The sequence below is a fragment of the Enterobacter sp. RHBSTW-00994 genome (assembly GCF_013782625.1).
Lineage (GTDB): Bacteria > Pseudomonadota > Gammaproteobacteria > Enterobacterales > Enterobacteriaceae > Enterobacter.
On sequence record NZ_CP056199.1, the window covers coordinates 57,033 to 114,465 of the forward strand.

The 57,433-nt window shown below is 53.4% G+C and carries 54 protein-coding genes, 1 tRNA gene and 2 pseudogenes (2 of these 57 only partly in view); 29 read left to right on the top strand and 28 right to left on the bottom strand.

Features of this window, described 5'->3' with window-relative positions; genetic code table 11:
- The 6 genes and pseudogenes from HV346_RS00275 to HV346_RS00295 form a co-directional block, all read left to right on the top strand.
- Positions 1–115, top strand: partial view of an MDR family MFS transporter gene (locus tag HV346_RS00275; protein ID WP_181621663.1) — the 3' end only. The gene continues 1,400 nt to the left of window position 1, outside the view; only the last 115 of its 1,515 coding nucleotides appear in the window; the start codon falls outside the window, past its left edge; its stop codon occupies positions 113–115.
- Between the two features lie 237 nt (positions 116–352).
- Positions 353–478, top strand: a pseudogene (locus HV346_RS00280) (VapC toxin family PIN domain ribonuclease); the annotation flags it as partial.
- 157 nt (positions 479–635) lie between these two features.
- Complete coding sequence (gene nlpA, locus HV346_RS00285; protein ID WP_181621664.1) at positions 636–1,436, top strand: lipoprotein NlpA; 801 nt, start codon at positions 636–638, stop codon at positions 1,434–1,436.
- A 140-nt stretch (positions 1,437–1,576) separates the two neighbouring features.
- A pseudogene (locus HV346_RS23340) lies at positions 1,577–1,762 on the top strand (LysR substrate-binding domain-containing protein); the annotation flags it as partial.
- A 98-nt stretch (positions 1,763–1,860) separates the two neighbouring features.
- Positions 1,861–2,640: an MBL fold metallo-hydrolase gene (locus HV346_RS00290; protein WP_181621665.1), complete on the top strand. Its 780-nt coding sequence runs from the start codon at positions 1,861–1,863 to the stop codon at positions 2,638–2,640.
- Between the two features lie 26 nt (positions 2,641–2,666).
- Positions 2,667–3,620, top strand: coding sequence for a helix-turn-helix domain-containing protein (locus HV346_RS00295; RefSeq protein WP_181621666.1), 954 nt, complete (start codon positions 2,667–2,669; stop codon positions 3,618–3,620).
- Positions 3,621–3,634: 14 nt separating this feature from the next.
- On the opposite strand, the gene HV346_RS00300 is transcribed toward HV346_RS00295, so the two are convergent.
- Both HV346_RS00300 and HV346_RS00305 read right to left on the bottom strand, forming a co-directional pair.
- Entirely contained in the window at positions 3,635–4,723 is a 1,089-nt protein-coding gene (locus tag HV346_RS00300) for an AAA family ATPase (RefSeq protein ID WP_181621667.1), read from the bottom strand.
- Between the two features lie 61 nt (positions 4,724–4,784).
- Positions 4,785–5,741 carry a LysR family transcriptional regulator gene (locus HV346_RS00305; protein ID WP_181621668.1) on the bottom strand — a complete coding sequence of 319 codons (957 nt, stop codon included), beginning with the start codon at positions 5,739–5,741 and terminating at the stop codon, positions 4,785–4,787.
- Between the two features lie 117 nt (positions 5,742–5,858).
- Here HV346_RS00305 and HV346_RS00310 point away from each other — a divergent pair, with 117 nt between their 5' ends.
- On the top strand, positions 5,859–6,173 hold the full coding sequence (locus tag HV346_RS00310) for a DUF1330 domain-containing protein (protein WP_181621669.1): 315 nt from the start codon (positions 5,859–5,861) through the stop codon (positions 6,171–6,173).
- A gap of 15 nt (positions 6,174–6,188) precedes the next feature.
- Complete coding sequence (locus HV346_RS00315; protein WP_181621670.1) at positions 6,189–6,713, top strand: NAD(P)H-dependent oxidoreductase; 525 nt, start codon at positions 6,189–6,191, stop codon at positions 6,711–6,713.
- A gap of 6 nt (positions 6,714–6,719) precedes the next feature.
- On the opposite strand, the gene HV346_RS00320 is transcribed toward HV346_RS00315, so the two are convergent.
- The 5 genes from HV346_RS00320 to HV346_RS00340 are packed head-to-tail and all read right to left on the bottom strand — an operon-like array spanning position 6,720 to position 10,686.
- Positions 6,720–7,682 (bottom strand): LacI family DNA-binding transcriptional regulator, encoded by a 963-nt coding sequence (locus HV346_RS00320; RefSeq protein ID WP_181621671.1) that lies wholly within the window; start codon positions 7,680–7,682, stop codon positions 6,720–6,722.
- Positions 7,683–7,736: 54 nt separating this feature from the next.
- On the bottom strand, positions 7,737–8,651 hold the full coding sequence (locus HV346_RS00325) for an ROK family protein (RefSeq protein ID WP_181621672.1): 915 nt from the start codon (positions 8,649–8,651) through the stop codon (positions 7,737–7,739).
- Positions 8,652–8,705: 54 nt separating this feature from the next.
- Entirely contained in the window at positions 8,706–9,011 is a 306-nt protein-coding gene (locus tag HV346_RS00330; RefSeq protein WP_181621673.1) for a PTS lactose/cellobiose transporter subunit IIA, read from the bottom strand.
- 23 nt (positions 9,012–9,034) lie between these two features.
- A complete protein-coding gene (locus tag HV346_RS00335; RefSeq protein ID WP_181621674.1) occupies positions 9,035–10,360 on the bottom strand; it encodes a PTS sugar transporter subunit IIC in 1,326 nt (441 codons plus the stop codon).
- An 11-nt stretch (positions 10,361–10,371) separates the two neighbouring features.
- Positions 10,372–10,686: a PTS sugar transporter subunit IIB gene (locus HV346_RS00340; protein WP_181621675.1), complete on the bottom strand. Its 315-nt coding sequence runs from the start codon at positions 10,684–10,686 to the stop codon at positions 10,372–10,374.
- A 179-nt stretch (positions 10,687–10,865) separates the two neighbouring features.
- On the opposite strand from HV346_RS00340, the gene HV346_RS00345 reads away from it, so the two are divergent.
- The 9 genes from HV346_RS00345 (at position 10,866) to HV346_RS00385 (ending at position 23,113) form a co-directional block, all read left to right on the top strand.
- Entirely contained in the window at positions 10,866–12,140 is a 1,275-nt protein-coding gene (locus HV346_RS00345; protein ID WP_181621676.1) for a PTS transporter subunit EIIC, read from the top strand.
- Between the two features lie 241 nt (positions 12,141–12,381).
- A complete protein-coding gene (locus HV346_RS00350) occupies positions 12,382–13,716 on the top strand; it encodes a carbohydrate porin (protein ID WP_181621677.1) in 1,335 nt (444 codons plus the stop codon).
- A gap of 15 nt (positions 13,717–13,731) precedes the next feature.
- Positions 13,732–15,924, top strand: coding sequence for a CBM35 domain-containing protein (locus tag HV346_RS00355; protein ID WP_181623655.1), 2,193 nt, complete (start codon positions 13,732–13,734; stop codon positions 15,922–15,924).
- A gap of 51 nt (positions 15,925–15,975) precedes the next feature.
- Complete coding sequence (locus HV346_RS00360) at positions 15,976–17,385, top strand: glycoside hydrolase family 1 protein (RefSeq protein WP_181621678.1); 1,410 nt, start codon at positions 15,976–15,978, stop codon at positions 17,383–17,385.
- On the top strand, positions 17,382–18,563 hold the full coding sequence (manA, locus tag HV346_RS00365; RefSeq protein WP_181621679.1) for a mannose-6-phosphate isomerase, class I: 1,182 nt from the start codon (positions 17,382–17,384) through the stop codon (positions 18,561–18,563). Before HV346_RS00360 ends, manA begins: the two co-directional genes overlap by 4 nt.
- 110 nt (positions 18,564–18,673) lie before the next feature.
- Positions 18,674–19,672 (top strand): class I SAM-dependent methyltransferase, encoded by a 999-nt coding sequence (locus HV346_RS00370; protein WP_181621680.1) that lies wholly within the window; start codon positions 18,674–18,676, stop codon positions 19,670–19,672.
- Between the two features lie 354 nt (positions 19,673–20,026).
- On the top strand, positions 20,027–22,117 hold the full coding sequence (locus HV346_RS00375; RefSeq protein WP_181621681.1) for a TonB-dependent receptor: 2,091 nt from the start codon (positions 20,027–20,029) through the stop codon (positions 22,115–22,117).
- Between the two features lie 111 nt (positions 22,118–22,228).
- Positions 22,229–22,663: a GNAT family N-acetyltransferase gene (locus HV346_RS00380; RefSeq protein ID WP_181621682.1), complete on the top strand. Its 435-nt coding sequence runs from the start codon at positions 22,229–22,231 to the stop codon at positions 22,661–22,663.
- Between the two features lie 150 nt (positions 22,664–22,813).
- Complete coding sequence (locus tag HV346_RS00385; RefSeq protein WP_181621683.1) at positions 22,814–23,113, top strand: hypothetical protein; 300 nt, start codon at positions 22,814–22,816, stop codon at positions 23,111–23,113.
- Between the two features lie 43 nt (positions 23,114–23,156).
- Here HV346_RS00385 and HV346_RS00390 read toward each other — a convergent pair.
- Positions 23,157–23,251 (bottom strand) — tRNA-Sec (locus HV346_RS00390).
- Positions 23,252–23,538: 287 nt separating this feature from the next.
- On the opposite strand from HV346_RS00390, the gene HV346_RS00395 reads away from it, so the two are divergent.
- Both HV346_RS00395 and yicI read left to right on the top strand, forming a co-directional pair.
- A complete protein-coding gene (locus HV346_RS00395; RefSeq protein WP_181621684.1) occupies positions 23,539–24,933 on the top strand; it encodes a glycoside-pentoside-hexuronide family transporter in 1,395 nt (464 codons plus the stop codon).
- A 12-nt stretch (positions 24,934–24,945) separates the two neighbouring features.
- Positions 24,946–27,264 (top strand): alpha-xylosidase, encoded by a 2,319-nt coding sequence (gene yicI, locus HV346_RS00400; RefSeq protein ID WP_181621685.1) that lies wholly within the window; start codon positions 24,946–24,948, stop codon positions 27,262–27,264.
- A 42-nt stretch (positions 27,265–27,306) separates the two neighbouring features.
- Here the strand turns inward: yicI and HV346_RS00405 are convergent, their stop codons facing one another.
- Positions 27,307–29,034 (bottom strand): AsmA family protein, encoded by a 1,728-nt coding sequence (locus HV346_RS00405; protein WP_181621686.1) that lies wholly within the window; start codon positions 29,032–29,034, stop codon positions 27,307–27,309.
- Positions 29,035–29,153: 119 nt separating this feature from the next.
- Positions 29,154–30,545 (bottom strand): uracil-xanthine permease family protein, encoded by a 1,392-nt coding sequence (locus HV346_RS00410; protein WP_181621687.1) that lies wholly within the window; start codon positions 30,543–30,545, stop codon positions 29,154–29,156.
- A gap of 226 nt (positions 30,546–30,771) precedes the next feature.
- Here HV346_RS00410 and gltS point away from each other — a divergent pair, with 226 nt between their 5' ends.
- Positions 30,772–31,974, top strand: a complete 1,203-nt coding sequence (gene gltS, locus HV346_RS00415) for a sodium/glutamate symporter (protein ID WP_181621688.1) — start codon at positions 30,772–30,774, stop codon at positions 31,972–31,974.
- 3 nt (positions 31,975–31,977) lie between these two features.
- Here gltS and recG read toward each other — a convergent pair whose 3' ends face one another.
- From recG to gmk, 5 genes are read right to left on the bottom strand one after another with little or no spacing between them, the layout of a single operon-like run.
- The gene (gene recG, locus HV346_RS00420; RefSeq protein ID WP_181621689.1) at positions 31,978–34,059 is read right to left on the bottom strand and encodes an ATP-dependent DNA helicase RecG; all 2,082 of its coding nucleotides are present in this window, start codon (positions 34,057–34,059) and stop codon (positions 31,978–31,980) included.
- 3 nt (positions 34,060–34,062) lie between these two features.
- Positions 34,063–34,752 (bottom strand): tRNA (guanosine(18)-2'-O)-methyltransferase TrmH, encoded by a 690-nt coding sequence (gene trmH / locus HV346_RS00425; RefSeq protein WP_181621690.1) that lies wholly within the window; start codon positions 34,750–34,752, stop codon positions 34,063–34,065.
- 4 nt (positions 34,753–34,756) lie between these two features.
- On the bottom strand, positions 34,757–36,877 hold the full coding sequence (gene spoT / locus HV346_RS00430) for a bifunctional GTP diphosphokinase/guanosine-3',5'-bis pyrophosphate 3'-pyrophosphohydrolase (RefSeq protein ID WP_181621691.1): 2,121 nt from the start codon (positions 36,875–36,877) through the stop codon (positions 34,757–34,759).
- Positions 36,878–36,896: 19 nt separating this feature from the next.
- Complete coding sequence (rpoZ, locus tag HV346_RS00435) at positions 36,897–37,172, bottom strand: DNA-directed RNA polymerase subunit omega (protein WP_000135058.1); 276 nt, start codon at positions 37,170–37,172, stop codon at positions 36,897–36,899.
- 54 nt (positions 37,173–37,226) lie between these two features.
- A complete protein-coding gene (gmk, locus tag HV346_RS00440) occupies positions 37,227–37,850 on the bottom strand; it encodes a guanylate kinase (RefSeq protein ID WP_181621692.1) in 624 nt (207 codons plus the stop codon).
- A gap of 251 nt (positions 37,851–38,101) precedes the next feature.
- On the opposite strand from gmk, the gene ligB reads away from it, so the two are divergent.
- Positions 38,102–39,772, top strand: a complete 1,671-nt coding sequence (gene ligB / locus HV346_RS00445; protein ID WP_181621693.1) for an NAD-dependent DNA ligase LigB — start codon at positions 38,102–38,104, stop codon at positions 39,770–39,772.
- A 2-nt stretch (positions 39,773–39,774) separates the two neighbouring features.
- On the opposite strand, the gene HV346_RS00450 is transcribed toward ligB, so the two are convergent.
- The 4 genes from HV346_RS00450 to HV346_RS00465 all read right to left on the bottom strand — a co-directional run bounded on the left by HV346_RS00450 (position 39,775) and on the right by HV346_RS00465 (position 43,587).
- The gene (locus HV346_RS00450; RefSeq protein WP_181621694.1) at positions 39,775–40,392 is read right to left on the bottom strand and encodes a trimeric intracellular cation channel family protein; all 618 of its coding nucleotides are present in this window, start codon (positions 40,390–40,392) and stop codon (positions 39,775–39,777) included.
- Between the two features lie 361 nt (positions 40,393–40,753).
- Positions 40,754–41,812, bottom strand: a complete 1,059-nt coding sequence (locus HV346_RS00455; RefSeq protein WP_181621695.1) for a methylated-DNA--[protein]-cysteine S-methyltransferase — start codon at positions 41,810–41,812, stop codon at positions 40,754–40,756.
- Entirely contained in the window at positions 41,796–42,560 is a 765-nt protein-coding gene (locus tag HV346_RS00460; protein ID WP_181621696.1) for an isocitrate lyase/phosphoenolpyruvate mutase family protein, read from the bottom strand. The genes HV346_RS00455 and HV346_RS00460 overlap by 17 nt, the downstream gene beginning before the upstream one ends.
- A gap of 163 nt (positions 42,561–42,723) precedes the next feature.
- Positions 42,724–43,587, bottom strand: a complete 864-nt coding sequence (locus tag HV346_RS00465; protein ID WP_181621697.1) for a YicC/YloC family endoribonuclease — start codon at positions 43,585–43,587, stop codon at positions 42,724–42,726.
- Between the two features lie 125 nt (positions 43,588–43,712).
- Here HV346_RS00465 and rph point away from each other — a divergent pair, with 125 nt between their 5' ends.
- The 3 genes from rph to HV346_RS00480 all read left to right on the top strand — a co-directional run bounded on the left by rph (position 43,713) and on the right by HV346_RS00480 (position 46,404).
- Complete coding sequence (gene rph / locus HV346_RS00470; protein WP_181621698.1) at positions 43,713–44,429, top strand: ribonuclease PH; 717 nt, start codon at positions 43,713–43,715, stop codon at positions 44,427–44,429.
- Positions 44,430–44,500: 71 nt separating this feature from the next.
- Complete coding sequence (pyrE, locus tag HV346_RS00475; RefSeq protein WP_181621699.1) at positions 44,501–45,142, top strand: orotate phosphoribosyltransferase; 642 nt, start codon at positions 44,501–44,503, stop codon at positions 45,140–45,142.
- A 104-nt stretch (positions 45,143–45,246) separates the two neighbouring features.
- Positions 45,247–46,404 (top strand): DDE-type integrase/transposase/recombinase, encoded by a 1,158-nt coding sequence (locus tag HV346_RS00480; RefSeq protein ID WP_181621700.1) that lies wholly within the window; start codon positions 45,247–45,249, stop codon positions 46,402–46,404.
- A 119-nt stretch (positions 46,405–46,523) separates the two neighbouring features.
- Here HV346_RS00480 and slmA read toward each other — a convergent pair whose 3' ends face one another.
- The 3 genes from slmA to coaBC all read right to left on the bottom strand — a co-directional run bounded on the left by slmA (position 46,524) and on the right by coaBC (position 48,889).
- Complete coding sequence (slmA, locus tag HV346_RS00485) at positions 46,524–47,120, bottom strand: nucleoid occlusion factor SlmA (protein ID WP_181621701.1); 597 nt, start codon at positions 47,118–47,120, stop codon at positions 46,524–46,526.
- A 121-nt stretch (positions 47,121–47,241) separates the two neighbouring features.
- Positions 47,242–47,700, bottom strand: a complete 459-nt coding sequence (gene dut, locus HV346_RS00490; RefSeq protein ID WP_181621702.1) for a dUTP diphosphatase — start codon at positions 47,698–47,700, stop codon at positions 47,242–47,244.
- Complete coding sequence (gene coaBC, locus HV346_RS00495; RefSeq protein ID WP_181623656.1) at positions 47,678–48,889, bottom strand: bifunctional phosphopantothenoylcysteine decarboxylase/phosphopantothenate--cysteine ligase CoaBC; 1,212 nt, start codon at positions 48,887–48,889, stop codon at positions 47,678–47,680. Before coaBC ends, dut begins: the two co-directional genes overlap by 23 nt.
- Before the next feature lie 175 nt (positions 48,890–49,064).
- On the opposite strand from coaBC, the gene radC reads away from it, so the two are divergent.
- The 4 genes from radC (at position 49,065) to mutM (ending at position 51,255) form a co-directional block, all read left to right on the top strand.
- The gene (radC, locus tag HV346_RS00500; protein ID WP_181621703.1) at positions 49,065–49,730 is read left to right on the top strand and encodes a DNA repair protein RadC; all 666 of its coding nucleotides are present in this window, start codon (positions 49,065–49,067) and stop codon (positions 49,728–49,730) included.
- 216 nt (positions 49,731–49,946) lie between these two features.
- Entirely contained in the window at positions 49,947–50,183 is a 237-nt protein-coding gene (rpmB, locus tag HV346_RS00505) for a 50S ribosomal protein L28 (protein WP_002436699.1), read from the top strand.
- 22 nt (positions 50,184–50,205) lie between these two features.
- Positions 50,206–50,373, top strand: a complete 168-nt coding sequence (gene rpmG, locus HV346_RS00510) for a 50S ribosomal protein L33 (protein WP_003024094.1) — start codon at positions 50,206–50,208, stop codon at positions 50,371–50,373.
- 72 nt (positions 50,374–50,445) lie between these two features.
- Positions 50,446–51,255, top strand: coding sequence for a bifunctional DNA-formamidopyrimidine glycosylase/DNA-(apurinic or apyrimidinic site) lyase (gene mutM / locus HV346_RS00515; RefSeq protein WP_181621704.1), 810 nt, complete (start codon positions 50,446–50,448; stop codon positions 51,253–51,255).
- 1 nt (position 51,256) lies between these two features.
- Here mutM and coaD read toward each other — a convergent pair whose 3' ends face one another.
- The 4 genes from coaD to HV346_RS00535 all read right to left on the bottom strand — a co-directional run bounded on the left by coaD (position 51,257) and on the right by HV346_RS00535 (position 54,835).
- A complete protein-coding gene (gene coaD, locus HV346_RS00520; RefSeq protein WP_181621705.1) occupies positions 51,257–51,736 on the bottom strand; it encodes a pantetheine-phosphate adenylyltransferase in 480 nt (159 codons plus the stop codon).
- A gap of 3 nt (positions 51,737–51,739) precedes the next feature.
- On the bottom strand, positions 51,740–52,510 hold the full coding sequence (locus HV346_RS00525) for a glycosyltransferase family 2 protein (RefSeq protein ID WP_181621706.1): 771 nt from the start codon (positions 52,508–52,510) through the stop codon (positions 51,740–51,742).
- Complete coding sequence (gene waaA / locus HV346_RS00530) at positions 52,510–53,784, bottom strand: lipid IV(A) 3-deoxy-D-manno-octulosonic acid transferase (protein ID WP_181621707.1); 1,275 nt, start codon at positions 53,782–53,784, stop codon at positions 52,510–52,512. The genes HV346_RS00525 and waaA overlap by 1 nt, the downstream gene beginning before the upstream one ends.
- 67 nt (positions 53,785–53,851) lie before the next feature.
- Positions 53,852–54,835, bottom strand: a complete 984-nt coding sequence (locus tag HV346_RS00535; protein WP_181621708.1) for a glycosyltransferase — start codon at positions 54,833–54,835, stop codon at positions 53,852–53,854.
- A gap of 157 nt (positions 54,836–54,992) precedes the next feature.
- On the opposite strand from HV346_RS00535, the gene HV346_RS00540 reads away from it, so the two are divergent.
- Complete coding sequence (locus HV346_RS00540; protein WP_181621709.1) at positions 54,993–56,096, top strand: glycosyltransferase family 4 protein; 1,104 nt, start codon at positions 54,993–54,995, stop codon at positions 56,094–56,096.
- Here HV346_RS00540 and HV346_RS00545 read toward each other — a convergent pair.
- Positions 56,075–57,184 (bottom strand): glycosyltransferase family 4 protein, encoded by a 1,110-nt coding sequence (locus HV346_RS00545; protein WP_181621710.1) that lies wholly within the window; start codon positions 57,182–57,184, stop codon positions 56,075–56,077. The genes HV346_RS00540 and HV346_RS00545 overlap by 22 nt on opposite strands.
- A protein-coding gene (gene rfaQ, locus HV346_RS00550; protein WP_181621711.1) for a putative lipopolysaccharide heptosyltransferase III crosses the window boundary here: on the bottom strand, positions 57,181–57,433 show its 3' end. 851 nt of this gene lie beyond the right edge of the window; 253 of the gene's 1,104 nt are visible here — the last part of the coding sequence; the start codon falls outside the window, past its right edge; it ends in the stop codon at positions 57,181–57,183. Before rfaQ ends, HV346_RS00545 begins: the two co-directional genes overlap by 4 nt.

Sequence of the window (57,433 nt, forward strand, 5' to 3'; positions counted from 1 at the left end):
CGCATTTGGCTCTGCCATTCATGCGGTATTCCTGATGGCGGCGGGCATTATGGTACTGGCATTTGTACTGTCGTGGCTTTTACGTGAAGCGCCGTTGCGCCGAAGCCAGGTCTGACGTTAGCCGTTCGGCTCATTGTCCTGAATTTGAAGGGTCATGCTTGTCTTCCTCGCAGCCGCTGGCGCATGCTTTGGCCTGGTCAATAAACCTACAGAGGTTGCAATGGAACGCGCAGCAGGGGCGAAACCAGGCCGTCATGCTGCCTGCGGAGTTCGCGTTTGATACGGAGAGCGTCTACATCCGGTGGGATGACGAAGGGAATGTTATTTTGACGGCAAGGTTGGAGAAAGAATGATGGGTGATCTCGATCAGCTTATTGCCGCACACGCCATCAGCCGGGGGACGACGATTGTCACTAACGATCACGCCTTTACAATGGTACAGGAATTGACGGTTGAAGACTGGGCGGCCGCGGCCTGATGCCCCCGCTCCCGCTCTCTCTCACGGGAGAGGGGGTAACTCTGGTCTGTCATACCTGCATATAACGTAACCTTCTTATTGATTCCTTTTCGTTTTTTAGCGTACCGCCTCGTTGTCGATATAGTCATTGAAACGTCTATCAAAAGGAACTGTCCTCGTGAAACTTCGAATCGGTGCATTACTGCTTGCAGGTCTGCTGCTGGCGGGCTGCGACCAAAGCGGCAGCGATGCCAAACACATTAAAGTGGGTGTGATTAACGGCGCGGAGCAGGATGTCGCTGAGGTCGCCAAAAAGGTGGCAAAAGAGAAGTATGGTCTGGATGTTGAGCTGGTCGGCTTTAGCGGCTCACTGCTGCCCAACGATGCGACCAATCATGGTGAACTGGATGCGAACGTCTTCCAGCATCGGCCGTTCCTGGCAGAAGATAACAAAGCGCACGGCTACAAACTGGTTGCGGTAGCCAATACCTTTGTTTTCCCGATGGCGGGGTATTCCCGCAAGATTAAATCGGTCTCTGAACTGAAAGACGGCGCAACTATCGCCATTCCAAACGACCCAACGAACCTCGGTCGTGCGCTGTTGCTGCTGCAAAAAGAGAAGTTGATTACCCTGAAGCCGGATGTCGGCCTGCTGCCAACGGCGCTGGATATCACCGCGAACCCGAAAAAGCTGAATATTATGGAACTGGAAGGAGCGCAGTTGCCGCGTGTGCTCGATGACCCGAAAGTCGATGTGGCGATCATCAGCACAACATACCTCCAGCAAACCGGGCTTTCTCCCGTGCATGACGGGGTGTTTATCGAAGATAAAAACTCGCCATATGTGAACATTGTGGTCACCCGGGAAGATAACAAAGAGGCTGAAAACGTGAAGGAATTTATTCAGTCGTATCAGTCGCCAGAAGTGGCGAAAGCGGCGGAAAAAATCTTCAACGGTGGTGCGGTTCCTGGCTGGTAAATAAGAATGAGGCGTATAACGTCATGCTATACGCCTCAGGCGGGTTATTTCAGGTTGGTTTTGAAGAATGACATCAGTTTGGCAAACGGGATCAGGTCAGTGCGGTCATAGAGATCGACGTGACCGGCATTGGGCGCGATTCGTTAGCCGGCTTTGGCATCGCATTCCTTCCTGAAGACGTGTTTGGCGACCATATCGCCTGTGGGCGGTTAATCCGGGTTCTGGAACCCTGGAGTTAGCCTTTTCCGGGTTATTATCGGTATTACCCAAGCTGCAAGCAGCCCTCTCCGGCCTTTTCACGGGTGGTGGAGGCGTTACGCCTCTGAAAGTGTTGACCCGATTTCATCGATCATCGCCCTGTAGCCCACATCGTATTCTTCTGCTTCTGGCTATTCTCCTTACCACACCCACAGGAGAGTAGACCATGAACATCACCCAGATCCGTAACGCAACTCAACTGATTACCTACGCCGGGAAACGTTTTTTAATCGACCCGATGCTGGCCCCGAAAGATGCCTATCCAGGCTTTGCGGGTACGGCACATGCAGACATTCGCAACCCCATGGTTGAACTGCCTGTGGAGGTGAAAACACTGCTGGATGCTGATGCGGTCATCGTAACGCACACCCATGACGATCACTGGGATCAGGCAGCGAGTGACCTGATCGCTAAAGATAAGCCGATCTACGTGCAAAGCGACAGTGACGCCCGGTTGCTGCGCTCCCAGGGATTCAACAACCTGAGGGTAATGACCGAAGAAACGGCATTTGGCGATATCAGGATCAGCAAAACCCAGGGTGGCCAGCATGGCACTGACCGCGCCTATGCTGTGCCGGAACTGGCGGAACGACTGGGTGAGGCCTGCGGCGTGGTCTTCCGTCACCCTGATGAGAAAACGCTCTTTATTGTGGGCGATACGATCTGGCGTGCGGAAGTGGCCGCGGATCTGCAAAAACATCAGCCCGATGTGGTGGTCATCAACGCCGGTTATGCTCATGTGCTGGGATTTGGGCCAATTATTATGGGCCAGGAGGATGTACTGAACGTGCATTTCCTGCTGCCGCAGGCCAAAATTGTTGCGACTCATATGGAAGCGATCAACCACTGCCTGCTGAGCCGTCGTGCGCTGCGTGACTACGCAGAGGCCAACCAGGTGAGCGATATCCTGAGCATTCCTCAGGACGGTGAAAGCGTTATATTCTGAATATTCGTCGGGGAAAGGAGAGACAAATGCAGCTCACAAACGTGGCGATTGTCGCCGTGGACGGGTTTAGCCCGTTTCACTACTCCGTTCCCTGTATTTTATTTGGGGATACGGTCTCCGGTGAAAAGCGCTTTAATGTCGCGATTTGTGCCGAAAATCCGGGAGTGCTGACCTCTCGAGATGGATTTTCACTGAACGCGACGCAGGATTTTTCCGCGTTGGCACAGGCGGATATTGTCGTTGTGCCTTACTGGCAGCACGTTCTGGAACGCCCGCCGCAATCACTGCTCGACAGTCTGGTTCAGGCAAGGGACAACGGCGCGGAAATTGTTGGGCTTTGCCTGGGCTCCTTTGTGCTGGGATATGCGGGGATCCTCGACGGAAAACGGGCGGCAACACACTGGGAGTTCGAGCGCCAGTTCCAGTCACTGTTCCCGGAGGTACGTCTGGATATCAATGCCCTCTATGTCGATGACGGCAACCTCATCACTTCCGCAGGAACGGCTGCCGCGCTGGATTGCTGTCTGTATATCATTCGCCAGCGTTTTGGCAGCGTGGTGGCAAACCAGATTGCCCGCCGGATGATTGTGCCGCCGCATCGTGAAGGTGGGCAGGCGCAGTTTATTGAACAACCCATTCCGGTAGATACGCGCGATGCACGAATCAACTGTCTGATCGACTATCTTCAGCGGCACATCGCCGACCCCCACAACCTGGATTCGCTGGCGGAGGTGGTGTCGATGAGTCGCCGCACGTTAACCCGCCATTTTATCAAAGCGACAGGGATGAGCGTCGCCGATTGGCTCACCGCTGAGCGCCTGCGACGTAGCCAGATTTTACTGGAAGCGGGTAACCTGCCGATTGAAACCGTGGCCGGGCAGGTGGGTTTTTTGTCTGCGGTAACCTATCGCCAGCAGTTTAAAACGCGCTTTGGGGTCAGCCCCGCGGAATGGCGCAAGACCTTCCGGGCGAACCTGTAGACTGTTTTGACGCGTTATCCCAGCCTTTCCATCCTCGTTTCGCCTTCCACCATCGACAACTGATACAGCGAAAAAGAACGGTGCTTTTCAATCAGGGTCGCCAGTTCAGGTGCATGGCTGGTGAGCCAGATCTGCGAGTATCGGCTGGCTTCAGCGATAAGGCTCGCCAGGGCGGGCAGCATCTGCGGATGCAGGCTGTTTTCCGGTTCGTTGAGGGCGATAAATGCGGGTGGGCGAGGGCTTAACAGCGCGACAGCCAGGCACAAGAAACGCAGCGTACCATCGGAAAACTCTGCCGGTTCCAGCGGACGGCCTAGCCCGTCGCGCTGCATCATCATGCGAAAGCGTCCGCCAGAATTATCGCTGTAGAATACGCATCCGGGAAAGGCCTGGTCGAGAATGCGCATCAGCAGTAATTCGTCGCCAATTTCGACAATCGTCTGAAACGCGGCGGCCAGGTTTGCACCCTCGCTGGCGAGCACCGGGGAGCGGAAACCCACCTGTGGTGCGCGCATTGCTGAACCGGAAGACACCGAAAACTCGTGATAAAAACGCCAGTTTCGCAGGGACTCGCGCATCTGCGACACTTCCGGGTAAAGATGTGGCTCACCCAGTTGCCCGAACACGGATTCGTTTTCATACAACGTACCGCTGTGGGTTACTTTCTCATGATGTACGTTGCTCAGAAATACGGCCTGATTTTTACGCCTCATCAGCTGTGACGAGGGGCGGCGGTGCTGACCACTCAGCCAGATGGACTCCTCTTTGATCACCGGATCAAGATCGAACTGCGACGGATAAGGCAGCTTTTCGACAAACCCCACCTGCAACTCGTACTCGTACGTGTCCGTCTCTACTGCCAGGTTCATGCGACGCAGCCTATCGCTGCGCGTTTTACCCGCCCAGAACACCTTCAAAATTCCGCCTTCGTTCGCCAGAGCCTGGGAAAATTGCCCCTGCGCCGCGCTGTGCATCAGGTGAATTGCCTTATAAATATTGGATTTACCAGTCCCGTTCGGCCCAAAGACGATATTGAGCTGTCCCAGCTCCAGTGAAAGCTGGCGAATTGAGCGGTAGTTTTCAATGTGCAGGGTGTTAATCATCAGTGAATGCCTGGTGTGAATGCATGGTCATAGTCTATTGCCTGCATGCCGGGAACGGCAATTATCCTGCCGCATAATCCGCCAGCCGTTCGACCGGGAAATGCAGGGACGTATCCTGGCGAAACGCGTCCAGTAAATACTCCACCGTCACCTTAACGCGTGGGGCGACCAGCGCCCGATGGGGGTATTGAATCACCATTTCGTAATTTCCGGGATCGTGTTGGTCTACCAACACGGCTTTGAGCGCGCCGGACTGCAAATGGATCAATGCGTGATGAACGCCGACCTGAGCAACGCCCAGCCCCAGCAGCGCCGCCTGCGTTTGTGCTTCCGGCGCGGAGAGGGTGACGGCGGCTGAGTCTGGCTCCAGCGTGGTCAGGCTGCCATCGCTGCCCCTGAATCCCCAGGGCGAGACGCGTCCTCCCAAAAAGCGCCGGGCAATCAGGTGATGCTGCCGCAGGTCGTCAGGGGTGCGCGGTATTCCGAAACGGGCCAGATAATCCGGGGAGGCTACCAGCACAGTTTTCAGCTGGCAGACAGGACGTGAAATTAACGATGAGTCGACAATGCGCCCACCGCGAATGGTCAGGTCATAGCCGTCGGCAATCAAATCCGTCACCCTGTCGTCAAAATCCACTTCCACCGAGATCCCCGGATAACGCGCTCGTAAGCCAGGCAGTACCGGAAGAAGCTGCTCGCGGCCAAAGGCGGCGCTGGTGGAGATGCGAACGTGACCGCTGGTTTCCATTTTCCGGGCCACGACGGCATCCATTGCGGTGTCCAGTGCGCTGATGGCAATGCGTGCCTGGTGTAAAAAGGCGATCCCCTCTTCGGTCAGGCTCAGTGTGCGGGTGGTGCGATTCATCAGCCTGACGCCGAGCGCCTGCTCCAGCCCGGCAATATTTTTACTCACCGCCGCGGGGCTGATCCCCTGGCTGCGTGCGGCGGCGGCAAAACTGCCTGCATCAGCGGCTTCAACAAACGAGACGATAGCCCGCACGCGTTGTGATAATTCCATGTTCCCCTCCCACATTCACAACCTGAGGTTGATTATCTATCAACCATAACCTCAATTCTCGTTACGAGTAAACGGGCACATAATCGCCACATCAACCCCATTCAGTGAGGAATCTGTATGAAACCGTCCGAGCCTGCTTATTTCATTTTTGATGTTGTTATCCACGATCCGGCGGCGATGCAGCCGTATCGGGAAAAAGTGGAGGCCAGCTATCAAGCATTTGGCGGAAAGCGTCTGGTGATGGGGGGGCAGTGCGACACCGTTGAGGGTAGCGGCCCGCAGGGGATGCTGGTGATGCTGCAATTTGACAGTGTTGAGCAGGCCCACGCGTGGCACGACTCTCCGTCGTATCAAGAGATTATTCACTACCGCCACGCTGCCGCCCGCACTAACGCCTGGCTGGTGAAAGGCGTTGCGCCAGAACAACACTAACAACAGGAGAAGATCATGAGAACATTAGCGATTGTTTCCCACCCGTATGCCGCGCAGTCTCGCATTATCAATGCACTGCAGCAGACCGCCGAAAGTACGGATAACGTCATCGTCAGAAATCTGGAGTCGCTGTATGGCAACGCGGTGAGTGCCATTGATGTGGCGGAAGAACAAGCAGCTTATGAAGGGGTAGACCGCGTGGTGTTTATCTATCCTACCCACTGGTTCAACCTGACGCCGATGCTAAAAGGTTATCTCAATGAAGTGTGGCAGTACGGCTGGGCGTTTGGTGCAGGCGGCGATGCGCTGAAGGGGAAGGCGTTAAGGGTGGTGACGTCAGCCGGGGCGAGTGAGCACACCTATTCCCATGCCGGGCTGATCCAAAGCTCTATGGATGAAGTATTAAGCCCAATGAAAGCCAGCGCGCTGTATGTGGGAATGGCCTGGCTGCCACCGCTGGCATTTTATGAAGTGGCGGCGGCGAATCGTGACCATGTACCGCAGTTCCAGCAGGCGCTGGCTGCGGCACTTGCACAGTGACGGAGGTTAGCTGATGTCGGCAACCGATGCGCGGGCAACCAGTCGGCCGGTAAATGTGCGGCCCTCGGGGACAAAAACGGAGTGGCCGTCGATAAGCGCCTTGATCCGTTGAACGCAGTGATCCAGGAGCTGATCCACCGGATAGGCAATGCAGGTTAGCGGCGGATAGAGCAGGGAGGCCATTGGTGAATCTTCCAGGCTCATCAGCGATACTTCCTGCGGGATCGCGACGTTAAACTCACGCAGTAACCGCATGGCTTCGGCGGCATAGCTATCACGTTTGGCGATGATCGCCGTATATTTCGTAAAGCTATTAATCAACGTCAGCAGCGCCTGCTCGATATTGTTGTTTGCCATCACCAGTAACTGGCGGTTGAAGGGCAGAGAGTAGTTCTGTAGCACGCTGCGATACCCTTCCAGCATCTGCTTACTGGCTACGTCATTTTCCGTTTCCATCAGCAGGGCAATGTTGCGATGACCTTTTCCCAGCACGTATCGACAGGCACTTTCGGTGGCAAAAGCGTAGTTATAGCCCTGGTTAGCGCTGCCCGCTGTTGAAAAATCATCAAAGGCGATCACGTTGCTGGCAACGTCGCTGCCGGGTTTGCCCAGCGTGACGACAGCAACACACTGATGCTGAAGGCTTTCGATAGCGGCCTTTTGTTCGGTGGCATCGTTAACGTATTGAATAAGAAGTGATTTATTCAGTGATTTGACCGCGAGGGACAGTTGCGGCAACAGTGCTGCGCTGAAGTCCGCCTCTTGAGCAGGGAGAACCATGCCGACCTGGTTTGACGTATTGCTCGCCAGATTTTGCGCAGCAAAGCTGGGACGGTAGTTTAGCTCTTCTACCGCCCGTAATACGGCCTCACGGCTCTCTTCGCGAACGCCACGCGTCCCGGTCAGTACACGCGAAACGGTGGCCCGGGAAACATTGGCTAACTTTGAAACATCATCAATGGTTGGCATGGTGTCGTCTGTATTACGGTTTTCCCCCTATAGTAACATAAATGCGGGCAGGATTTAGTCACCAGTGACCCGCACGGGCAACCAGGCTGCACCGCGAACGCCACTGGCATCGCCGAATTGCGCTTTTGCAATTTGGGTCCGACAGGTGGGCGAAAAAATGTACTTTTCAACTACTGGCGGGAGATCCCGGTACAGGCTTTCCACGTTCGATAACCCTCCGCCCAGCACGATGACGTGAGGATCGATCGTATTGATAACACCCGCCAGACTGCGGGCAAAAGCGTCGATAAAGTGGTGATAATGCGTCACTGCGCGGGGATCGCCTTCGTTGGCGGCAGCGATTATCATCTCCGGCGTGTATTGCGTGCCATGCCGCGCATTGAAACGACGGCTGAAACCCGTGCCAGAGATGAAGCTTTCAATGCAGTTTTCATGCTGGCAATAACACCTTTCCACGGAACCATCCTGCTCCGTGTGCCAGCCGGGAAGCGGGTTATGTCCCCATTCACCGGCAATGGCATTGGGCCCACTGAGTAACTGCCCCTTTACCACAACGCCGCCGCCACAGCCTGTGCCGACAATGACGCCAAATACCGTTCCGTAACCCTTACCAGCGCCATCAACGGCTTCGGATAAGGTAAAACAGTCAGCATCATTGGCCAGAAATACGGGCTGATTGAGCAATACTGTCAGGTCGCGTTTTAAATTCTCGCCGTTGAGCACCAGGCAATTGCAGTTTTTGATTAGTCCACTTTGTGGATCGATCGCCCCCGGCAGGCCGATACCGACGGTGAAATCATACTGCGTTGCCGTGCGGATGCCGGTGATCATCTCCATCAGGTTATCCAGAAACCCCTGATAGTGAGCTTTACAGGTCGGACGGCGTTCACGCAGTACAACAGTTCCGGCATCGTCCAGCAGGACGGCCTCCATTTTTGTGCCGCCAATGTCCAGGCCAAGATGAAACATAGTGCTTCTCCCGAAAAAGAAGAGAGGCAATGCCTCTCTTAAGTCACACAATACTCAATGACGGGTTCTGTAAATATCGAGAAGCTCAGTCACCAGCTCTTTGGCGAGGATGGAGGTCATCAGGTGATCCTGGGCGTGCACCATCACCAGCGTCATTTTGGTTTTTCCTTCGCCCTCATCGGCCTCAATAAGCTGAGTTTGCACCAGATGCGCTTCCCGCGCGAAGTGCTGCGCCTGCTTCATTTTTTCATCGGCATCGGCAAAATCCCCGGCTTTGGCGCTGTGCAACGCTTCGAAACACAGGCTACGGGACTGCCCGGCATTGATGATGATGCCCATGATTTGCTCTTCTAATTCCATAACATCCTCTGACTCTTAACGATTTATGCGGTTTCAGATTGACCAACGCGCGCGGTTGGCTTTTTCTCGACAGTTTCCTGATCAAGTAGCTGTTTCTCATACGCTTTAAGGAATGGGTAATACATGATAATGGCCGTTACCATGCAGATAAGGCACATAATGACCGGGCTAAAGGCCCAGTTCGCAGCCCACGATGCACCAATAGGAGCTGGGGTAGTCCACGGCGTCATGGAGACCACGCGCGCCACCAGACCAAAATCCAGTGCGAACCAGGCCAGCGCGGCGTTAACCATTGGAACCAATACAAAGGGGAGGAAAAACAGCGGGTTCATAATCACTGGCGCACCGAACAAAATCGGTTCGTTGATGTTAAACAGGCCCGGCACGACCCCCATGCGGCCAATAGTGCGCAGATGAACGGCTTTGCTGCGCATCAGCAACAGGGCTAGCGGTAAGGTCGACCCCACGCCGCCAATCAGCAGGTAGTGATCCCAGAAACCCTGTACATAAATGTGCGGGATTGCGGTTCCTGCCGCCATTGCGGCCTGGTTCACGGACAGGTTTGCCATCCAGAATGGGTTCATGATGCCGGTGACAATCAGCGCCCCGTGGATACCCGCAAACCACAGGATCTGGCAAACCAGCACCGAAAGCAGAACGGCGGGTAAGGTATCGGACGCGGCAACCAGCGGCTTCACCAGCGACATAATGGCTTCCGGGATGATCATCCCAAGCTGTGCTTCAATAAACAGGTTGAGTGGATGGAGGGTCAGAACCACTGCCAGCACCGGAATTAAAATTTCGAATGAGCGGGCTACACCGGTCGGCACTTCAGGCGGCAGGCGGATGGTAATGTTATTGCGCCGCAGGAAGGCATACAGTTCGGTGGTGTAAATCGACACCAGCAGTGCGGTGAAAATCCCTTGTCCTGAGAAATAGGCGGTCGACACCATGCCGTCTTTGAGAGGGGCGGCAACCAGCAAAAAGCCCATCAATGAAAGCATGCCCGACGTCAGCGGATCTAGGCCATGATGACGCGCCAGGCTGGCGGCTACGCCGACGGAGATGAAAAGAGTCATGACTCCCATGCTGAAGTTAAACGGCAGCATCAGGTTTTCACGATGGTCTAACGAAAACTGCAGCCAGGCACGGGCGAAGCCCCACCGGGTATCCGGTGCGAAGGGGGGGAAAATAAACACCAGCATAAACGAGCCGACAATCATAAACGGCAGGGCAAGAATAAAGCCGTCACGGATCGACGTGACATATTTTTGCTGGCCGACAGCGCCAGCCATAGGCGTGATTTTGCTCTCTATCACGCTGATTAATTTAGAGTACAGAGCGCTCATGTTGATGTCCTTTAGTTATTATTTTCAATAAGAGACAGGGCATAATCCAGGACGGCCCCACCCTTTTGCATGCCGTAATCCATCATGTTGATGGGCTCGACCTTGATCCCGTAAGGGGCGGCTTTTTGCTGCAAATCTTTTTGCATGTACTTCACCTGGGGGCCCAGCAGCACCACCTGATAATTCCCTACCTGTTGTTCAAATTCCGCGACGCCAAAGGCTTTGATATCAACGGCCAGACCGCGCTTATCCGCCTCTTCCACCATCTTTTTCACCAGAAGGCTGGTGGACATGCCAGCGGAACAACAAAGCATGATTTTTTTCATGAAAAACTCCCGACTGAGTAACAACGATGAGCGGAATATAGTCTTTACGGATTAATTATGGAAAGCGCTTTCCGTATATGGATACGTTAAATGTGAGCATGATCACCACCTGAAGGCTTTTACTTTATCGGGATGTAGGCGATGATCCCCAAACTTCCCTGTCCTCTATAGGTCCCGCCATGAGCATTCAGTTTATGAATGTTGCTGTGACACTGATTGAGCAGCGTGTTACCCCTTTTGCCAACCTGCTCACCCGCAGCCAGCACATCACGGCGATGCGGGATAGCTTTGCGCTGGCGATGCCGTTCGTTATCGTCGGTAGCCTGATGGTTCCCCTTATTTTTCCGCCGTTTACCGTGGATACCTATGCGTGGTATGGCGCGGCATATCAGGCTATTCGGCCCATGCTTCTGCCGACGTTTGAGCTGACGATTGGGCTGGTGGCACTGATCATCGCGTTTGGTGCGAGCGCCAGTCTGGGTAAGCAGTATCAACTCCCTGAGCGCCTCTCTGGCCTGACGGGATGCCTGTCTTTTCTGGTCTTTATTGGTTTTAAAGAGACGGATACCAGTAATATTTTTCTGGGGGGGATTGGGATATTTAGCGCTTTAATATCAAGCTTCTACAGTATTGAGGTGATGCGGTTCTTTTACCGGCGTGGATGGTGTATTCGCCTGCCGGAAGAGGTTCCGGTGATGACGCGCAACGGTTTTCAGCTTCTGATGCCCCTGCTCGCCATCATGCTCTCCATTACTCTGGTCAACGCGCTGCTGAAGCAGAACACCGGCATGATTTTACCGGACATGATCAGCGAAGCTTTTCGTCCACTGATCATCGCCTCTGATACGCTTACCGCACTGATTATTACCATTGTTATCTGTAACTTACTGTGGTTTGTCGGCATTCATGGCGCATTGATTGTCACCGGCATTATGAACCCGTTCTGGATGACCTATCTGTTTGAAAACCAGCAGGCGCTGGCGAATAACATCACGCCGCTACCACATATCTATCTGCAAGGATTCTGGGATTTTTACCTGCTCATTGGCGGGATTGGTTCAACGCTGCCGCTGATCTTTATGGCCCTGCGCAGCCGTTCCCGGCAACTGAAAAGTGTCAGTAAAATTGGCTTAATACCGTCGCTGTTTAACATTAATGAACCGGTACTTTTTGGTTTTCCGATCATACTTAACCCGCTGTTTTTAATTCCGTTTATCTGTGTTCCGGTGATTAATGCCTGCCTTGCCTGGTACTTGACTCACCTCGGTGTGCTGGACCGCGCAGTGGCGATGTTGCCATGGTCGATGCCCGCGCCGCTGGGGGCCGCCTGGTCCGCAAACGGGAGCTGGAAAAACATGTTTATGTGCCTGTTTGCCTTCTTCAATGCCTGGATGATCTACCGTCCGTTCTTCAGGGTGTATGAACGGCAACTGGTGGAGGCAGAAAGCAAATAATTCTCCGTTTTCCTCATTTATTTTCCCGCCAGCGTGCGTAAGCCGCTGGTTTTTTACTCTCCCGCCAATTTAAGTGTGATTTTCGTCACGTTTTGTTTTTCCTTATTTTTGATTATGTGATTTAAACCGGCAATTATGGAAAGCGCTTTCCGTAAATGGATGTACATTTCCGATTTTGATCCGTAGATTCCCGATTGCGCCATAAGACGCTCTTTCACTCAGAAAAAGAAAAAGGAAATCTATGAACAGGTTGAACCGATTAATACCTCTGGCCCTTCTCATCAATGCGGCTGCTTGCGGGATCGCGCAGGCGGAGCAGTACGACTTCAAACTGCATGGCTACATGCGCTCAGGCATTCTGGCGAACTCTGACGGCAACCGGGCAGATTCGGTCGGGCTGATGCCGGATGGCAAATGGCGTCTTGGCAACGAAGAAGACACCAAAATCGAGCTGATCCCCCAGGTGATGCTGAAATCTGATGCGGGTCCGGTGGCGAAAATTCAGGCCAACATCACCCATCAGAGCAAATGTACCTCCGACTGGAACTGTCAGGACGATGACGGCAAAGAGGTGCAGTTCCGCGAAGGGTATGTAGAGCTGAGCAATCTGGACTTTGCGCCGGATGTCACCTTCTGGGGCGGGAAACGCTATAGCAGCTCGAACACCTCTAGCCACCAGTTCGACTGGGAGTACATCCAGTACAACGGTACGGGCGGTGGTTTTGACAACCTCGACCTCGGCTTCGCCCGCTTTGATGCCGGTGTCTATGCCTTTTCACCTACGGACGAAACCAAAGCGTTCCCGGTGGATAAAGGCGATCAGGGCTACCCGGATGATTACTCTCTCAACCTGTGGCTGAAGAAAATTGGCGGCACGGGGTTCGATCTGGAGCTGATTGGCCACCACATGAACCGCAATGAAAAGCATCCGACGTCCGCCGAGAAAGGCTATGGCGTTACCGGTGTCTACAACTTTGACGGATTCTGGGGACTGACGGGCGGCTATTCCAAACTGGTGATGCAGTATGGCCGTGGCCTGGCGGCGGGTGACTCGCTGGGCAAAAACGGCTGGGGTTGGGCAAACCTGGAAGATACCCAATCCTGGCGTGTGATCCTCGACAGCATGGCGTCACTGGGTAGCGTGGATGTGTCGACATTTGCCTACTACCAGAAAGACAAAAACTACCGTTGGTGGAGCAGCGATGCTGACGGCTGGGGACGCTCAAGCTGGGTGGCGGGGATCCGCCCGTATCACCAGATCACCAAAAACTTCGCGATGCAGTATGAAGTGGGCTACGAATACCTCGACGATGAAAACTACAAAGGGGTCAACGGGAAAGGCAAAGGCGGCCTGACGAAAGTTACCATCGCGCCGACGCTGACCTTTGATTCCGGGTACTGGAATCGTCCACAGTTGCGCTTCTTCGTCACTTACGCGAAGTGGGATAAAGGTGTTTCTGATGCACTGGACGGTAACTATAACTGGGATACCAACACGATTTCCGCCGGTGGTTATAGCCGCAGTGGTGAGACCGACACAGTGAATTTCGGCGTTCAGGCTGAAGTGTGGTTCTAAGGAGAGAGCAAAATGATTCAACCTATCAGAAACGTTCTGCTGGCCTCTCTGCTCTCCGCGCTGGGTTGCGCGGGGGCGATGGCAGCGGAACAGTCGCATTTCGAACACTTTATTACGCGTGACGGCACGCAGTTAATGGATGGCAAAACGGTATTCCGCTTTGCGGGTATCCACGCGCCGGAACTGCATCGTATTGAGGATGATGCGCGGGGTGTCTGCAAAGCCGACCCGCGTGGCTGGGGACAATACTTCAAATGGCCAACGGCGGAAGAGCAGGCGAACTGGATCAACGCCATGGTTGCCACAGGCGCAAAAGCTCAGCGCGTGTATGTGCTTTCCGTTCAGCAGGAGAACGATGCCGCCTGCGAACGTGAAACGCATATCCTTGCCCCGGAAAGCCCGGATGGCATGCCGCGCCTGAATGAAAAAGCGATGAAGGTCTACGACAACATGATCGCCGAAGCGGATAAACAGGGATTGCGCCTGATCCTGCCGTTTATCGATCACTGGTGGTGGTGGGGGGGACGTGAACAGCTCGCGGCTTTCTACCATGAAAAACCGGAAGATTTTTACCGTACGGACAGTAAAACCTATAAGGCCTATCTGGATGTGATTCGCCAGGTGATCACCCGCACCAACTCGGTGACGGGCCGTTCTTACGCCGACGAAAAGGCAATCATGGCCTGGGAGACGGGGAATGAGCTGGAAGATACCAACGCGGCGTTCCTGAAAGAGACCGCGGCCTGGATCCGGAAATGGGCCCCGCATCAGCTGATTGTCGACGGGACGTATAAGAAGATTAATGACTTTGCATTAAACGATCCTAACGTTGATATCGTCAGCAATCACTACTACACCAACGCCGACAACAACCACCCGGACCAGGTGCGTAAAGACCTGGCAGCCATCGGTGGCAAGAAGGCCTATCTGGTGGGGGAATTTGGTCTGCTCGATCACACGCAGCTCAACGACATTATGCAGTCGATTGTTCACAGCGAGGTCAATGGCGCGCAGGCGGTCGGTGGTTTTATCTGGGGTTTCCGCGGGCATCGCCATGACGGCGGGTTCTACTGGCATAAAGAGTATACCGGTCATTACAGCTATCACTTGCCAGGGTTCCCGGTAGAAGGGAAAGCCAACCAGGAGATGGAGGTTGTGGATCTGGTGAGGAAGGCAGCGGCACAAATGGCGGGTCTGAAACAGACGCCACCGCTGCCGGTTCCTGATGCGCCGGTACTGCGTGCGACCGATTCACCGTTCGCCATCAACTGGATGGGCGCTGCCGTCGGGCGTAGCTATGACGTTGAACGAGCCACATCTGAGAAGGGTCCATGGACGCGGGTGGGAGAGAACATCTCCGACGGAGTGAATGAGTGGAACCCGGCCACCATGGATCTGTTCCGCGATGATTACCGCAGCCTGCAACGAGGTGAGACTTACTACTACCGAGTGCTGGCCAAAAACGAAAGCGGCGTGTCTCAACCCTCCAACGTGATCGCCGTGAAACACACGCAACAGAACCAGGCTCCTGCCGTCACTCTGGGGGATGCGATGGTGACTTCTCTGGACAAAGGTGTGTTGTTACAGGCGACCTGGACAGACGATAACCTGCCGGATCGCGAGGTGAACGTGGGCTGGACTCACGGGGATAACCCGAACGTGCATTTCTGTGATGCCACGAAAACCCACACCCGCGCATGGTTCTCCGCACCGGGTCAGTACGCCCTGACCTTTACCGCCGACGATGGTCTGCTGAAAGGCAGCAAAACCGTCAATGTCACGGTTAACAAGGTGCAAGGGAAAGTGCCTGCGGATTACTGCAACTTTGCCGGCGGTGTGCTGGATGTTCACAAAGGTAAGTTGCACGCGGTGAAAAGCGCGGAAAACGTCCTTGCCATTGGTGATGATGGCTTCCTCGGCCCGTTTGCCAGCGAAGGGGATAAGGTGAGCTGGCAGGTGAATGTGCCGTGGGAAGGGCGGTATACCCTGCACGTCACGTTTAACGGTAAATGGGGTGGAAAGAAAAACTCTTTCGTAGTGAACGGTGGTGCGCCGATTGCCATTGAATTCCCTCAGACCGATGAAAAAGGCCAGCAGATGGCGATTCCGGTGACGCTGAAGGCCGGGAAAAACAGCATCGACTTTGGTCGTTTTGCCGGTGACTGGGGCTACATGTTCATCAAATCCATCGAAGTAACTGCAGAGTAGTGATTTTGGCCGCGTCCATTGGGCGCGGTTTTTTTTATTAACGGAGGCGTTATGACCCGGTATTCATTCCCCGACGGTTTTTTATGGGGTGCAGCAGCATCTGGCCCACAAACGGAAGGCACAGCGGGGAAACCGCACTGCTCCATTTGGGACAGCTGGTTTTCCGAACAACCCGAGCGTTTTTATCAGCAAACCGGTCCGCAGCGTGTTTGCGAGACCTACACCAGGTATCAAGACGATGTCGCCCTGATGAAACAGACAGGGTTTAACTCGTTCAGAACCTCGATTCAGTGGTCACGCCTGATTGACGATTTTGAAACGGGCGAGCCGAACGCCGATGCCGTTCGTTTCTATCACGCTTATCTCGACGAAATGATCGCTAACGGCATCGAGCCGATGATCAATCTTTATCACTTTGATATGCCTGAGGTCTTGCAGAAGAAGTATGGCGGTTTTGAATCAGCACATGTGGCTGAGCTGTTTTCCCGCTTCGCGCGTACGGCCTTTACGCTCTTCGGTCACAAGGTGAAGTACTGGATCACCTTCAACGAACCGATTGTTCCGGTAGAAGGCGGGTATCTGTATGACTTCCATTATCCGTGTAAACAGGACGGTAAGCTGGCGGCGCAGGTCGCTTTTAACATTATGCTGGCGCACGCAAAAGCAGTGCAGGTGTTTCGCGAACTCATGGGGAGCGGTGAAATTGGTGTGGTGCTGAACCTGACACCGACCTACACGCGCAGTGATTCAGCCGAAGATAAAAAGGCAGCATGGTATGCCGACCTGCTGTTTAACCGCAGTTTCCTTGATCCGCTGGTGAAACATCAGTTCCCCAAAGCGTTGTGTGAGCTGCTGGCGTTTCATCATTGTCTGCCTGACACCACCCCGGAAGATGTCCGTCTGATTACCGATTCGAGAATCGATTTTCTTGGCGTGAACTACTACGTGCCGCGGCGTGTCCAGGCGCGTGAGTCCGCGTATACGCTCGATTACTTCTCCCCGGAGTACTACTTCGAAAACTACGTCGACCCGAACGGTCGCTTTAACCCTTATCGGGATAATAATGAGATCCTGCCGGTGGCAGTTTACGATATTGCCCGCAATATCCGCGACAATTACGGCAATATTAAGTGGTATCTCGCCGAAATTGGCATTGCGATGGACCTGGAATCGGAAGGTCCGGTGCAGGCCGATGGTGTGATTGATGACGGGTTCCGCATTGGGTTGATGGAGGAGCATCTGGTGCAGCTTCACCATGCCATTCGCGATGGCGCGAACTGTTTTGGCGTTCACCAGTGGACGTTTATCGACAACTGGTCGTGGATTAACGCGTTTAAACGTCGCTACGGATTTTATCGCCTGGATCTCGAAACGGGCGAGCGGCAGATCAAGCGCAACGCGCTGTGGTTCCGGGAGTTGGCCTTAAGTAATCAGTTTTCCACTGAGGAGCGCCCATCGTGAGCCAGACCTGTTTTTACCCGCTTACCAATGTGGTGAAAAACTATCCCTGGGGAAGCCGGCATTCGCTTAATCAGCGCTTCAACGTTCTGAACCCGGACGATCAGCCGCAGGCCGAGCTATGGATGGGTGTCCACCCTGCGGGTGTTTCCCATGTGAAGGTTGCTCAGGAGCTGATGGCTCTGTCTGATTTGCTGGCCAAAGAGCCTGCGATGATGCTGGGCGAGGCAACGTATCAGCGTTTTAACGACTTGCCGTTTTTGCTAAAAATCCTTGCCGCCGGGCGCGCGTTGTCGATTCAGGTTCACCCGACCAAAGCCCAGGCAGAATGCGGCTTTGCGCGCGCACAGCAGGCGAACGAGGGGGAGATGCCGGACTATAACGACGCGAACCATAAACCGGAGCTGGTCTACGCCATCACCCCATTTGTGGCGATGAACGGTTTTCGTGATACGAACACCATCGCCGCTAACCTGAGTGCTCTGGATATCCCCGTGCTCAATACCCTTGCTGCCGGACTGCTTGCACAGCCCGATGGTGACGGGTTACGTGCTTTTTTCATTGCGATGATGCAGCTTACGCCAGCCACCAAAATGCAGGCCATTGCGCAGGTGATCGCGCGGGGAGAGGATCTTTACGGCGAGGAGACAGGGGCGATTTTCAGGCGCTTACAGCATGACTATCCGAATGATACAGGCGTACTTGCGCCGCTATTCCTCAACTGTATTACCCTGCAACCCGGTGAAGCGATGTTCCTTTATCCCGGAACGCTGCATGCGTATGTTCACGGTACGGCGATTGAGGTAATGGCCAGTTCCGACAACGTGCTACGCGCCGGACTCACGCCAAAGAAAATCAACCTGGATGAGCTGGTTCAATGCACCACGTTCACCCCAACAGCCGCTGGCTTGCTCTGTATGTTGCCGGAACCGCACGCCGCAGAAGCACGCTACCCCATTCCGGTTGATGATTTCCGGTTCAGCATTTTCACCGGGGCAGATCATCAGCCGATGACGACGACCAGCGCCGAGATTGTGCTGGTGATTGAAGGCGATGCGATGCTGAGCCATATCAGCGGTGAAACCCTGACGCTGAGTGCCGGGGCATCGGTGTTTATTCCTGCCTCCACGAGACAATGGCAGCTCACCACTACCGGAAAAGTGTGCCGCGTCTCATCGTAATGTCACCCCAGAGGGGGCTTATGCCCCCTCCGCATTTCGTGCTTTCTTCGTAGGGTAATGTTGCGGCGTCTGGATAGACTTCCGTTAATGGCCGAACGGGGGACAACGATATGAACTGGCAGCCTTTTCGCGGTAACGCACCGGCAACGATGACGATTTACAGTGCTTCATTTCCCGATGTCAGCGATCAGTGGCCGATGAAAGACGACGTCACCCGCGAGATCAACGCGATAGACAAGGCGCTGAAAGCGGACCTCGCGCTGCTGCCTCCTCTTATGGATTACGAAGAGGGCGGCCAGGCTGTACTGATTTCCCAGCATATTTATTCTGAACAGGCATACCGTACCCGCCCGGCGCTGGCCGCATGGCGTGCCCGGCTGGTTCCCACGGCGCTGGCGATCTTTGTGGTGCAAAATCCACTGGAAGATAAGCTCCCCGAAGGCACGCCGATGGACAAGGAAAGCCGTCAGTGGTTTATCCATGCTAACGACGCCATCGGCGTGCGCTCCCGCGCGCGGGTTCTGGCGACACTGGTGGACAAGTACATCCACAACGACATTGAAAGTGACTGGATAAGCCTGGCAAGTGGCGCAGCTATTCCTGTACTGGAGGCGTTGCGAACCGCCAAACTGGATGGGCAGAACGTGCATTTGTCGCTGGTGGATAATGACCCCGTTGCGCTGCGCTGGGCTGAAACCATGGCCGCGCAGGAGGGATTGAATGTCGGAGAACAACTGACTCTGCTCAGGCGCGACCTGATTCAGACGTTTATCCGCAGTGAAGATCTTCTGCTGGAGCTGGGCGAACATCAGGCTGAACTGGTGGATGCGCTGGGGATTTTTGAATACTTCAACGATGCAGATGCGGTGATTTTTTTGCAGCGTGCCCTGCGGCTGGTGAAACCCGGCGGGGCGGTGATTGTGTCGAATATGCTGACCAGCAGTCCGCAAATCGACTTCACCCTGCGTTGTATCGGCTGGTCGCATATTTTCCCCCGCTCATTAGAGCAGCTACAGGCTATCCATCTCGCGGCCGGAGTGCCGGTGGAAAATGTTACGGTGATTGTGCCGAAGGATGGGGTATATGCGGTGATGGAAATGCGAATTTGACGCGCGGGCGGTTCTGTCAGCGGAGCGTGTCGCCGGATATTCCCGGCGAATGTCAGATAAACGTTAATCGGTATTCACCTGCTATTTGTAGAATAAATACCCACGGAGAAAGGGATGCCAGTCAGTACAGCGACAGCGTATTATTGTTTTAAATAACGATCTGCCTCATGCGTATTTCCTCTCTTTATATATTCCCCGCGCAAATAAATGCCACAAAATAAATAAAATATAATTATGTATTCATGAAATATATAATTAACATTAACGGTAAAGTTTTGTAATTAATATTAACTTTTTGCAATTAATAATGAAAATGATTCTCACTTTTATTTGTGTTGAGTGAGGGGATCGAATATGTCCACATCATATGGACGTGATAAATTATTAGTGGGCGCAGCCGTACTGTTATGCGCGCCGGTTTTTGCCGAAACAGATAATAACATCGAGGACGTTGAGACTATTCAGGTTGTGGCATCGGTGGAGAGTACGCCAAAAGAAACCCATGTTTACGAGAATAAAATCGCCGCCCGTCAGCCGGAACTTATCAAAGATATTCTGCGTGATATTCCTGGCGTTGATGTTGGCGGGACGAATGGATTTAATCAGCAAATCTATATGCGCGGCGTAAGCGACAAGGGAATCAACGTTACCATTGATGGTGCGCGCCAGATGGGCGATGTTTTTCACCATGGCGGTAATCTGTTAATTGATCCAGCGTTATTAAAGCAGGTTGATGTCTCTGTGGGGGCTAACTCTGTGGTCCATGGTTCCGGGGCATTAGGCGGTGCGGTGAAATTTACCACCGTTGACGCGTCTGATTTGCTGCGACCAGGTGAACGTTACGGCGCACGGGTTAAAACCGGTTACGACACCAATAACGACGAATGGTCTAACTCCCTGACATTATTTGGCCGGGTGGCCGATCGCGTTGACCTGTTGGGCTATATAAGCCGCAGCGATTACGACTATGGCGAAAGCGGAGATGGCACGCGTATTGGCGCAGATGGCAAAGATAAAAGCTATTTAGTGAAAGCCGGTGTTGATCTTTTTGAAGGCCAAAAAATAAAAGTCTCGGCGGAGCGCGTAAAATCGGACGGTGAATATCCGTTCCGCGCTGAGTTTTCCTATCGCCCGACGACCACCGCTAATTTCCAGGACTACACGCCGCAACGTTTTACCCGTGAAACCCAAACGCTCTCTTATGAAGCGGTTGATGGTAGCGGATGGGTTGACCTCAACGTGGTGGGTTATCACACCAAAAATGAACTCGATCGCAGCCAGCCGCATAAAAATATGGCCGCAGCCATCCGTTCCGGCAAAGCGAACGCCAGTGTTAAAAAGCGCTGGAATAACCAGGACGGTGGCTGGGTGACGAGTGTGGAAACCTGGGGCATTAACGTTGACAACCGTTCTGAATTCCAGACGGGAGCTTTTGGTCACACGTTGCACGTGGGCTATGAATGGTTTCAGACCAAAAATCATCGTGATGATTACCAATATTCCAGTGGGCGGAAAACCGCATCCTGGGATGGCGAAAAGGGGACCAGCAACTCTGGGTATCTGGAAAATGCCGTACAGTTGGGTGGGCTGACGCTCACACCGGGGATTCGCTACGATCATTATCGGGCAGATATGCTTGGCGATGAGGACCAGACATTCACTGAATTCTCCAAAGCCTTTGGCGCTGAGTACCGTTTTGAATCCGGCTTGGGCTTATTTGCTAACTACACTGAACTGTTCCGTGCTCCCGATACCACCGAATCGATCCGCGTTAATTCCAGCAAGTTTAACCAGAAAAACCAGCTTGAGCCGGAAACCGGTGAGAATAAAGAGGTCGGCATTTTCTTCGACCATCGTGGCCTAATTGTGCAAGAGGACACGTTCAGTCTTGTCGGTAAATATTTCCGCACACATTACGATAATCTTATTGTCCAGACAGCTGTTCCCGGTGTATCTGAACTCACAGAGCGTTTTAATGCCGGTAATGCGGTTGTCGATGGCTATGAAGCGTCGGTGAATTATGCGGTAAATAATATTATTACCCGTTTCAGCTATTCTCATATCAGCACTGATTATACGTCACCATTGATGGTCAAAGGGGTGGCTAAATATGGTGATATCCTGGGACGCGATACTGGCGATAAGTACACTGTAGGGTTGACGTATTTGCTGCCGAAATATGACCTGTCCCTCCACTGGAACTCACTGTTCTACACGCGTTATAAAGATGAGAAAACGAAAAAGCCTGGCTATGGTGTGAACGATCTGGCGGTGGAATGGGCGCCCGCATCCGGTACGCTGGATGGCCTGACGGTAAGCCTGGGGTTATACAACATCTTTGATAAAAACTATGTGTCCCACACGTCGCGCAACAGCTATGGCGTACTGGGTGCAGACTACGAACCCGGACGGAGTTTCCGTGCCAGTGTGGCGTATCAGTTCTGATGTTCAGCGCATAAACAAGCCCCGGTATAACCGGGGTTAACTGGCAGGAAGAATGCTGTAGCAGCAGGCCAGGCGCTTGCTTTTCATCCGTGACCCGAACATCATCCCCTCATGAACATCGAAACTGCAGTCTCTTCACAATTTGAACGTCTTGTCGCGATCTGGGAATCATCCGTTCGCGCCACTCACCACTTTTTACAGGAAAGCGATATTGCGGCGCTGCGCCCGTTATTGCTCAACGCGTATCTCCCCCATCTCAGGGTGGTGATTGCCCGGGATGAAACGGGAGTGATTCACGGCTTTTTAGGCGTAGATCAAAACCGCATTGAAATGCTGTTTGTCGATGACGTGAGTCGCGGGAAAGGTGTAGGTAAATTACTGCTGAAGTATGCGGTCGAATATTTCGGCGTGAATGAAGTGGATGTTAACGAGCAGAATCCGCAGGGTGTCGCGTTTTATCAGTATATGGGGTTTGTGCAGGTTGGACGCTCTGAACGGGACGGGCAGGGGAATCTGTTTCCGTTGCTGCATATGCGGTTGGGGTGATAACGAGATCAGCGTTTAGCTTTCTTATCCCATTTTAATAAGCCGACAATATCTTTTTCTCCTTCGACTTCTTTAAACAGTCGCTGCTTTTTCCAGGTTCCACCAAAAACAATTAAAGCAAGAGAGTTCGCAATTCGCGTTTTAGAGGCAATGAGGTTTCATGAACTTAGTATTAGTACTGGGGAATTATCTAAAATTTCTGGACTTTCTTTTAATCAATTCGAAGGGGTATATGTTTTTTGGAAAACGTTGAATGTATCAACAGAGGTTTTCAATGTTGATGGACAGTATGACTGTGATCAAGTTAAAGTTAATGAAGCTATTCAAGACGTGAAAAATGGAATATTTGATTATTTATATTATTGGGATCATAGAATATTAGAAAATATTAATTTACAAAGATTAATGGCTGATAATTTGAATGCGGGGGAATTTATTAGAGAGAGCTAATTAGAGAGAGCTAAATTGTGCCATCGCTTCATATCAAAATTTTTGGCGGAAGATCACAGGAGTCGAACCTGCCCGGGAACGCTGGCGTCCCCAACTGGATTTGAAGTCCAGCCACCTCACCGGAGATGACGATCTTCCGCGCCTGCATTGCTACATGGAGGCGGGGCGCATTATAGCTACTTTCAGGCATTTACCACATACCCAGACACACTTTTTTCACTACTCTTTTGACCTGTATTAAGCCATTTGAGTTAATTCCTAACAAAATCCTCACGTTAGCTTTTCCCCGTTCTGAGTTTTAACGCGATCACAAAAAGCAAGAAACGTAAGTTACTAACCAGAAAACAGAATACCCGCCCCGTCGCCAATGGTTTACAACATGTGAAACCGGTCTCAGCGCCCCCTACAGCGTGAAGGATAAAAAAATGAAGAGCGAAGTACTGTCTGTAAAAGAGAAGATTGGCTATGGCATGGGTGACGCCGCCAGCCACATCATTTTTGATAACGTCATGCTGTACATGATGTTTTTCTACACCGATATTTTCGGCATTCCTGCCGGGTTTGTCGGAACCATGTTCCTGCTGGCGCGCGCGCTGGATGCCATCTCCGACCCATGCATGGGGCTGCTTGCTGACCGCACCCGCAGCCGTTGGGGTAAGTTCCGCCCGTGGATTTTGTTCGGTGCTATCCCGTTCGGCATCGTCTGCGTGCTGGCGTACACCACGCCGGACCTTAGCCTGAACGGAAAAATGATTTATGCCGCTATCACCTACACTCTGCTGACCCTGCTCTATACCGTGGTCAACATTCCTTATTGTGCACTTGGCGGCGTCATCACCAACGACCCAACGCAGCGTATCTCCCTGCAGTCCTGGCGCTTTGTGCTGGCCACGGCGGGCGGCATGCTCTCCACGGTATTGATGATGCCGCTGGTAAACCTGATTGGTGGTGAAGACAAAGCCTTTGGCTTCCAGGGCGGGATTGCCGTGCTGTCGGTGGTCGCGTTCCTGATGCTGGCATTCTGCTTCTTCACCACCAAAGAACGCATCCAGGTTCCGCCAAGCACCACCTCCATGCGTGAAGACCTGCGCGACATCTGGCAAAACGACCAGTGGCGTATTGTCGGCGTGCTGACCATCCTTAATATCCTCGCCGTCTGCGTGCGCGGCGGCGCGATGATGTACTACTGCACCTGGATCATGGGCTCGCCGGAAGTATTCGTTGCTTTCCTCACCACCTACTGCGTCGGCAACCTGATCGGCTCTGCGCTGGCAAAACCGCTTACTGACTGGAAATGCAAAGTCAGCGTCTTCTGGTGGACCAACGCCGCGCTGGCGGTGCTGAGTATCGCTATGTTCTTCGTGCCGATGCATGCCAGCATCGTGATGTTCGGCTTTATCTTCGTAATTGGCGTGCTGCACCAACTGGTAACGCCAATCCAGTGGGTGATGATGTCCGACACCGTTGATTACGGCGAATGGACCAACGGCAAACGTCTCACCGGTATCAGCTTTGCAGGCACACTTTTCGTGCTGAAACTGGGCCTGGCACTGGGAGGCGCAATGATTGGCTGGATGCTGGCCGGCGGCGGTTACGACGCGGCAGCGAAAACCCAGAACAGCGCGACCATCAGCATCATCATTGGCCTCTTCACCCTGGTTCCGGCGGTCTGCTACGTGCTGAGTGCCATTATCGCCAAACGCTATTACACGCTGAAAACACCATTCCTGTTGAAAATCATGGGTGAGTTGGCGCAGGGTGCGCGCCGTAATCAGCAGGCATTCGACAACCTGCCAGTCAGCAAAGAATTACAGAACTAAGAGGACGAAAGTATGAAAATCAGTGACGGAAACTGGCTCATTCAACCGGGCCTGAACGTGACGTATCCGGTTCAGGTATTCGATGTGGATCAGCAGGGTAACGATCTGGTGGTCTATGTTGCGCCACGTGACGTGCGCGAACGGACCTGGCAGCTCGACACATTGATGTTCACGGTTCGCCTGTTTGCCCCACAGGAAGGGATTGTCGGGGTGCGCATTGAGCACTTCCAGGGGGCGCTTGATAACGGCCCACACTATCCGCTGAATGTTCTGCAGGATGTGAAGGTTGAGATTGAAAACAACGCGGAATTCGCGGAGCTGAAAAGCGGCACGATCAGCGTGCGCGTCACGAAAGGTGAATTCTGGGCGCTGGATTTCCTGCGCAACGGGCAGCGTATTACCGGTAGTCAGTTGAAAAACAACGGCTACGTGCAGGACAGCAATACAGACCGCAATCATATCTTCGAGCGTCTGGATCTGGGTGTGGGTGAAACGGTCTACGGTCTGGGCGAACGCTTTACCGCGCTGGTGCGTAACGGCCAGACGGTGGAAACCTGGAATCGCGACGGCGGAACCAGCACCGAGCAGTCATACAAAAATATCCCGTTCTACCTCACTAACCGGGGTTACGGTGTGCTGGTGAACCACCCGGAGAACGTGTCGTTCGAAGTGGGATCTGAGAAGGTCTCCAAAGTGCAGTTCAGCGTGGAAGGCGAGCATCTTGAGTATTTTGTGATCGACGGCCCGACGCCGAAAGAGGTGCTGAACCGCTATACGCAGTTCACCGGGCGTCCGGCATTGCCACCGGCATGGTCATTCGGCCTGTGGCTCACCACATCGTTCACCACCAACTATGACGAAGCCACGGTAAACCGTTTTATCAACGGTATGGCCGAGCGTGACCTGCCGCTACACGTGTTCCACTTCGATTGCTTCTGGATGAAGGCCTTCCAGTGGTGCGACTTCGAGTGGGATCCGGTGACCTTCCCGGACCCGGAAGGGATGATTCGCCGTCTGAAAGAGAAAGGGCTGAAAGTCTGCGTGTGGATCAATCCGTATATCGGCCAGAAATCACCAGTGTTCAACGAGCTGAAAAAGAAAGATTATCTGCTCAAACGCCCAGACGGTTCCCTGTGGCAGTGGGATAAATGGCAGCCGGGGCTGGCGATTTACGACTTCACCAACCCGGATGCCTGCAAATGGTACGCCGACAAGCTGAAAGGTCTGGTGGATATTGGCGTGGATTGCTTCAAAACCGATTTCGGCGAACGTATCCCGACGGATGTTGTATGGCATGACGGATCTGATCCGCAGAAGATGCATAACCACTATGCCTATATCTACAACGAGCTGGTGTGGAACGTGCTGAAAGAGACCGTGGGTGAAGAAGAGGCCGTGTTGTTTGCCCGTTCTGCGTCCGTCGGTGCGCAAAAATTCCCGGTGCACTGGGGCGGTGACTGCTACGCCAATTACGAATCCATGGCGGAAAGTCTGCGCGGGGGGTTGTCGATTGGTCTGTCCGGTTTCGGTTTCTGGAGCCATGATATCGGCGGCTTTGAAAACACCGCTCCGGCGCATGTCTACAAACGCTGGTGCGCGTTCGGATTGTTCTCTAGCCACAGCCGTTTACACGGCAGCAAATCTTACCGTGTGCCGTGGGCGTACGATGATGAATCCTGCGATGTCGTGCGCCATTTCACACAGCTTAAGTGCCAGATGATGCCGTACTTATATCGCCAGGCGGCGCTGGCACGAGAGGAAGGTACACCAATGCTGCGGGCAATGATGCTGGAGTTCCCGGACGATCCGGCCTGTGATTATCTCGACCGCCAGTACATGCTGGGGGATTCCATGATGGTTGCCCCGGTGTTCTCTGAAGCGGGTGATGTGCAATTTTATCTGCCGGAAGGACGCTGGACGCATCTGTGGCACAACGATGAAATCCTGGGCAGCCGCTGGCACAAACAGCAGCACGGTTTCCAGAGCCTGCCTGTATATGTGCGTGATAACACCCTGCTGGCACTGGGTAACAACAACCAGAAGCCAGACTACGCGTGGAACGAAGGCACTGCTTTCCAGCTGTTTAACCTGGACGACGGCGCTACGGCAGTCAGTGAAGTACCTGCGGCGGACGGTACTGTGGCGTTTACGCTGAAGGCATCGCGTCAGGATGGGACTGTGACCATCCAGGGCGCAGGAGAGGCGCGGAGCTGGTCAGTCTGCTTGCGCAACGTGCAGAACGTGGGCAGCGTGAAAGGCGGCTCACATGCCGGTAGCGAGTGGGGCGTGGTGGTGAAAGCGGATGGCAATGAGGTTGTGATTCATCTCTGAGTTCTCTCTCCCTCTCCCGAAAGGGGAGAGGGAGGGTTTGCTCTAGGGAGAGGGCTGGGGCGAAGGGGGAGCTGACGACGTAACAGCAGGAACTGTCGATACCACGCCCCCCGCCATCGTCTGCTGGACTTGCTGTTTATCCATATTCACCGCATTTAGCTTCCCGTTTACCGTCGGCTTCAGCGGCGCATTTGCCTGAACGCTGCCACTGGCGGTCACCTGAATATTGCCGTCACCAGTAATAGGCAGTGCTGGCCAGCCCCACTGTTGCATCACGTTCAGCGGCACGCCGCGCCCGTTCAGGCTTACGGTGGTCTGGCGTTGTGCAAGCTGTGAAACGGTTGCGGTGGCTTCAAGGATCCCTTTCTCGGTAAAGGCGCTCAGTTCGGTAATATTGACCGTCGAGGCGTTGGCGTTGAGCGCCAGCGAAGGACGACGCACATCCACGCGATTAAACGTTGCCGCCGCACCGTTCAGCGTGGCGTTGCCTCCCCACATACCCCATTGACGATCTTTAGCCAGTTGCAGATTCGCGCCGTAGCCATCAAGGGAGGTGATTTGCCACGGGAAAGCCGGATCGATATCGATCACCAGGTTACGGCTCAGACCGAATTTTTTCAGCGTCACACCGTTTAGCCACTCCGGCAACGGATCCATCCACAGCGTTTTCCAGTTTTGCGGCAGAGTGTATTCCAGCCCGGCGATGGCAACATCGTCCAGAACCAGCGTTTTGCCATCGCGGAGCCAGTTACCGGACGTACGTACCATGCCGCCTTCCCAGCGGGAGGTAAACTGGCGCAGCGCAATGCCCTGTGGGGCAAATTCAGCGTTCAGGATCGGGTCGAAAAGATGCAGCGAGCCATAGATAAACTCGCTGGCATTCATCGATAAACGTCCGTCCTGACTCTGCCAGTCGCCTTTGCTTAGGGTCAGATTACGCAAGCTTAAATCGAGATCGGTCACCGCCCAGTCCGGCCCTTGCAGACGTGCATCGGTCACGTCGAGACGGCCAATTTGCAGGGAAGGGAGTGTGGTGATGGGGGCGAAGAAATCCATCAGTGTTTTATCGCTTTGCAGACGGATCTCATTCAGCCGCAGAGTATCGATTACCCAGCTACCGTCAGCATTGCGCAGTGCGGAGCCAGTGAGGGAGCCGCGCGCCATATCTGCCCCGATGGTGTTCAGCACCACTTCCTTGCCGTTGAGTTGCCCCTGAATCAGTACATTACTGGCCGGAACGCCATTGAGCGTGAGCGAGCCCGCGCTGATCTGAATCTGTGCATTTTTGCCCAGTACGTTACCCGCTTCCGGCTGCCATGGGCTAACGCCACCTGTGACTTTTTGCGCACTCAGGTCCCATTCCGTGTTTGGGCTGTTAAACGCCATGTTATTCAGTTGCAACCGGTCGGCCTGGAAAGGCAGAGGTGCAGTCTGCGGGGAAAGGTTCAGCGTACCGTCATACAGCGAGATGGTATCTACATGCAGCGGATCGGTGATCTGGCGGCTGCTTAAGCCGATGTCGACTTTTTTGGCAACAAGCGTGGCGGGTTTCCCGTCGCGACCAAAAGTGATGTTTTCCAGGATGATGTGGGAAGGCGATGAAAAGCGGTGATCCATCTGGTCGAAATTGAGTTCGTAATCGGTATTGACCGTAACCCAACTGCTGACCTGCGCCGCGCCCCAGCGCGTCTGAACCAGAATATACAGTGCCAGGATCACGATAAGTATCGCAATCAAAATCCAGATGAGCAGCTTTCCAATAAATTTCATGGTCTTCCATCCCGTCAAACGCACATAAAGGAGTTATGCACGATTTATGCGCAATCCTCAAGGCGGGAATGGTGTAATTAGATGTCACGGCGGGCATTGACTGCCCGCCGTGATGACGATCAATTTTTTTCAGGCGGGAAAACGAGGTTGAGCACAATCGCAGTGATACCGCCAGCCGCGATGCCGGAGGAGAGCAGGTTTTTCACCCAGTCAGGTGCAAACTGCAGAATCAACGGTTGCTGAGAAACGCCCAGACCTACGGCCAGAGACAGCGCGATAATCATGATTGCGCGACGGTTCAGCGGCTCACGGGAGACAATGCGTACACCAGAGGCCGCGATTGTCCCGAACATGACCAGCGTCGCGCCGCCCAGTACCGGCTCAGGGATGTGCTGCACAAAGCCACTGACCGCCGGGAACAGACCGAGGACGATCAGCATCAATGCCACCACAAAACCGACATAACGGCTGGCGACACCCGTCAACTGGATCACGCCGTTGTTCTGGCCGAAGCAGGAGTTCGGGAAGGTGTTGAACACCGCGGAAACAAATGAGTTCAGACCATTCGCCAGTACGCCGCCTTTCAGGCGCTTCATGTACAACGGGCCAGAAACAGGCTGCTCAGAGACATCTGACGTTGCTGTGATATCGCCGATAGTTTCCAGCGAGGTGATCATAAAGACCAGCATCAGCGGCAACAGCAGGTTCCAGTCGATGCCTAAGCCGTAATACAACGGAGTAGGGACCATAATCAGCGGGCTGTTGGTTGGGGCGGTATTCTCCGGCAGCATACCCAGCGCCCAGGCCATCAGATAACCAGCAGCCATCGCAATCACCAGGGATGCTACACGCAGATACGGGTTACGCTGGCGATTCAGCAGAATAATGATGCCCAGCACCACACCAGCCAGCAGCAGGTTTTTCGGTGCGCCAAAGGTATGGTCACTCATGGCTGCATAGCCACCGCCGATGGACGTCAGGCCAACCTGAATCAACGACAGACCGATGATCATCACCACCACACCGGAGACCAGCGGAGTAATCACGCGACGCGCCAGATGCAGTACGCGGGAAATGACCATCTCGGTACAACTTGCCAGCATCAGTGTACCGAACAGGGCCGCCATCATGGTCGGGACATCCGCGCCGCCCGTTTTCAGTGCCGTCCCGCCCATAATCAGCGGAGCCACAAAGTTAAAACTGGTTCCCTGAATCGACAGCAATCCTGACCCGACCGGACCCCAGGCTTTAATTTGAATAACCGAGGCCACGCCGGAGGCAAACAGGGACATGCTGATGATGTGCTGAGTATCTTGTGTCGGTAAACCGAGCGCCTGACAGATCAACAGAGCAGGAGTAATGACCGCAACAAACATGGCCAGCAAATGCTGACAGGCGGCGAACAACGTTTGCGCCAGAGGCGGGCGATCTTCCAGGCGGTAGATCAATTCACTATTCTGCTTCTGCGCAATCGGTTGCGCATCAGGAGACTCTATGGTGTTAACGGACATCGGCGGCAATCCCACGGTGGAAAAGCGGGCATTTTATCTGACCAGTTGGTAAAAGCAAACGATTGCCAGCGAAAAAAGAACAGAATTCCTTTTCCCTGACGTGACTTTTTCTATAACGATGCGGAGAAAATAATTACACTTTTGCCGTCGATTGCTCATGAAGAGCACAAATCGGCCCAGGATAACGCCGCGTGTGTATGGAATACGCGCAATTAAAGGAGCCCCTATGATTCATCTCGATACGTTGTCGACGCTTGTTGCCGCAACGCTGGTGCTGCTGCTCGGGCGCAAGCTTCTGCACAGTATTGCCTTTCTCAAAAAGTACACCATTCCTGAACCTGTTGCCGGTGGTTTGCTGGTGGCGCTGGCCTTGCTGGTCCTGAAAAAAAGCATGGGCTGGGAAATCGATTTTGACATGTCCCTGAAAGACCCGCTGATGCTGGCTTTCTTTGCCACTATCGGTCTGAACGCCAATCTGGCGAGTTTGCGCGCGGGGGGAAAAGTCCTCGGCGTATTTCTGATCGTCGTGGTCGGGCTGCTGGTGATGCAAAATGCCATCGGCATTGGCATGGCTTCCTTGCTGGGTCTGGATCCGCTGATGGGGTTGCTGGCCGGTTCAATCACCCTTTCCGGTGGACATGGTACAGGTGCGGCGTGGAGCAAGCTGTTTACTGAACGCTATGGATTTGAGAATGCCACAGAAGTGGCGATGGCTTGTGCAACCTTTGGCCTTGTACTGGGCGGCCTGATTGGCGGCCCGGTGGCGCGGTATCTGGTGAAGCATTCCAGTACACCGAATGGCAGACCGGACGACGAACTGGTTCCCACGGCATTTGAAAAGCCGGATGTCGGGCGCAGCATTACCTCTCTGGTACTGATTGAAACCATTGCAATGATTGCTATCTGCCTGACTGCTGGAAAGGTCGTTGCACAATGGCTGGCGGGAACACCTTTTGAGTTGCCGACGTTCGTGTGTGTCCTTTTTGTCGGCGTGGTACTGAGTAACGGCCTGGCCTTGATCGGGTTCTACCGCGTTTTCGAACGCGCGGTGTCCGTGCTTGGTAACGTCTGCCTGTCACTGTTCCTGGCGATGGCGCTGATGAGCCTTAAGTTGTGGGAGCTGGCATCTCTGGCATTGCCGATGGTCACCATTCTGGCGGTACAGACCCTCTTTATGGCGCTGTATGCCATGTTTGTGACCTGGCGAATGATGGGGAAAAACTACGATGCAGCCGTTCTGGCCGCGGGCCACTGTGGGTTTGGTCTGGGCGCCACGCCAACGGCTATCGCCAATATGCAGGCCATCACCGAGCGTTTTGGCCCGTCACACACCGCGTTTCTGGTTGTGCCGATGGTCGGGGCATTCTTCATTGACATCGTGAATGCGCTGGTGATTAAACTCTATCTGATGCTACCGATTTTTGGCTAATCGTCAGGCGTTGGAATAACGTTCAGTTTCCGGCATCCAGCGCTCAATTAACGCTGCCGCCTGCTCGGGGTAGCGTTCATGAATATGGCGGGCAAGACGCTGAACTTCGGGGATCATGGCCTGATCGCGCAGTAAATCAGCCACTTTAAATTCGGCATTCCCCGTTTGACGCGTGCCCAGCAATTCGCCAGGCCCCCGGATTTCCAGGTCTTTTTGCGCAATCACGAAGCCATCGTTGCTGTCGCGCAGGACTTGCAAACGCATTTGCGCCGTTTTAGAGAGCGGAGCTTTGTAGAGCAGCACACAGTGAGAGGCAACCGCGCCACGACCCACGCGCCCACGCAACTGGTGGAGTTGCGCAAGTCCCAGACGTTCCGGGTTTTCGATAATCATCAGGCTGGCGTTAGGGACATCAACACCCACTTCGATAACCGTGGTGGCAATCAGCAGATGCAGTTCTCCCTGCTTGAAGGAGTGCATTACCGCCTGCTTTTCGGCGGGTTTCATACGGCCATGCACCAGGCCCACCTTAAGCTCCGGCAGCGCCAGTTTCAGCTCTTCCCATGTGGCTTCGGCGGCCTGCGCTTCGAGCAGTTCCGACTCCTCAATCAGTGTGCAGACCCAGTAAGCCTGGCGGTTTTCCGTCGTGGCAGCATTGCGTACACGGTTGATGATATCGCTGCGACGGGTATCCGGAATCGCTACGGTGGTGACTGGTGTTCGGCCTGGCGGGAGTTCGTCGATGGTGGAGGTGTCCAGATCGGCATAAGCGGTCATTGCCAGGGTGCGCGGGATAGGGGTGGCGGTCATGATTAACTGATGTGGGTGGAACCCTTGCTGAAGCCCTTTTTCCCACAGCGCCAGACGCTGGTGAACGCCGAAGCGGTGTTGTTCATCGATGATCACCAGGGCCAGACCGTTAAATTGTACCTGTTCCTGGAATATCGCGTGAGTACCCACAATCATCTGAACCTGACCGCTGGCAATGGCATCCTGTTGCGCAAGGCGCGCCTTGCCTTTTTGCTTACCGGCCAGCCAGCCTACTTCAACCCCGAGCGGGGCAAACCAGTTGCGGAAATTATTCGCATGCTGCTCGGCCAGCAGCTCAGTAGGCGCCATCAGTGCGACCTGTTTGCCGTGGGCAATGGCACGAAGCGCCGCCAGTGCGGCAACCAGTGTTTTTCCTGAACCAACATCACCTTGTACCAGGCGCATCATTGGTACATCGAGCGCCATATCGCGTTCAACTTCGGCAACCACACGAGCCTGAGCACCGGTTGGTTTAAAGGGCAATGACGCCAGCAGCTTATCTTTTAAATCATCACGCTGGCTTAGCGGCTGGGCATGGAAACGCTGTGCGCCAGCACGAAGCGCCAGCATACTCAGGTTATGGGCCAGTAATTCTTCAAGGATAAGCCGCCGTTGTGCCGGATGTTGCCCACTCTCTAAATCACTGAGTTGCAATGATGGTGGTGGACGGTGCAACGTGCGCATCGCTTCCGGCAGGCTCATCATCCCTTGTGCCAGTTCGGGCGGCAGCAGTTCAGTAATGGCGCACGTATCGAGCAGTTCCAGAGCCTGATCGGTGAGCTTACGCAGGGTGGCCTGTTTAATGCCTTCGGTAGTTGGGTAGACCGGGGTCAGCGTTTCCTGCAATTCCGGTGTACTAAGATCGCCCTGCACACGGTATTCCGGGTGGATCATCTCTGCGCCGTACTTGCCACGTTTTGCTTCGCCATAGGCCAGCACACGTCGCCCGGTTGCGAGACCATTTTTCATCGCCGCGCTGAAGTTGAAGAAACGCATAGTGAGAATGCCGGAGCCGTCGCTGATCTGGCAGGTCATCATTCGGCGTCCACCGAAGGTGATATTACAGTTCAGCACTTCGCCTTCGACGGTGGCATACACGCCAGGCAGCAGATCGCCAATCTTATAAAGATGGGTACGGTCTTCGTAACGCAGGGGGAGGTGGAGCAGGAGATCCTGCACGGTGTGCAGGCCAATTTTAGCCAGTTTGCTACTTTGCGCTGCACCCACGCCCGTCAGCGTATTGAGCGGTACGGCATCCAGCAGGCGGCCTTTCATGATTTATCCTGCGTATTGCATGGTGGACCACCACTCGGCATCGGCTTCAATTTCGCCCTGCGCGTTAACATGGGGGTAAGGCAATTTTTTCTGTTTCGCCACGCGGGCCAGTACCGGATAGCCGCCTTCAAACAGCAGGCGCTGTTGTTCTTCTTCCGGCAGCATGCTGTTGCTGCGTTCGTACATTCCGGCATTCTGACGCTGGCGCTGTGCTTCGTACAGAATAAGTGCGGAGGCAACGGAGACATTCAGCGACTGCACCATGCCGATCATCGGGATGATGATGTCCTGATCCGCCAGATCCAGCGCCTCCTGCGTGATCCCGGTTTTCTCCTGACCCATCAAAATACAGGTCGGGCGGGTGTAGTCGATCTCACGAAAATCAACGGCTTTGTCAGACAGGTTCGTCGCAAGCACCTGCATACCGCGTCCTTTCAGATGCGATACGGCCTCAGCGATGGTCTGGTGAGTTTTAACGGACACCCAGCTGTTGCTGCCTGCGGCCGTTGACGCCATGGTACGCATACGGCTGCCAGGCCAGACGGCGTGCACTTCATGCACACCAACGGCATCTGCAGTACGAACAATCGCAGAGACGTTATGAGGTTTATGGACCTGCTCCATGCAGACCGTCAGATCAGGCTGACGTCTGGCGAGCATCTCACAAATGCGCTTATAACGCGTTGAATTCATAAAACTAGTTTCGATTACGGGTGACTTTAATGACGTCAGGCATTACGCGGATTTTGCGCATAATGTTTGCCAGATGCACACGATCACGAGCGGTCAGGCGAATAAAGGCGCTGTACACACGGCCGTCTTTTTCTTCCGTATTCAGGCTCTGAATGTTGGAAGAGGCAGTGTTGATCGCGGCGGTCAGGTTCGCCAGTGCACCCTGGTGGTTGAACATATCCACCTTGATCTCGGTGATAAATTCTTGTGCCGTTTCCTTATCCCACTCGACTGCCATGAACTTCTCTGGCTCTTTCTGGTAGCCACGGATGTTACGACAGGATTCATGGTGGATAACCAGGCCTTTGCCCGGACTGACGTGCGCAATGATCGGATCGCCGGGGATCGGACGGCAGCATTTTGCGAAGGTGATAAGTACACCATCTGCGCCTTTGATTGGCAGATGACCGTGACCTTGTGTCGCTGAGGTAGACGGTGCTGCGGAGGCATCGCCCTGTTGCAAGTTTTTCGCCACGACCACGCTCATGGCGTTACCGAGGCCGATTTCTGCCAGCAGGTCATCAAGCGACGCAAGCTTCATGCGTTCCAGCTCGCGCTGAATATTCTCTTTCGAGATTTCAGCCAGCTTACGACTGCCGCCCAACGCGTGGTTGAGCAGACGACGGCCCAGGCTGACAGAATCGTCACGCTTCAGGTTTTTCAGCAACTGGCGGATTTTGGCGCGTGCTTTGGAGCTGACGACAAAATTCAGCCATGCCGCGTTCGGACGTGCGCCCGGAGCGGTGATAATTTCGACCGTCTGGCCGCTGGAAAGCGGCTGAGACAGCGGGTAAGGCTGTCTGTCGACACGTGCACCAACGCAGGCATGGCCGATATCGGTATGCACAGCGTAAGCGAAGTCGACCGGCGTTGCACCAGCAGGCAATTCGACAATGCGCCCTTCTGGTGTGAAAACGTAAATCTCATCCGGGAAGAGATCGGATTTAACGCTCTCGATAAATTCAAACGAGCTACCCGCACTTTGTTGCAGTTCCAGCAGGCTTTGCATCCAGCGCTGGGCGCGGATTTGTGCGGTTGTGCTGCTCTCGCCACCGTGCTCTTTATAAGCCCAGTGTGCCGCGACACCCATTTCGGCCATCTGGTCCATGTCTTCGGTACGAATTTGTACCTCAACAGGAACACCATGTGGCCCGATCATCGAGGTGTGCAACGATTGATATCCGTTTGCTTTTGGAATGGCAATGTAGTCTTTCACACGCCCTGGACGCGGTTTATACAGGCTGTGCATCTGACCCAGCACGCGATAGCAAGTATCGGCATCGTGGACGATCACGCGGAACGCGTAGATATCCATGATCGAGTGAAAACGCTGCTCTTTGAGCACCATTTTGCAGTAGATGGAGTACAGATGTTTTTCGCGACCGCTGACGCGGCACGGAATTCCCGCTTCCTGCAAACGCCCCTCAATTTCAGAGAGGATCTTTTGAATCATCTCTTTACGGTTACCACGTGCGGCTTTCACCACCTCTTTAATCACGCGATAGCGGTTCGGGTACAACGCTTCAAAACCTAGCTCTTCCAGCTCGGTTTTAATGTGGTGAATACCTAAACGGTGCGCCAGTGGGCTATAGATTTCAAGGGTTTCACGGGCAATGCGGCGACGTTTGTCCGGGCGAAGTGAGCCCAGTGTGCGCATGTTGTGGGTACGGTCAGCGAGTTTGATGAGAATGACGCGGATATCCTGCACCATTGCCATAATCATCTTGCGGAAGTTTTCGGCTTGCGCTTCTTTCTTGTCGCGGAATTTCAGCTTATCAAGCTTAGAGACCCCTTCCACCAGTTCGGCAACGCTTTTGCCAAACAGTTGTTCCATATCCTGGTAGGTGGCGGGGGTATCTTCGATCACGTCGTGCAGCAGCGCGGCCATCAGCGTTTCGTAGTCGAGTTTCATCTCGGCCAGAATACAGGCCACCGCTACCGGGTGCGTGATATAGGGTTCACCGCTTGAACGTGTCTGGCCCTCGTGAGCGTCACGTGCAACGAGATACGCCTGCTGAAGACGTTTAATCTGGTCTTCAGGCAGGTAGTGTTGAATCAGCTGATTCAGGCTTTCAAACAGATACAAGGGCGACCCGCAGGTTTAATTAACGACGACCTTCAGCAATGGCGGTTACGGCCTGCAGTTCTGCGGCTTCCTGCTCTTGCTGCTCCTGGCGCTCACGCACGTCGAGGATCTGGTTGTTGATCAGACCTTCTTCGATTTCGCGAAGTGCAATAACGGTGGTTTTATCGTTTTCTTCCGGTACAAGCGGATCTTTTCCGCCTACCTGCATCTGACGAGCGCGACGCGCGGCGACCAGTACCAGGTCAAAACGGTTACCAATTTTCTCTACAGCGTCCTGAACAGTTACGCGTGCCATACTTAAAATGCTCCACAGGTGAAGAAATGACTGGGCATGATACTGAAAGTGGGTTCAGTCTGCCAACAGTTTGGTGATTAATGCGTCATGTCGCTGCTTCTGGCGGCTCATACGCAGACGTTCTGCGCGAAGGATGGTTTTAAGATCGCTTAGCGCGGCATCAAAATCATCATTCACAATAAGGTAATCATATTCGGCGTAATGGCTCATTTCTGCAACTGCCTGCGCCATACGTTTTGCTATCACGTCTTCGCTATCCTGGCCACGACCACGCAGGCGGCGATCCAGTTCGTCTTTTGACGGCGGTAAAATAAAGATACTGCGCGCCTGCGGCATTTTCTTACGAATTTGCTGCGCGCCCTGCCAGTCGATATCCAGAAACACATTTACGCCTGTTGCCAGAACCTGCTCAATGGTCTCGCGTGACGTACCGTAGTAGTTACCGAAGACCTCTGCGTGTTCAAGAAACGCATCTCTGCCAATCATCGCTCTGAATTCGTCGTGATCCACAAAGAAATAGTGTTCACCGTGTACTTCACCCGGACGCGGTTGACGCGTGGTGTGAGAAACAGAAACCTGTGTGTCGTACAACGGTTGGGTTTTTAACAGTGCCTGAATAAGGCTGGATTTACCCGCGCCACTAGGGGCAGAAACAATATAAAGCGTGCCTTGAGCCATGAGAGTCTTTTGTATGTGTTAACGAAGAAGTCCTACATACGGGCCTATTATACACGTCGGCGCAGTGTGACGTAGCCTTTGTCACACTTTTTCCCCCAGATTATTGAATTTTGCGTACCGTTTTCCGGTTTTACGTACGGTTTTCAGCAACAAAAATAAAGGCTGGATAGCGCCTCGCAGGTTGAACCATTGGTATTAGCGCTTCGGACTACCGCGAGCTATACATCTCGAAACGTAAAGGAGGGGTAGCGATGTGGCGATGGATAAGCGGACTGATGGTGCTGTGGTGCGGTTATGGAATGGCAGTATGCCCGGTCTGGTCGCATGCGAGGGCAGATCAAGAGATTGCAACGCTGAGTGCGCAGCTAAAACACTGGGATGATGCCTACTGGAAGCTCGGGGCGAGCGAGGTCAGTGATGATGTTTACGATCAGTTGAGTGCGCGCTTAAAGCAATGGCAGCGCTGCTTTGAACGAGCACCTTCGGAGAAGACACTTCCTGCTCTTGAGGGCAGTGTCAAACATCCTGTAGCCCATACGGGGGTGCACAAAATTGCCAAAAAAGAAGAACTTTGGCAATGGATGCATGCCCATCGCGATCTTTGGGTACAGCCGAAAGTGGATGGTGTTGCCGTCACTTTGGTGTATCGCAACGGGAAATTAAGCCAGGCGATCAGCCGTGGCAACGGAAACAAAGGTGAGGACTGGACCGAGTCTGTTCGTTCGATACCATCGGTTCCCCATTCATTGCAGGGTGTGCTGGCAAATAGCGTTTTACAGGGGGAACTCTTTCTTCAGCGTGATAACCATGTGCAGCAGCAGATGGGGGGAATGAATGCGCGAGCGATAGTGGCGGGGGCGATGTTACGGCGAACGGACAAATCACTCCTGAACCATATTGGGGTGTTTATCTGGGCGTGGCCGGATGGCCCGGAAACGCTACAGCAGCGTCTTACGATGCTCACGAAGGCGGGCTTCACCCTGGAGGCCCGTTATACGTTGCCCGTCCATTCCGTGGATGATGTCGAGCGACAGCGCGCGAAATGGCTGATATCCCCTTTGCCCTTTGCTACGGATGGCGTTGTGGTTCGTTCTGCGTATGAACCTCCGGGGAAAAACTGGTTACCCGGCGAGGGAAACTGGGTGGTTGCGTGGAAATATACCCCTGTTTCGCAGGTTGCTGAGGTGAAGAGTATTCAATTCGCTGTCGGGCGTACGGGGAAGATTTCGGTGGTGGCCGCGCTTGAACCTGTTCAACTTGATGATAAACGCGTGCAGCGAGTCAACCTGGGGTCAGTTAACCGCTGGCAACAGCGTGATATTGCACCAGGCGATCATATCCTGGTGAGTCTGGCCGGGCAGGGGATCCCCAGGGTTGATAAGGTCGTCTGGCGAGGGAGTAATCGGAAGAAGCCTCAGCCTCCCGCTTCACAATTTCACTCGCTTACCTGTATCTATGCTTCGCCGGACTGCAGGGAGCAGTTTATAGCACGCTTGACCTGGCTGGGTTCGAAGCAGGGATTGGATATCGAGGGTATTGGCGAGGCTGGCTGGAGAGTACTTCACCAGACCCATCACTTTGAGCATATTTTTTCGTGGATGCGTTTAACGCAGACGCAGTTGCAGACAACACCGGGATTCTCTGTGGCGCGCGCGACCCTGTTATGGCATCGGTTTAATCTGGCGCGCGCGAAACCTTTTATTCGCTGGATCACCGCGATGGGGATTCCTTTACCGCAGGCTTCACTGAAAGCGGCTGGAGATCTGTCGTGGAAAGTGCTGAATCAGCGCAACGCCACAGACTGGCAAACGTTACCTGGCACAGGCGAAGAGAAGGCGCGGCAAATCGTTAACTGGGTTCACCAGCCCGCGATGGATGGGCTGGCGAAATGGCTTGCAGAACAGCACATTGACGGGTTTTAAACTCAGTGTGCGCCGTGTTTGTAGTAAAAAACAGGCAGGCCGAGTTTAAGGCGCAGGGCCAGCATACGTGCAGTGAAGCCAAACAACAGCGTGGAGATAACCACCACATCGTGGTTGGAAACATAGTGTTGCAAGGCGATGTAGAGTACGGCTGCGGCAAAGGAGATACCTGCGTACAGCTCTTTCTGGAAAACCAGCGGAATGCGTTTGCAGAACATGTCACGCAACACGCCGCCAAACACCCCTGTGACTACTGCCGCGATAGTGGCAATAACCGGGCCCTCACCCATATCCAGCGCGATTTGTGCGCCAATGATCGAGAAGACGATAAGGCCAAGTGCATCAAGCACCAGAAACAGGCGGCGCAGATGCGGCATAACCGGAGCCACAATTGTCGTCAGTACGGCGGCTGTGGCAACGATAATGACGTATTCCGGGTTTTTAACCCAACCAAGCGGGTAATGGCCAAGCAGGATATCGCGTACTGAACCGCCGCCCAGAGCGGTTGCGGTGGCGATAATAATCACGCCGAAGGTGTCCATACGACGACGCCCGGCTGCGAGCGCGCCCGTCATGGCTTCTGCCGTGATGCCAATGAGATACAGAATGTGAAGCAGCATATACCCTCCGGAATGAAGGTCTGGAGGTTAGCGATTTGAGCGTATGATCACGATTGAGATTTTCTAAGGTGAAGTGTTTAGGATAACTATTATTAATGTTATTTTTTTGAATTTCATTAAATTAACAGTATGTAATTTAATGAAATTAATCTTATTCTGGGTGCTCTTTTTATAGGGTTTTTATTTTATTTTCACTTAAAAATACTAATCGATTAAAATAACATATGTGGTGGTTAACAACGCAAGTGAACGACAGATGCCTGAGGTATAAGAGAGAGTCAAGATCATGACTCTCCGATAAAAAGCCCCTGACTGGGGTAAGGTCTGGCCATCATAAATCGCTTTTGAGGGACATCCGCACTCAGAGAGATTTTCTCCTGAGGTTATTTTCGTGGTCGATCAACCATTTCTTCCGGGCAATGCCACCACCGTAGCCGGTCATTGAACCATCTTTGCCGATAACACGATGGCAGGGGATGACAATCGCGACGCGATTAGCGCCATTGGCTGAGGCGATTGCCCGAGCGGCTGTTGGTTTGCCAATATCAGTGGCAATCGACTGATAGTGAGTTGTTTCCCCGAATGAGACGCTTTGCAATTCGTCCCAAACGATGCGCTGGAATTCACTTCCGGGTGTATCAAGGGCGACACTGAACATTTGGCGCTGGCCTGCAAAATACTCACCAATCTCTTTCTCGGCCTGGCGCGTGTGTCTGTTCTCCCCCGCGATAATATTGGCGTTAAACAGGTTTTGCAGGTCTCTGAATTCCGTTTCCAGCGCACGACGGTCAACAAACTCCAGCAGGCATATACCTCGCTCAGTGGCGCAGACAAACATCGGCCCTAATGGGGTGGTAAACCGGTGAATTAAAATAGTGTCACTGCGCGCACTTGGTGCGGAGCCTGTCAGCTTTTTGCAGGTATACCCAAATCCACTTAGTGACTCATAGCCACTATCGAAGGCGACATCAGTTGTTGAGCGGCCTGACTTGAGTTCCTGCAATGCCACATTAACGCGCTGCATACGTTGAAAAGCCTGAAAGGTGATACCGTGATTTTGCAGGAACCAGCGTCGTACTCGCTCCGGGCTGATGTTGTGTTGTCGAAGCTCAGAATCGCTGATGCGCACTTTCGGCTCTTCCCGCACCAGCCTGAGCGCATGTTCGATAAAGTCCGGCGCTGTACAGGCATTTTCGGTTGGACGGCACACTTTGCATGGGCGGAAACCGGCATCCAGTGCGGATTTGAAATCATTATAAAATTCAACATTTTCACGCTTTGGTTTTCGTGCCCGGCACACCGAGATACAAAAGACACCCGTTGTTTTCACGCCAACAAAGAACACGCCCGTGAACTCAGCAGCGCGTTCGAGTAATGCTTCGTACCACATATTGCACAAGGCGTTATCGGTTATTTTCATCGCAAAAAACGTCCGAGAAAGAGTGGTGTGAGCGAACCAGGCACAGCAAATCCTTCAGCCTGGCCTGTAAGCGATCATGGATAAAATTGCCCATTGAAATGCGTTTCACGCCAAGCGCAGTCAGTGTCGTGAAATCCGCCAGTGCCGGCATGCACATAACATTTAAGGGTAATGTAATATCCCGGACAATCGCAGTAATGTCATCAGGCCGGGTTACGCAAGGTACAAAATAACCATGTGCACCACTGCTTGCATAGAGGTGTCCCCGATACAGCGTCTCCTCCAGTGCATTCTCACTGTTCAGTAAAAATGTATCGGTACGAGCATTCAAAAACATACCAGGACAGGCCTGGGCGATCTCCTGCAATTTGCCTGCAAACTGTATTGCATCATCCAGGTGGCGAACATTGCCGACGACATGGCTATCTTCAATATTGATTCCCACGACGCCAAGCTTCGCCAGTTGACGGATATTGTCAATAATGCGGTCCACGGTATCCCCATATCCGGCTTCCAAATCAACGCTTAATGGCAGGTTTGTCACGGTGCGAATACGGGCGACGATAAATAACAGTTCCTCAAAACTCATGCCCTCGCCGTCTTCGTATCCTAGCATTGCGGCCATGGCGGCACTGGATGTACCCAACGCGTGATACCCGGCCTGATGTGCGACCTGGGCACTGCAGGCATCCCAGACGTTGGCAAGGATTAAGGGCTGGTTTTGGTGGTGAAGTGCATAGAAGTCCATGGTTGTCTCCGGTTGTGGTGTGCAGCATCAATGTGCCGTTTTGCATGGGCCACCCACAACCGAAAATCGGACGAGCATTTTTACTTGTATCTGGTTGGAGGGAAAAGAAAAAGGCCATTTTTCAATGGCCTTTTACGCTGAGTATTAATGTGCGCGCAGTATGTTATTCGATGTTCTGGATCTGTTCGCGCATTTGCTCAATAAGCACTTTCAGCTCAATCGCTGAATTGGTCACGTCGGAATTAATCGATTTAGACGCCAGCGTATTCGATTCGCGGTTGAACTCCTGCATCATAAAATCGAGGCGACGGCCCACAGCTTCTTTCTTTTTCAGAATGTTGTACGTCTCTTTGACGTGTGCTTCCAGACGATCCAGCTCTTCAGCAACGTCAACACGTTGCGCCATCAGAACAAGCTCTTGCTCCAGTCGATTGTTTTCGAGCTGCACTTCTGCTTCTTCCAGTTTGGCAACCAGACGTTCGCGCTGCCACTGCAGCACTTCTGGCATATGTGCACGGACTTTGGTCACTTCGGCACTAACACCTTCAAGACGCTGTTCAATGAGCGCTTTTAGTGCCTGGCCTTCCGTTTCACGGGCTACAATGAAGTCGTCCAGCGTACCGTCTAGCGCACTGAGGATTTCAGATGTAATCGCATCGAGATCCTGTTCGCCGGCCGCCATAACGCCAGGCCAGCGCAGAATATCAACAGGGTTAATCTCGCCCTCATCGCTCTGCATCTTGACCCAGTTCGCTGCGTTAACCAGCTGTTTGGCCAGTTTCTCATTCAGGATCAGCTCACCTTGCGCACTGGCATCAGGCTCAAAACGCAGGTTACATTCCACTTTGCCGCGCGTCAGACGAGCACGAATACGCTCACGTACAACAGGCTCCAGGCTGCGGAATTGCTCCGGCATACGGAAATAAGTTTCCAGATAGCGCTGGTTTACCGAGCGCATTTCCCAGGTAGCGCTACCCCAGCTACCCTTGATTTCACGCCGGGCGTAGGCGGTCATACTGCGAATCATAGACGTTCCCGTTTTTAAAGGAGAGATGGGGGGATTATAGCTTTCAGGGGCTTCTCAGGATAGGAATAAGCGTCCTTTATCCGTATAATGCGCAGCCACATTCGTTTCAAGCCGGAGATAACATCATGCGTCCAGCAGGTCGTAGCGCCAACCAGGTGCGCCCCGTCACCCTGACCCGTAACTATACAAAACACGCTGAAGGCTCCGTGCTGGTTGAATTTGGTGATACCAAGGTTCTGTGCACAGCCTCTATTGAAGAAGGTGTACCGCGTTTCCTGAAAGGTCAGGGCCAGGGCTGGATCACTGCCGAATACGGCATGCTGCCACGTGCAACCCATACCCGTAATGCGCGTGAAGCTGCGAAGGGTAAGCAGGGGGGGCGTACTATGGAAATTCAGCGTCTGATCGCGCGTGCGCTGCGCGCAGCAGTTGACCTGAAAACCCTCGGTGAATTCACCATTACCCTGGACTGTGATGTTATTCAGGCTGATGGCGGCACGCGTACGGCATCAATTACCGGTGCTTGTGTGGCGCTGGCTGATGCACTGAACAAGCTGGTTGCTGCCGGTAAACTCAAAACGAATCCAATGAAAGGGATGGTTGCTGCCGTCTCCGTGGGTATTGTTAACGGTGAAGCGCTTTGTGACCTGGAATATGTTGAAGATTCGGCGGCAGAAACCGACATGAACGTGGTGATGACTGAAGACGGTCGCATCATTGAGGTTCAGGGGACGGCAGAGGGCGAGCCCTTCACCCATGAAGAGCTTCTCAACCTACTGGCTCTCGCCAGAGGGGGAATCGAATCCATTATCGTGACGCAGAAAGCGGCATTAGAAAATTGATTTTAAAGGCGACCAGTGAGTCGCCTTTTTTTTGTTCGTAGAAAATGAAAAGTAAGATGAGGAGCGAATCCATGAAACCATATCAGCGCCAGTTTATTGAGTTTGCGCTTAACAAGCAGGTACTTAAGTTTGGCGAATTTACGCTGAAATCCGGGCGTAAAAGTCCCTATTTCTTCAACGCCGGGCTGTTTAATACCGGGCGCGATCTGGCACTGTTAGGCCGTTTCTATGCCGAAGCGCTGGTGGATTCAGGGATTGATTTCGACCTGTTGTTTGGCCCGGCTTATAAAGGTATTCCGATTGCGACCACCACGGCGGTGGCGCTGGCAGAACATCACGACCGCGATGTGCCGTATTGCTTTAATCGTAAAGAGGCAAAGACCCACGGCGAAGGTGGCAACCTGGTTGGCAGTGCGCTGCAAGGGCGTGTGATGCTGGTCGACGATGTGATCACCGCTGGTACGGCAATTCGTGAATCCATGGAGATTATTCAGGCTAACGGCGCTACGCTTGCGGGGGTACTGATCTCTCTCGACCGTCAGGAGCGGGGCCGTGGCGAGATTTCTGCCATTCAGGAAGTTGAACGTGATTATGGCTGCAAAGTGATTTCCATCGTGACGCTGAAAGACTTGATTGCCTATCTGGAAGAAAAGCCAGAGATGGCCGATCACCTGGCGTCGGTGCGCGCGTATCGGGAAGAATTTGGCGTTTAAGTCAATTGCCCGGTGGCGCTACGGTATGAACCGGAAACATGGGTAACACTTTAGACCGGATACATGGGTAACAGTTATAACTGGCATAGAAGAGGAGACTCACTATGCCCTGGACTGAGACCCGACCTATGCAACGCCTTGATTTCATCCGTGCCTGCCATGCAGGTACGGACTCCTTCTCCACTCTTTGTCGTCTTTTTGGCATCAGCCGAAAAACCGGCTACAAATGGCTTGAACGTTTTGACCCTTCTGACCTGTCGTCTCTCTCTGACCGGTCACGTGTTCCGCACACTCACTCCCGGACTGTTCCTGATTATATCGCCGGGCATCTCACTGCCCTGAGGCAAAAACACCCTGACTGGGGCCCTAAAAAACTGCGGATGTGGTTACTCAATCACCATGTCGATTTTACCGTACCTGCTGCCAGTACTATCGGCGATATCCTTAAACGTGAAGGTCTGGTCCCGGATAAAAAGAGAAAACGCAGAACACCGGGTAATCGCCAGCCCCTGACTACCCTCAGTGAAAATAATCAGGTCTGGAGCGCTGATTTTAAAGGTAAGTTCAGATTGCTGAGCAGAGAGTACTGTCATCCCTTTACCCTGACCGACAATCACAGCCGATATCTGCTGTGCTGCCGTGGAACGCACCGGGAGAGCGAGTCCTTTGTCAGAGCGTGTCTGACAGATGCGTTTCTGGAATATGGTCTGCCGGAAGTGCTCAGAACTGATAACGGTCAACCCTTCGCGGGAACAGGTATAGCCGGATTAAGTCGCCTTGCCGTCTGGCTAATCAAGCTGGGCATAAAACCGGAACGTATCAGAAAGGGTCATCCGGAAGAAAATGGTCGTCATGAGAGAATGCACCGTTCCCTGAAAAGTGCGGTGAAACATGGCAACACCTGCATGACGATGGAAGAGCAACAGCGGTGGTTCAGTGATTACCGGAAAGAATTTAACGATGAAAGGCCACATGAAGCACTGGCTGGAGCAACCCCCGGAACGGTGTGGCATCCCTCAGGGCGGCACTGGGATGGCAGGGTTCCTGAATATACGTATCCGGCAGAAGGCATGGTCTACAGAGTGAAATCGAGGGGGACACGCTATATGGGTAAAAAGGGGACGGTGTTCCTGAGTGAAGCGCTGACAGATGAATACGTTATGCTGAAAGAACAAGATGATGGCCTGGAGGCCATCATCTTTAATGGAATAACACTTGCGTACTACGACCGCAAAACCCAGAGTATTCTGCGGATAGACTAAAAAGTGTTACCTATGTTCCCGGTCTGATCTGTCACCTATGTATCCGGTCATACATGTTGCTTACCGGGCCTACAGATCATGTAGGCCGGATACGTTGCAGCAGACATCCGGCAAGAACGTTACTGTAGTTGGGCAGCAACTAACGGCCAGCGGGCTTCAAAATCATCTGTTGGACTGTATTTGAATTCGCTACGGACAAACCGGGAAAGCATACCTTCGCAGAACGCTAATATCTGACTGGCCAGCAGGGTTTCGTCGGTGACATAACCTTCACCTTCACGCATTTTCTTTTCACGCAGAACCTGGCGCAATTGCGCTTCAATACGCTCAAAAAGCTGATTAATGCGGCCCTGCAGCCGGTCCTGCTCAAACATCAATGCGTGACCAGTCAGGATGCGGGTCAGACCTGGATTGCGTTCACCAAAGCCCAGAATCAACTGAACAATGAGACGCAGACGCGCAGTGGTGTCTTTTTCGTCTTTCAGAATCAGATTGATACGTGTGATCAGGCTGTCTTCGATAAACTCGATCAAGCTGTCAAACATCCGGGTTTTGCTCGGGAAATGACGGTATAACGCCGCTTCTGATACGCCAACAGAGGCGGCCAGTTTTGCGGTGGTGATGCGTTGACTGCCATCGCTGGATTCAAGCATCAGAGCCAGAGATTGAAGTATTTCTTCGCGACGATTCCTTTTCGCGGTTTGTTTTTCTGCCATGTTACAAAATACCCCTGAAAAATAAGCACTTGCCAGGCTGGCATCCACACAGCGACCGCAAACTGATGTTTGCGGTTTGTTATTGCATTATGGCGCTGTGAGATACGTGTTTATTGAGCGATCAATTACGCCCTGAGTGGCCGAAACCGCCTTCGCCGCGGTCGGTGGCATCAAAGTCTTCCACCAGATTAAATTCAGCCTGTACTACCGGTACAAATACCATCTGGGCGATACGTTCGCCCGGTTCAATGGTGAAGCTGTCCTGACCACGGTTCCAGACGGAAACCATCAGTTGGCCCTGATAGTCAGAATCGATCAAGCCCACCAGGTTGCCCAGTACGACGCCATGCTTATGGCCCAGGCCAGAGCGCGGCAGGATAACCGCAGCCAGAGACGGATCGGCAATATGAATAGCCAGCCCAGTTGGGATCAAGGTAGTTGCACCTGGAGCCAGCGCTACGGCGTCATCGAGACAGGCACGCAGGTCAAGACCGGCAGAGCCGGAGGTGGCATAGGTTGGCAGCGGGAATTGCTGTCCAACACGCGGGTCCAGAATCTTAACGTCGATTTTTTTCATCATAACGGGTAACGATCTCGTCCAGTAATTGTTGGCCCAGGAGTTCCTTGCGCGCGAGCGGTAAGACTTTATCTCCATCCTGCCAGAAAAGGTGCAATGCATTGCTGTCGCTGTTAAATCCTTGCGTGGCCAGCGATACATCGTTCGCGCAAATCAAATCGAGGTTTTTGCGGGTACGTTTTTGCCGGGCATATTCTTCCACATTATTCGTTTCTGCGGCAAACCCAACAACGTAAGGTCGATGGTCTTTCAGTGCAGCGACACCTGCAACAATATCTGGGTTCTTCACCATTTTTATTGTTAATTCATCGCCTTGCTTTTTAATTTTTGCCTCTGCGATGGTTTCTGCGCGGTAATCAGCGACAGCCGCACAGCCAATAAAAATCTGTTGTTTTTGCGCGTGAGCCTGAACGGCGGCTTCCATGTCCAGTGCGGTCACGACATCAATACGTTGTACAAAAGCCGGGGTTGGCAAAGACACCGGGCCGCTCACGAGTGTGACGTTCGCGCCACGTTTTGCTGCAGCGGCAGCAATAGCAAATCCCATCTTGCCTGAACTATGGTTCGTAATATAACGAACCGGGTCCAGCGGCTCGCGCGTCGGGCCCGCGGTAATCATGATGTTGAGATGTTGCAGATCGTTGACAGGGGCAAAATGGGTGGCGGCCATATCCACGATAGTGAGGGGGTCGAGCATACGACCAGGTCCCACATCGCCACACGCCTGGCTGCCGCTATCCGGACCCCAAATCAGTAGCCCGCGTGATGCCAGCGTCTCCAGATTATGTTGGGTGGCGGCGTTGCGGTACATCTGCTGGTTCATGGCCGGTACGACAGCGACGGGGGCCGGGGTAGCCAGACAAATGGTCGACACCAGATCATTTGCCATGCCTGCTGCGACACGGGCAATTAAGTCGGCTGTGGCAGGAGCCAAAATCACTAAGTCAGCCCACTTACCGAGCTCGATGTGGCCCATTGCCGCTTCTGCCGCTGGATCGAGCAGGCTGTCGGATACCGGATATCCCGAAACAGCCTGTAGGCTCAGTGGGGGGATAAAGGCTTTTCCACCTTCCGTAATGGCAACGCGCACATCAGCCCCGCGCTCGCGTAAGCGACGTACCAATTCCGGCGCTTTATAGGCGGCAATTCCGCCGCTTACGCCAAGAACGATTTTTTTACCGGCCAGGCTCATCATGATTCTTTCCTGTTGGGTTTCACCAGAGTACGGGCATTTTATCACAATCCCAAAAGCGGGGGTGAGGTTGTCCATTGGTCACTTTGCGAGGCGCTACGCAGGAACGAAAAATGAGCATCGAGAGGGGAGAACACCTGTGGCAGCATGGCAAGAAACATGAGGAGATCGGACTATGGAAAGTACTTCGGTGCTATTACCGCGCGAAAAAATGCTGCGCGATGGCATTACATCGCTGGATGATGAAGAGCTACTCGCGCTGTTTTTGCGTACCGGGACGTCGGGGAAAACGGTTTTTCTGCTGGCGAAAGAGTTACTGGAACATTTTGGCTCTCTGTACGGTTTGCTTACCGCCGATCTGGCAGAATTTAAACATGTCGAAGGCATTGGTGTGGCTAAATTTGCCCAGCTAAAAGGGATTGCAGAGCTTGCCAGTCGCTTCTATAACGTCCGGATACGGGTGGAAAACCCACTATTAAGCCCTGAAATTACACGTGATTTCCTGCAAAGCCAGTTAAGTGATGCAGAACGTGAGATCTTCATGGTGATCTTTCTTGATAATAAAAACCGCGTCCTGAAGCATTGTCACCTTTTTGCGGGAACATTGAGTCATGTTGAGGTCCATCCGCGAGAAATTGTGCGCGAAGCGATAAAAGTGAATGCAGCCGCCGTGATCCTCGCGCATAATCACCCCTCTGGTTGCGCTGAACCGAGCAGAGCCGATAAAGAAATAACCGAACGGATTATCAAATGCTGTCAATTCATGGACATTCGTGTTCTTGACCATCTGGTAATTGGCCGTGGAGAGTACATTTCTTTTGCAGAACGTGGTTGGATTTAGACCAATTCACGCGATCCATTGGGATCTTTGTCTGTTCGGGACTTGAGCACACCGCCGAGTCAGCGTATACTACGCCACCTTTGAGAATCTCGGGTTTGGCATTTGGGCCTGGCAATCGAGAGTTCACTTAGAACTGCGATGACCGGGCTGTAAAGCCTGACGAGGCGCCGATACCCCATACGAAGCTCGAGCTAATTTGATTTTTGGAGAATAGACATGTCCCGAGTCTGCCAAGTTACTGGCAAGCGTCCGGTGACCGGTAACAACCGTTCCCACGCACTGAACGCGACTAAACGCCGTTTCCTGCCGAACCTGCACTCTCACCGTTTCTGGGTTGAGAGCGAGAAGCGTTTTGTCACCCTGCGTGTATCTGCTAAAGGTATGCGTGTTATTGATAAGAAAGGCATCGATACAGTTCTGTCCGAACTGCGTGCCCGTGGCGAAAAGTACTAAGTACTTAACGAGGAAATAAATCATGGCTAAAGGTATTCGTGAGAAAATCAAGCTGGTTTCTTCTGCTGGTACAGGTCACTTCTACACCACCACGAAGAACAAACGTACTAAGCCGGAAAAACTGGAACTGAAAAAATTCGATCCAGTTGTACGCCAGCACGTACTGTACAAAGAAGCTAAAATTAAATAATTTTAGAATTCTCGTACTGAAAAACCCCGCAACTGCGGGGTTTTTTGCATTCTGACCCTCAACGGAGGAACCATGCCTGAATTACCTGAGGTCGAGACCAGCCGTCGTGGCATCGAGCCACATCTGGTTGGTGCGACTATTCTTCATGCGATCGTTCGCAATGGCCGCCTTCGTTGGCCGGTCTCCGATGAGATCCACGCTTTGAGCGATAAACCCGTTCTTAGCGTGCAACGTCGCGCTAAATACCTGCTGCTGGAACTGCCTGACGGCTGGATTATCATCCACCTGGGGATGTCCGGGAGCCTGCGTATACTTCCTGAAGAACTACCGGCTGAAAAACATGACCACGTTGATCTGGTCATGAGTAACGGTAAAGTGCTGCGCTACACCGATCCCCGACGCTTTGGCGCATGGTTGTGGACCAAAGAGCTTGAGGGGCATAGCGTACTGGCACATCTGGGGCCAGAGCCGCTGAGTGACGCGTTTAACGCGGAATACCTGAGGGCGAAGTGCGCGAAGAAGAAAACGCCAATTAAGCCCTGGTTGATGGACAACAAGCTGGTTGTTGGTGTGGGGAACATCTATGCCAGTGAATCGCTCTTTGCCGCCGGGATCCATCCCGATCGGCTGGCATCTTCGTTGTCCGCTCAGGAGTGTGAATTACTGGTCAGGGTCATTAAAGCTGTGCTACTGCGGTCAATTGAGCAGGGCGGGACGACGCTGAAGGACTTCCTGCAAAGTGACGGCAAGCCTGGCTATTTTGCACAGGAATTGCAGGTTTACGGGCGTAAGGGCGAACCCTGCCGGGTATGCGGTACACCGATTGTGGCGACGAAGCATGCTCAGCGAGCAACGTTTTATTGCCGTCAGTGCCAGAAGTGAGTTATTTGAGCTTATCCATCAAGGCTTGATGAACATTAGCGGGCAGGAAATGGGTGACATCGCCGTGATGACGGGCCACCTCTTTCACCAGCGAAGATGAAATGAACGACCACTCTTTTGACGGCATCAAAAATACGCTTTCCAGCTCAGGCATCAGGTGGCGGTTCATATGCGCCAGTTGCATTTCGTATTCAAAATCAGCCACAGCGCGCAAACCGCGGATCAGAATATTTGCCTGTTGTGTTCGGGCAAAGTTTGCCATGAGATCGCTAAAGCCCATGACTTCAACGTTAGGCAGATGGGCTACTGATGCAGTGGCGAGGGCCACGCGTTCATCCAGGTCAAACATGGGCTTTTTGCTGGGACTGGCGGCAATCGCCAGAATCAACGTATCAAACATGCTTGCCGCACGCGTGATGATATCAAGATGGCCGTTGGTGATGGGATCGAAAGTACCCGGATAAATCGCTTTTGTGCTCATGGCTCACGTTTTCTCTGAGTAGCCGCGGCAGAGCGCCCACAGCTCGGTGTATTTATTAAAAGTATACTGTGCATTCACCACCGCCAGTAACCAGCCCTGCTTGCCATCCAGCACACCCCCGCGCAGCAACAGCGTTTTCAGAAACGCGCCCAGCGTATGGGAGAAAATACCCGTCAGAGAGACTTTTTTGCCGCGCTGATGGCGCTCTTGTGCCCATGCTGTGGCGTAGTTGAGCTGTTTACGCTGGAAGCTGGCAAAATCGCGGCAGGTGAGGTGTAGAAGGTCGCCAGTCAGGGCGATAACCTTCGCATTGTTACTCACCAGAGATTCATGCACCAAATTTTCGTTGTACTGGTAACGCTCGCGTTCATACAGGCGCATGACGCGGTCAGGATACCAGCCACTGTGGCGCATAAAGCGACCCAGGAAATAGTTACGACGTGCGATGCTGTAGATTGCGTCAGGCTGCGGGGCAGCGAGCACGCTCTGAATCGCGACCTGGAGTTCAGGCGTCATGCGCTCGTCGGTATCGATCATCAGCACATAGTCGCCCGTTGCATAAGATTGCGCGCGCTGGCGTTGAATACCGTAGCCCTGCCAGTCGGTATTGGTATAGACCTGTACACCCGCGGCACGGGCGATTTCTACCGTATTGTCCTCACTGCCAGAATCAAGCAGGACGATTTCGTCTGCCCAGGCGACAGAGGACAGACAGTCTGGAAGCAGGTCGGCGGCGTTTTTGGCGATCATTACGACCGACAGACGCTTGGGCATTAGTGACTCCGCTGAGGCAGATAAGGTTGCAGAAGTTGCAGCAGACGGGTCAGTGCACCCTGATTCTGATGCAGGACTTCGACGGCATGGCGGCCATACCACAGGCGGTAATCTTCGTCTGTCAGCAGGGTTGATACCTCTTTCACGACGGAATCCGCATCGGTCACGGTAATTAAGCCGTCGGCTTGCTGCAATTTAGCGCAGATATCTTTGAAGTTAAATGTATGCGGCCCCATCAGCACCGGAATGGCATGTGCAGCAGGTTCCAGTGGGTTATGACCACCACGTTCAACCAGGCTACCGCCGACGAAGGCCAGATCGGCAATTCCGTACAGCAGCATCAGTTCTCCCATCGTATCGCCAATCACCACCTGAGTGCTGCTGGATGGGATCTCTCCACTGCTGCGGAGGGTGAAACTGAAACCGCCTTTTTGCACCATGTCACGGGCGTCTTTGAAACGCTCCGGGTGACGGGGAACCAGAATCAGCAGTAAATCCGGGAATTTCTCCAGCAGTTTACGGTGGGCCTGGAGAATAATGTCTTCTTCACCATCATGAGTGCTGGTAGCGATCCAGACCTGGCGGCGTGGGGCCCACTGACGACGCAGCGTAATTGCACGTGCGGCGAGTTCAGGTGTCACGGAAATATCGAATTTCAGGCTACCGGTTACCGCGAGCTGGTTACGTTTCAAACCCAGCGCTGTAAATCGTGCGGCATCTTCTTCGTTTTGCGCCGCAATCAGCGTGATCTTACTGAGCAGGCGGCGCATGAATTTACCGAGTTTGCCGTAACCTTTTGCGGAACGTTCAGATAAGCGCGCATTGGCAATCACGAGTGGGATTTTACGAGCGTGCAGGGCGGAAATCATATTTGGCCATAGCTCGGTTTCCATCACAATCACCAGCTTTGGGCGAACGGTATTGAGGAAGCGGTTCATGGCACAGGGCAAATCGTAAGGCAGGTAGACGTGGTGCACGTCTTTACCAAAAGCGGATAACGCACGTTCAGATCCTGTCGGCGTCATGGTAGTGACAGTGATCGGCAATGACGGATAGCGGTGACGCAGGGCGCGAACCAACGGGATCGCCGCCAGCGTCTCACCAACAGAAACGGAATGCAGCAAAATACCGTCCGGGGCAACTTTATTGCGGCAATAGCCATAACGTTCGGCCCAGCGTTTTCGGTACGCAGGCGCTTTACGGCTACGAAGCAACAGTCGCAGCCACACCAGTGGCTGAATGATGTAGAGCAGAGCGGTATACAACAATTCCAAGCGATTATCCGTTTTTTTTAGTTTCGGCGGGCAAATTCTAAGCATTTAAGCCAGGTAAAGCTATCTCTTATGCCAGATACCGTTTTAAACGGAAATAACGACGACCCAGTCGCCAGTGCTGGCGCAGCCCACGGGCGTTTTTCCAGATCAGTGCCCAGATCCCGCGGTCGAACAGTTCGCGGATGATTTCGCGTTTCTTGGTTAGATCGCCGATGTTATTAATGGCATGAAGAATGCCCAGGCCCTCTTTCGCGATCTGCCACTGACAGGCTGGAACCCGGCGCACGGCTTCCGGGTAACGCTGGTTGATAGCCTCCAGCATTTCGAGGATTTTCATGTAATGGCGCGCGTTACGCATACGCGTATCGTCTGTACCCGGCGTGTGGGATACTGACGCGGAGTGGATGAGATAGTCGTAAAACGTTTCGTCCGTGTACTGCACGCGTTTTGCGGTCAACAGGACTTCAGTGGTCCATGGAATATCCTGGTGGCGTAGCCCATGCTCGAAGGTAAAGCCCTGCTCTTTAATGAATGTATGGCGATAAATATTCAACCAGGTGACGTGCAGGAATTTACGTGATGCCAGAGCACGCTGTAGCCACGTTGGGCCATCCAGCACGCCGGTGGATTGCAGTTTGTCGGACGGGAAGATTTTCTTCGACGGTCTGCCATCATCGTAGATATAGGTCCCGTTGCAGGTCGCAACATCAAGATCGTTCTTTTTGGCCATCTCCAGCAGACGTGGGTACATGCCAGGGTAGATGACGTCATCAATATCGGGAAACGCCACATACTCACCCGTTGCTTCCGCCAGGCCGGTATTACGGGCTGCTGAAACCCCCTGATTTGCCTGGTCAATGACCTTATAAAACGGGAATTCGCTGGCGTACTGCGCAATGATGGCTGAGGAGTTGTCGCTTGACCCGTCGTTCACAACGACCAGTTCCAGACTGTCCAGATGTTGAGCTTTGATGCTGTCGAAAAATGCACTCAGGAATTTTTCACCGTTATAGACGGCGACCACAAGGCTCAATAAAGGTTTGTCGGACATGCTTTCTCCGTTGTGTTCAAGGCAGACCACCCATGTTGGTAAGGCCATTCGTGCTGTATTATATCCGGTGGATACTAAAAACATATGCCTGGAGGGACAAAGATCCTTTTGGGCGGCAAATTAGCGTCACGCTGGCGAGATTCATAACAGGAAATGTATGCATATTGTTCACACTGAAGCAGACGGTGGCAAAGGCGGGCAGCCTCTGCGCATTATTAACGAATCGTTAGGGATGATTCAGCGTGGCCATCAGGTGACCATTCTTTGTCCGGAAACCGCCCCCCTGCATGCGCTGGCGCGAAACGCCGGGCTGGCGGTGGTGACGATGCCGTTAAAGCGTAAGAACCTTAAAAATCTGCAGCTATTGCGTCGCTGGATGCGCGATAACCGTAAATCGATTGATGTCATCAATAGCCATAACTCCTCCGATACCTGGCTGGTGGCACTGGCGAATCTGACGTTGTCTAACCCCGTTCCGCTGGTGCGTACCCGCCATGCTTCTGGTGTACCACGTGACAACTGGACAACGCGCTGGCTGTTTCGCAAAGCCTGTTCACATATCGTGACGACCGGTGAAGCACTGCGTCTTCAGGTGGCGAATATTGGTGTCCCGATGTCCCAGAGTACCTCTGTGCCAAGCGGCGTCGATACGCTGCGTTTCCACCCGGCTGATAAGCATGAGGCCCGTGACCACTGCGGTTTATCGCAGGAGGATTTCTGGCTAGGCGTGGTGTCGCATTTGCGTCCTAACAAAGGCCACAGCGTGTTGTTGCGTGCCCTGGCAGCAATCGACAATCCACACATCAAGCTGGCGATTGTTGGCGAAGGCCCGCACAAAGCGACGCTGGAGCAGGAGATCGTGAATCTGGGATTACAGCAACGCGTCCTGATGGCAGGGCATCGCAGCGATCCTGAACGCTGGTTCCCGGCGTTTGATATTGCGTTAAGTCCTTCACACGATATGGAAGGTTTACCGCAGGGCGTTCTGCAATCATTAGCCTCCCGCATTGCCACTATCGCGACAGATGCTGGCGGTACGGGCGATGCAGTGATTAACGGTCAGACGGGGATTTTGATCGCGCAGCGCGATGAGAAAGCGCTGCACGATGCAATTGTGAAACTGTATGACGACGCGGGGATGCGTGAGACGCTTGCACAGCAAGGCTACGATTATCTGTGTAGCCACTTCACGCGCGAATGTATGCTGGACGCAATGGAGAACGTCTTCTCTGATGCGGCTCAGCGCAGCAGGTCGCGGTAAAGCGCCTGTAACTCTTTGGCCATTCTGTCCAGAGTATAGGGTTCAGCCGTTGCGCGCGCGGCGGCTGAATAGTTAACGCCCTGCTCAAGGCCTTGCAGCCAGTGAGTGATCGCCTGCTGATAGCCTGCACTGTCCAGTGCATCACGCACCCAGCCGTTTTGGCCTTCTTCTACCCACTCCGCTGCGCCGCAGCCGTGGCTGGTGAAAAGCGGTAAGCCACAGGCCAGCGCTTCCACGCAGACATTCGGGAACGGATCGTAGAGCGTTGGCAGAATCAGCGCATCAGCCGTACCGTAAACTTCACGCACATCAGCAACAGGCCCCAGGAAGTGCACGCGAGATGCAACACCCAGCGTTCGTGCCAGCTTTTCAAATTTACGGGCATGCTTATCGCGCCCGGCAATCAGTAGCCAGACATCCTGGTGCGGCACAATGGCGCGTAATGCGGTCGCAACACCTTTACGGCTAAAGCCGGAACCCACATATGCCAGTACTGGCGCGGTTTGCGGGATGCCCAGCGCCGCACGTTGCGAATGTGCGCGCACGTCCGGGCTGAAATACGCGGTATCCACACCGTTGTAGATCACTGTTAGCTTGTCATCCGGCAGCGCGAAGCGGTGGGCGATGTCATCACGCACCATCTTCGAGTTACAGATAACCTTACGCAGCTGTGGGTGGGTAAACATCTGCGTCTCGGCATGCAAAATATAACGATGATAGCGGCTCAGCGACTGCGCCCAGCGTGCCAGCGGCGACAAAATACGGCCATACTGTTCAAGCCAGGTGGCATGAACACCATCACCTGCGCGAAAAATTGTGGCGCCAGGGATACGTTCATGACTCTGCACGATATCGAATTGCGCGAAATGCGAGGCGGCTTCCGCTGCAAATCCGGATTCACGGGCAATGCGATTACGGAACGGCGGGTTAACGGTGAGTGTGTTCCAGCCCGCAGCATCTTCCCACTGGCGGGCAATCAGCGTCACATCCAGCGAGGTATCCTGCGCCAGGACGTTTAGCGCACGGGAAACAAAGCGTTCTGCGCCACCGTTCGGGTTGTAGGTTTGTCGGACGATAGCCAGCTTCATGCAGGATATTCCAGCAATAACGTATCAATGGCGCTCAGCACCTGTTGAGGTGTGATTGCCGTAATGCAGTCAGAAACGCCGCCGTCACCACAGCCTGCTTTGCCGCAAGGCTGACAGGTAAATCCGGCAGTGATAACGCGATAATTCACGCCCCACGGCGCCCACTTGATCGCCCCGGTTGGGCCAAAAATGGCCACCGTCGGTGTACCTACGGCGCTGGCGAGGTGCATTGGCATAGAATCGACGCCA

Coding starts and splice junctions, on each gene's coding strand:
- HV346_RS00315 (WP_181621670.1), top strand. CDS start 6,189: ATGAGAACATTAGCGATTGTTTCCCACCCGTATGCCGCGCAGTCTCGC.
- HV346_RS00385 (WP_181621683.1), top strand. CDS start 22,814: ATGAGGTTTCATGAACTTAGTATTAGTACTGGGGAATTATCTAAAATT.
- HV346_RS00335 (WP_181621674.1), bottom strand. CDS start 10,360: ATGAGCGCTCTGTACTCTAAATTAATCAGCGTGATAGAGAGCAAAATC.
- HV346_RS00320 (WP_181621671.1), bottom strand. CDS start 7,682: ATGCCAACCATTGATGATGTTTCAAAGTTAGCCAATGTTTCCCGGGCC.
- recG (WP_181621689.1), bottom strand. CDS start 34,059: ATGAAAGGCCGCCTGCTGGATGCCGTACCGCTCAATACGCTGACGGGC.
- HV346_RS00360 (WP_181621678.1), top strand. CDS start 15,976: ATGACCCGGTATTCATTCCCCGACGGTTTTTTATGGGGTGCAGCAGCA.
- HV346_RS00350 (WP_181621677.1), top strand. CDS start 12,382: ATGAACAGGTTGAACCGATTAATACCTCTGGCCCTTCTCATCAATGCG.
- HV346_RS00405 (WP_181621686.1), bottom strand. CDS start 29,034: ATGAAATTTATTGGAAAGCTGCTCATCTGGATTTTGATTGCGATACTT.
- radC (WP_181621703.1), top strand. CDS start 49,065: ATGGAAAGTACTTCGGTGCTATTACCGCGCGAAAAAATGCTGCGCGAT.
- dut (WP_181621702.1), bottom strand. CDS start 47,700: ATGATGAAAAAAATCGACGTTAAGATTCTGGACCCGCGTGTTGGACAG.
- coaD (WP_181621705.1), bottom strand. CDS start 51,736: ATGAGCACAAAAGCGATTTATCCGGGTACTTTCGATCCCATCACCAAC.
- HV346_RS00545 (WP_181621710.1), bottom strand. CDS start 57,184: ATGAAGCTGGCTATCGTCCGACAAACCTACAACCCGAACGGTGGCGCA.
- gmk (WP_181621692.1), bottom strand. CDS start 37,850: ATGGCTCAAGGCACGCTTTATATTGTTTCTGCCCCTAGTGGCGCGGGT.
- HV346_RS00450 (WP_181621694.1), bottom strand. CDS start 40,392: ATGCTGCTTCACATTCTGTATCTCATTGGCATCACGGCAGAAGCCATG.
- HV346_RS00525 (WP_181621706.1), bottom strand. CDS start 52,510: ATGCCCAAGCGTCTGTCGGTCGTAATGATCGCCAAAAACGCCGCCGAC.
- HV346_RS00380 (WP_181621682.1), top strand. CDS start 22,229: ATGAACATCGAAACTGCAGTCTCTTCACAATTTGAACGTCTTGTCGCG.
- HV346_RS00460 (WP_181621696.1), bottom strand. CDS start 42,560: ATGGACTTCTATGCACTTCACCACCAAAACCAGCCCTTAATCCTTGCC.
- mutM (WP_181621704.1), top strand. CDS start 50,446: ATGCCTGAATTACCTGAGGTCGAGACCAGCCGTCGTGGCATCGAGCCA.
- rpoZ (WP_000135058.1), bottom strand. CDS start 37,172: ATGGCACGCGTAACTGTTCAGGACGCTGTAGAGAAAATTGGTAACCGT.
- HV346_RS00455 (WP_181621695.1), bottom strand. CDS start 41,812: ATGAAAATAACCGATAACGCCTTGTGCAATATGTGGTACGAAGCATTA.
- HV346_RS00305 (WP_181621668.1), bottom strand. CDS start 5,741: ATGGAATTATCACAACGCGTGCGGGCTATCGTCTCGTTTGTTGAAGCC.
- HV346_RS00535 (WP_181621708.1), bottom strand. CDS start 54,835: ATGTCCGACAAACCTTTATTGAGCCTTGTGGTCGCCGTCTATAACGGT.
- rpmB (WP_002436699.1), top strand. CDS start 49,947: ATGTCCCGAGTCTGCCAAGTTACTGGCAAGCGTCCGGTGACCGGTAAC.
- pyrE (WP_181621699.1), top strand. CDS start 44,501: ATGAAACCATATCAGCGCCAGTTTATTGAGTTTGCGCTTAACAAGCAG.
- HV346_RS00340 (WP_181621675.1), bottom strand. CDS start 10,686: ATGAAAAAAATCATGCTTTGTTGTTCCGCTGGCATGTCCACCAGCCTT.
- rph (WP_181621698.1), top strand. CDS start 43,713: ATGCGTCCAGCAGGTCGTAGCGCCAACCAGGTGCGCCCCGTCACCCTG.
- HV346_RS00410 (WP_181621687.1), bottom strand. CDS start 30,545: ATGTCCGTTAACACCATAGAGTCTCCTGATGCGCAACCGATTGCGCAG.
- HV346_RS00310 (WP_181621669.1), top strand. CDS start 5,859: ATGAAACCGTCCGAGCCTGCTTATTTCATTTTTGATGTTGTTATCCAC.
- HV346_RS00300 (WP_181621667.1), bottom strand. CDS start 4,723: ATGATTAACACCCTGCACATTGAAAACTACCGCTCAATTCGCCAGCTT.
- rpmG (WP_003024094.1), top strand. CDS start 50,206: ATGGCTAAAGGTATTCGTGAGAAAATCAAGCTGGTTTCTTCTGCTGGT.
- trmH (WP_181621690.1), bottom strand. CDS start 34,752: ATGAATTCAACGCGTTATAAGCGCATTTGTGAGATGCTCGCCAGACGT.
- HV346_RS00395 (WP_181621684.1), top strand. CDS start 23,539: ATGAAGAGCGAAGTACTGTCTGTAAAAGAGAAGATTGGCTATGGCATG.
- ligB (WP_181621693.1), top strand. CDS start 38,102: ATGTGGCGATGGATAAGCGGACTGATGGTGCTGTGGTGCGGTTATGGA.
- HV346_RS00330 (WP_181621673.1), bottom strand. CDS start 9,011: ATGGAATTAGAAGAGCAAATCATGGGCATCATCATCAATGCCGGGCAG.
- HV346_RS00290 (WP_181621665.1), top strand. CDS start 1,861: ATGAACATCACCCAGATCCGTAACGCAACTCAACTGATTACCTACGCC.
- slmA (WP_181621701.1), bottom strand. CDS start 47,120: ATGGCAGAAAAACAAACCGCGAAAAGGAATCGTCGCGAAGAAATACTT.
- HV346_RS00325 (WP_181621672.1), bottom strand. CDS start 8,651: ATGTTTCATCTTGGCCTGGACATTGGCGGCACAAAAATGGAGGCCGTC.
- gltS (WP_181621688.1), top strand. CDS start 30,772: ATGATTCATCTCGATACGTTGTCGACGCTTGTTGCCGCAACGCTGGTG.
- HV346_RS00375 (WP_181621681.1), top strand. CDS start 20,027: ATGTCCACATCATATGGACGTGATAAATTATTAGTGGGCGCAGCCGTA.
- HV346_RS00480 (WP_181621700.1), top strand. CDS start 45,247: ATGCCCTGGACTGAGACCCGACCTATGCAACGCCTTGATTTCATCCGT.
- HV346_RS00465 (WP_181621697.1), bottom strand. CDS start 43,587: ATGATTCGCAGTATGACCGCCTACGCCCGGCGTGAAATCAAGGGTAGC.
- coaBC (WP_181623656.1), bottom strand. CDS start 48,889: ATGAGCCTGGCCGGTAAAAAAATCGTTCTTGGCGTAAGCGGCGGAATT.
- HV346_RS00540 (WP_181621709.1), top strand. CDS start 54,993: ATGCATATTGTTCACACTGAAGCAGACGGTGGCAAAGGCGGGCAGCCT.
- HV346_RS00295 (WP_181621666.1), top strand. CDS start 2,667: ATGCAGCTCACAAACGTGGCGATTGTCGCCGTGGACGGGTTTAGCCCG.
- yicI (WP_181621685.1), top strand. CDS start 24,946: ATGAAAATCAGTGACGGAAACTGGCTCATTCAACCGGGCCTGAACGTG.
- HV346_RS00345 (WP_181621676.1), top strand. CDS start 10,866: ATGAGCATTCAGTTTATGAATGTTGCTGTGACACTGATTGAGCAGCGT.
- HV346_RS00370 (WP_181621680.1), top strand. CDS start 18,674: ATGAACTGGCAGCCTTTTCGCGGTAACGCACCGGCAACGATGACGATT.